At 67.7% G+C, this 54,316-nt stretch carries 56 protein-coding genes and 1 pseudogene (2 of these 57 cut by a window edge); 20 read left to right on the plus strand and 37 right to left on the minus strand.

Translation table 11 applies throughout. From position 1 onward, the window contains the following. Together D0Y85_RS03600 and D0Y85_RS03605 are read left to right on the plus strand one after the other, a co-directional pair. On the plus strand, window positions 1-57 hold the end of the coding sequence (locus D0Y85_RS03600) for a thymidylate synthase (RefSeq protein ID WP_117309572.1). It extends 738 nt beyond the left edge of the window; only the last 57 of its 795 coding nucleotides appear in the window; its start codon lies beyond the left edge, outside the window; its stop codon occupies window positions 55-57. Window positions 58-62: 5 nt separating this feature from the next. Then, complete coding sequence (locus D0Y85_RS03605; RefSeq protein ID WP_117309573.1) at window positions 63-554, plus strand: dihydrofolate reductase; 492 nt, start codon at window positions 63-65, stop codon at window positions 552-554. A 41-nt stretch (window positions 555-595) separates the two neighbouring features. On the opposite strand, the gene D0Y85_RS03610 is transcribed toward D0Y85_RS03605, so the two are convergent. The 10 genes from D0Y85_RS03610 to D0Y85_RS03655 all read right to left on the minus strand — a co-directional run bounded on the left by D0Y85_RS03610 (window position 596) and on the right by D0Y85_RS03655 (window position 10,470). After that, window positions 596-1,240: a DUF1287 domain-containing protein gene (locus D0Y85_RS03610; RefSeq protein WP_117309574.1), complete on the minus strand. Its 645-nt coding sequence runs from the start codon at window positions 1,238-1,240 to the stop codon at window positions 596-598. Beyond that, window positions 1,237-2,250, minus strand: coding sequence for a symmetrical bis(5'-nucleosyl)-tetraphosphatase (locus tag D0Y85_RS03615; protein WP_117309575.1), 1,014 nt, complete (start codon window positions 2,248-2,250; stop codon window positions 1,237-1,239). The genes D0Y85_RS03610 and D0Y85_RS03615 overlap by 4 nt, the downstream gene beginning before the upstream one ends. A 15-nt stretch (window positions 2,251-2,265) precedes the next feature. Then, window positions 2,266-2,649 (minus strand): Co2+/Mg2+ efflux protein ApaG, encoded by a 384-nt coding sequence (gene apaG, locus D0Y85_RS03620; RefSeq protein ID WP_025877914.1) that lies wholly within the window; start codon window positions 2,647-2,649, stop codon window positions 2,266-2,268. Between the two features lie 13 nt (window positions 2,650-2,662). Then, window positions 2,663-3,466, minus strand: a complete 804-nt coding sequence (gene rsmA / locus D0Y85_RS03625) for a 16S rRNA (adenine(1518)-N(6)/adenine(1519)-N(6))-dimethyltransferase RsmA (protein ID WP_117309576.1) — start codon at window positions 3,464-3,466, stop codon at window positions 2,663-2,665. After that, window positions 3,463-4,443, minus strand: a complete 981-nt coding sequence (gene pdxA / locus D0Y85_RS03630) for a 4-hydroxythreonine-4-phosphate dehydrogenase PdxA (RefSeq protein ID WP_117309577.1) — start codon at window positions 4,441-4,443, stop codon at window positions 3,463-3,465. Before pdxA ends, rsmA begins: the two co-directional genes overlap by 4 nt. Window positions 4,444-4,446: 3 nt before the next feature. Next, window positions 4,447-5,790: a peptidylprolyl isomerase gene (locus D0Y85_RS03635; RefSeq protein WP_117309578.1), complete on the minus strand. Its 1,344-nt coding sequence runs from the start codon at window positions 5,788-5,790 to the stop codon at window positions 4,447-4,449. Then, window positions 5,787-8,288: an LPS-assembly protein LptD gene (gene lptD, locus D0Y85_RS03640; protein WP_240329340.1), complete on the minus strand. Its 2,502-nt coding sequence runs from the start codon at window positions 8,286-8,288 to the stop codon at window positions 5,787-5,789. The genes D0Y85_RS03635 and lptD overlap by 4 nt, the downstream gene beginning before the upstream one ends. Window positions 8,289-8,377: 89 nt before the next feature. After that, on the minus strand, window positions 8,378-9,316 hold the full coding sequence (locus D0Y85_RS03645) for a histone deacetylase family protein (protein WP_117309580.1): 939 nt from the start codon (window positions 9,314-9,316) through the stop codon (window positions 8,378-8,380). A 6-nt stretch (window positions 9,317-9,322) separates the two neighbouring features. Then, the gene (locus D0Y85_RS03650; RefSeq protein WP_117309581.1) at window positions 9,323-9,877 is read right to left on the minus strand and encodes a cob(I)yrinic acid a,c-diamide adenosyltransferase; all 555 of its coding nucleotides are present in this window, start codon (window positions 9,875-9,877) and stop codon (window positions 9,323-9,325) included. A gap of 8 nt (window positions 9,878-9,885) precedes the next feature. Beyond that, window positions 9,886-10,470, minus strand: a complete 585-nt coding sequence (locus D0Y85_RS03655; RefSeq protein ID WP_117309582.1) for a hypothetical protein — start codon at window positions 10,468-10,470, stop codon at window positions 9,886-9,888. A 108-nt stretch (window positions 10,471-10,578) separates the two neighbouring features. On the opposite strand from D0Y85_RS03655, the gene ubiH reads away from it, so the two are divergent. Next, window positions 10,579-11,784, plus strand: coding sequence for a 2-octaprenyl-6-methoxyphenyl hydroxylase (gene ubiH, locus D0Y85_RS03660; RefSeq protein WP_117309583.1), 1,206 nt, complete (start codon window positions 10,579-10,581; stop codon window positions 11,782-11,784). Then, window positions 11,781-12,962, plus strand: coding sequence for a UbiH/UbiF family hydroxylase (locus D0Y85_RS03665; RefSeq protein ID WP_117309584.1), 1,182 nt, complete (start codon window positions 11,781-11,783; stop codon window positions 12,960-12,962). Before ubiH ends, D0Y85_RS03665 begins: the two co-directional genes overlap by 4 nt. Before the next feature lie 274 nt (window positions 12,963-13,236). On the opposite strand, the gene D0Y85_RS03670 is transcribed toward D0Y85_RS03665, so the two are convergent. From D0Y85_RS03670 to D0Y85_RS03695, 6 genes are all read right to left on the minus strand, one after another. Then, window positions 13,237-13,635 (minus strand): EF-hand domain-containing protein, encoded by a 399-nt coding sequence (locus tag D0Y85_RS03670; RefSeq protein ID WP_117309585.1) that lies wholly within the window; start codon window positions 13,633-13,635, stop codon window positions 13,237-13,239. Then, the gene (gene rlmM, locus D0Y85_RS03675) at window positions 13,635-14,702 is read right to left on the minus strand and encodes a 23S rRNA (cytidine(2498)-2'-O)-methyltransferase RlmM (protein ID WP_099782909.1); all 1,068 of its coding nucleotides are present in this window, start codon (window positions 14,700-14,702) and stop codon (window positions 13,635-13,637) included. Before rlmM ends, D0Y85_RS03670 begins: the two co-directional genes overlap by 1 nt. Beyond that, complete coding sequence (locus D0Y85_RS03680) at window positions 14,686-15,246, minus strand: nucleoside deaminase (RefSeq protein WP_117309586.1); 561 nt, start codon at window positions 15,244-15,246, stop codon at window positions 14,686-14,688. The genes rlmM and D0Y85_RS03680 overlap by 17 nt, the downstream gene beginning before the upstream one ends. Window positions 15,247-15,342: 96 nt before the next feature. Next, window positions 15,343-16,074 (minus strand): DUF6348 family protein, encoded by a 732-nt coding sequence (locus D0Y85_RS03685; protein WP_117309587.1) that lies wholly within the window; start codon window positions 16,072-16,074, stop codon window positions 15,343-15,345. Between the two features lie 52 nt (window positions 16,075-16,126). After that, complete coding sequence (locus D0Y85_RS03690; protein WP_117309588.1) at window positions 16,127-16,774, minus strand: hypothetical protein; 648 nt, start codon at window positions 16,772-16,774, stop codon at window positions 16,127-16,129. A gap of 43 nt (window positions 16,775-16,817) precedes the next feature. Continuing rightward, the gene (locus D0Y85_RS03695; protein WP_117309589.1) at window positions 16,818-18,566 is read right to left on the minus strand and encodes a glutamine--tRNA ligase/YqeY domain fusion protein; all 1,749 of its coding nucleotides are present in this window, start codon (window positions 18,564-18,566) and stop codon (window positions 16,818-16,820) included. Window positions 18,567-18,761: 195 nt separating this feature from the next. On the opposite strand from D0Y85_RS03695, the gene D0Y85_RS03700 reads away from it, so the two are divergent. Next, on the plus strand, window positions 18,762-19,025 hold the full coding sequence (locus D0Y85_RS03700) for a DUF2007 domain-containing protein (protein ID WP_117309590.1): 264 nt from the start codon (window positions 18,762-18,764) through the stop codon (window positions 19,023-19,025). Between the two features lie 30 nt (window positions 19,026-19,055). Continuing rightward, a complete protein-coding gene (msrA, locus tag D0Y85_RS03705) occupies window positions 19,056-19,721 on the plus strand; it encodes a peptide-methionine (S)-S-oxide reductase MsrA (RefSeq protein ID WP_117311840.1) in 666 nt (221 codons plus the stop codon). 700 nt (window positions 19,722-20,421) lie between these two features. On the opposite strand, the pseudogene D0Y85_RS03710 reads toward msrA, so the two are convergent. The 5 genes and pseudogenes from D0Y85_RS03710 to ahpC all read right to left on the minus strand — a co-directional run bounded on the left by D0Y85_RS03710 (window position 20,422) and on the right by ahpC (window position 25,380). Beyond that, window positions 20,422-21,377, minus strand: a pseudogene (locus D0Y85_RS03710) (transaldolase). Between the two features lie 58 nt (window positions 21,378-21,435). Further along, the gene (rnk, locus tag D0Y85_RS03715) at window positions 21,436-21,840 is read right to left on the minus strand and encodes a nucleoside diphosphate kinase regulator (RefSeq protein WP_025877946.1); all 405 of its coding nucleotides are present in this window, start codon (window positions 21,838-21,840) and stop codon (window positions 21,436-21,438) included. Between the two features lie 123 nt (window positions 21,841-21,963). Beyond that, window positions 21,964-22,929: a LysR substrate-binding domain-containing protein gene (locus D0Y85_RS03720; protein WP_025877947.1), complete on the minus strand. Its 966-nt coding sequence runs from the start codon at window positions 22,927-22,929 to the stop codon at window positions 21,964-21,966. 80 nt (window positions 22,930-23,009) lie between these two features. Continuing rightward, entirely contained in the window at window positions 23,010-24,602 is a 1,593-nt protein-coding gene (ahpF, locus tag D0Y85_RS03725; RefSeq protein WP_080149974.1) for an alkyl hydroperoxide reductase subunit F, read from the minus strand. A gap of 214 nt (window positions 24,603-24,816) precedes the next feature. Next, window positions 24,817-25,380, minus strand: a complete 564-nt coding sequence (gene ahpC, locus D0Y85_RS03730; RefSeq protein WP_025877950.1) for an alkyl hydroperoxide reductase subunit C — start codon at window positions 25,378-25,380, stop codon at window positions 24,817-24,819. A 306-nt stretch (window positions 25,381-25,686) separates the two neighbouring features. Here ahpC and prmC point away from each other — a divergent pair, with 306 nt between their 5' ends. From prmC to D0Y85_RS03745, 3 genes are all read left to right on the plus strand, one after another. Continuing rightward, window positions 25,687-26,544: a peptide chain release factor N(5)-glutamine methyltransferase gene (prmC, locus tag D0Y85_RS03735; RefSeq protein WP_117309591.1), complete on the plus strand. Its 858-nt coding sequence runs from the start codon at window positions 25,687-25,689 to the stop codon at window positions 26,542-26,544. Between the two features lie 49 nt (window positions 26,545-26,593). Then, on the plus strand, window positions 26,594-27,535 hold the full coding sequence (gene pip, locus D0Y85_RS03740; protein WP_032977488.1) for a prolyl aminopeptidase: 942 nt from the start codon (window positions 26,594-26,596) through the stop codon (window positions 27,533-27,535). A gap of 162 nt (window positions 27,536-27,697) precedes the next feature. Next, window positions 27,698-28,294 carry a hypothetical protein gene (locus tag D0Y85_RS03745; RefSeq protein WP_162887611.1) on the plus strand — a complete coding sequence of 199 codons (597 nt, stop codon included), beginning with the start codon at window positions 27,698-27,700 and terminating at the stop codon, window positions 28,292-28,294. Window positions 28,295-28,358: 64 nt separating this feature from the next. Here D0Y85_RS03745 and D0Y85_RS03750 read toward each other — a convergent pair whose 3' ends face one another. Then, window positions 28,359-29,243 carry a LysR family transcriptional regulator gene (locus D0Y85_RS03750; RefSeq protein WP_117309593.1) on the minus strand — a complete coding sequence of 295 codons (885 nt, stop codon included), beginning with the start codon at window positions 29,241-29,243 and terminating at the stop codon, window positions 28,359-28,361. Between the two features lie 106 nt (window positions 29,244-29,349). Here D0Y85_RS03750 and D0Y85_RS03755 point away from each other — a divergent pair, with 106 nt between their 5' ends. Continuing rightward, window positions 29,350-30,768: an MFS transporter gene (locus D0Y85_RS03755; RefSeq protein WP_117309594.1), complete on the plus strand. Its 1,419-nt coding sequence runs from the start codon at window positions 29,350-29,352 to the stop codon at window positions 30,766-30,768. After that, window positions 30,765-30,989: a hypothetical protein gene (locus D0Y85_RS03760; RefSeq protein WP_117309595.1), complete on the plus strand. Its 225-nt coding sequence runs from the start codon at window positions 30,765-30,767 to the stop codon at window positions 30,987-30,989. Before D0Y85_RS03755 ends, D0Y85_RS03760 begins: the two co-directional genes overlap by 4 nt. A 106-nt stretch (window positions 30,990-31,095) precedes the next feature. On the opposite strand, the gene D0Y85_RS03765 is transcribed toward D0Y85_RS03760, so the two are convergent. The 4 genes from D0Y85_RS03765 to D0Y85_RS03780 are packed head-to-tail and all read right to left on the minus strand — an operon-like array spanning window position 31,096 to window position 33,956. Further along, entirely contained in the window at window positions 31,096-31,893 is a 798-nt protein-coding gene (locus D0Y85_RS03765; protein WP_117309596.1) for an N-formylglutamate amidohydrolase, read from the minus strand. Next, window positions 31,886-32,440 (minus strand): NUDIX hydrolase, encoded by a 555-nt coding sequence (locus tag D0Y85_RS03770; protein ID WP_025877960.1) that lies wholly within the window; start codon window positions 32,438-32,440, stop codon window positions 31,886-31,888. The genes D0Y85_RS03765 and D0Y85_RS03770 overlap by 8 nt, the downstream gene beginning before the upstream one ends. Beyond that, a complete protein-coding gene (locus D0Y85_RS03775) occupies window positions 32,437-33,381 on the minus strand; it encodes a 5'-3' exonuclease H3TH domain-containing protein (protein ID WP_229290861.1) in 945 nt (314 codons plus the stop codon). Before D0Y85_RS03775 ends, D0Y85_RS03770 begins: the two co-directional genes overlap by 4 nt. After that, on the minus strand, window positions 33,378-33,956 hold the full coding sequence (locus D0Y85_RS03780; RefSeq protein WP_117311842.1) for a nitroreductase: 579 nt from the start codon (window positions 33,954-33,956) through the stop codon (window positions 33,378-33,380). Before D0Y85_RS03780 ends, D0Y85_RS03775 begins: the two co-directional genes overlap by 4 nt. A gap of 332 nt (window positions 33,957-34,288) precedes the next feature. On the opposite strand from D0Y85_RS03780, the gene D0Y85_RS03785 reads away from it, so the two are divergent. Together D0Y85_RS03785 and D0Y85_RS03790 are read left to right on the plus strand one after the other, a co-directional pair. Beyond that, window positions 34,289-36,616, plus strand: coding sequence for a DUF1631 domain-containing protein (locus D0Y85_RS03785; protein ID WP_117309597.1), 2,328 nt, complete (start codon window positions 34,289-34,291; stop codon window positions 36,614-36,616). 52 nt (window positions 36,617-36,668) lie between these two features. After that, a complete protein-coding gene (locus D0Y85_RS03790) occupies window positions 36,669-37,748 on the plus strand; it encodes an NAD(P) transhydrogenase subunit alpha (protein WP_117309598.1) in 1,080 nt (359 codons plus the stop codon). Window positions 37,749-37,832: 84 nt separating this feature from the next. Here D0Y85_RS03790 and D0Y85_RS03795 read toward each other — a convergent pair whose 3' ends face one another. Genes D0Y85_RS03795 through D0Y85_RS03805 form a run of 3 tightly spaced genes read right to left on the minus strand, consistent with a single transcriptional unit; the run spans window position 37,833 to window position 39,208 of the window. Then, window positions 37,833-38,297 (minus strand): DUF3106 domain-containing protein, encoded by a 465-nt coding sequence (locus tag D0Y85_RS03795; RefSeq protein WP_117309599.1) that lies wholly within the window; start codon window positions 38,295-38,297, stop codon window positions 37,833-37,835. A 3-nt stretch (window positions 38,298-38,300) separates the two neighbouring features. Continuing rightward, window positions 38,301-38,627, minus strand: coding sequence for a hypothetical protein (locus D0Y85_RS03800; RefSeq protein WP_117309600.1), 327 nt, complete (start codon window positions 38,625-38,627; stop codon window positions 38,301-38,303). Next, a complete protein-coding gene (locus D0Y85_RS03805; protein ID WP_117309601.1) occupies window positions 38,624-39,208 on the minus strand; it encodes an RNA polymerase sigma factor in 585 nt (194 codons plus the stop codon). Before D0Y85_RS03805 ends, D0Y85_RS03800 begins: the two co-directional genes overlap by 4 nt. A 97-nt stretch (window positions 39,209-39,305) precedes the next feature. Between D0Y85_RS03805 and D0Y85_RS03810 the strand changes: the two genes are divergently transcribed. Continuing rightward, on the plus strand, window positions 39,306-39,626 hold the full coding sequence (locus tag D0Y85_RS03810; protein WP_117309602.1) for an NAD(P) transhydrogenase subunit alpha: 321 nt from the start codon (window positions 39,306-39,308) through the stop codon (window positions 39,624-39,626). Then, window positions 39,623-41,083 (plus strand): NAD(P)(+) transhydrogenase (Re/Si-specific) subunit beta, encoded by a 1,461-nt coding sequence (locus D0Y85_RS03815; RefSeq protein WP_117309603.1) that lies wholly within the window; start codon window positions 39,623-39,625, stop codon window positions 41,081-41,083. The genes D0Y85_RS03810 and D0Y85_RS03815 overlap by 4 nt, the downstream gene beginning before the upstream one ends. A 118-nt stretch (window positions 41,084-41,201) precedes the next feature. On the opposite strand, the gene D0Y85_RS03820 is transcribed toward D0Y85_RS03815, so the two are convergent. Further along, entirely contained in the window at window positions 41,202-41,621 is a 420-nt protein-coding gene (locus tag D0Y85_RS03820; RefSeq protein ID WP_117309604.1) for a hypothetical protein, read from the minus strand. A gap of 121 nt (window positions 41,622-41,742) precedes the next feature. Between D0Y85_RS03820 and sufT the strand changes: the two genes are divergently transcribed. The 3 genes from sufT to D0Y85_RS03835 all read left to right on the plus strand — a co-directional run bounded on the left by sufT (window position 41,743) and on the right by D0Y85_RS03835 (window position 45,698). Further along, a complete protein-coding gene (gene sufT / locus D0Y85_RS03825) occupies window positions 41,743-42,294 on the plus strand; it encodes a putative Fe-S cluster assembly protein SufT (RefSeq protein WP_025877975.1) in 552 nt (183 codons plus the stop codon). A gap of 59 nt (window positions 42,295-42,353) precedes the next feature. Beyond that, window positions 42,354-43,448, plus strand: a complete 1,095-nt coding sequence (locus D0Y85_RS03830) for a branched-chain amino acid aminotransferase (protein ID WP_117309605.1) — start codon at window positions 42,354-42,356, stop codon at window positions 43,446-43,448. A 510-nt stretch (window positions 43,449-43,958) separates the two neighbouring features. After that, the gene (locus tag D0Y85_RS03835) at window positions 43,959-45,698 is read left to right on the plus strand and encodes a S8 family peptidase (protein WP_117309606.1); all 1,740 of its coding nucleotides are present in this window, start codon (window positions 43,959-43,961) and stop codon (window positions 45,696-45,698) included. Between the two features lie 410 nt (window positions 45,699-46,108). Here D0Y85_RS03835 and D0Y85_RS03840 read toward each other — a convergent pair whose 3' ends face one another. From D0Y85_RS03840 to wrbA, 3 genes are all read right to left on the minus strand, one after another. Beyond that, on the minus strand, window positions 46,109-46,594 hold the full coding sequence (locus D0Y85_RS03840; protein WP_033830416.1) for an asparaginase domain-containing protein: 486 nt from the start codon (window positions 46,592-46,594) through the stop codon (window positions 46,109-46,111). 79 nt (window positions 46,595-46,673) lie between these two features. Continuing rightward, complete coding sequence (locus D0Y85_RS03845; RefSeq protein ID WP_025879136.1) at window positions 46,674-47,009, minus strand: DUF2069 domain-containing protein; 336 nt, start codon at window positions 47,007-47,009, stop codon at window positions 46,674-46,676. Beyond that, window positions 47,006-47,599: an NAD(P)H:quinone oxidoreductase gene (gene wrbA, locus D0Y85_RS03850; protein ID WP_117309607.1), complete on the minus strand. Its 594-nt coding sequence runs from the start codon at window positions 47,597-47,599 to the stop codon at window positions 47,006-47,008. The genes D0Y85_RS03845 and wrbA overlap by 4 nt, the downstream gene beginning before the upstream one ends. A 77-nt stretch (window positions 47,600-47,676) precedes the next feature. Between wrbA and D0Y85_RS03855 the strand changes: the two genes are divergently transcribed. Together D0Y85_RS03855 and D0Y85_RS03860 are read left to right on the plus strand one after the other, a co-directional pair. Then, a complete protein-coding gene (locus D0Y85_RS03855) occupies window positions 47,677-48,951 on the plus strand; it encodes a YihY family inner membrane protein (RefSeq protein WP_100463142.1) in 1,275 nt (424 codons plus the stop codon). After that, window positions 48,948-49,511 (plus strand): TlpA disulfide reductase family protein, encoded by a 564-nt coding sequence (locus D0Y85_RS03860; protein WP_033830417.1) that lies wholly within the window; start codon window positions 48,948-48,950, stop codon window positions 49,509-49,511. The genes D0Y85_RS03855 and D0Y85_RS03860 overlap by 4 nt, the downstream gene beginning before the upstream one ends. A gap of 674 nt (window positions 49,512-50,185) precedes the next feature. Here D0Y85_RS03860 and ppk2 read toward each other — a convergent pair. The 4 genes in view from ppk2 to hemA are tightly spaced (at most 46 nt apart) and all read right to left on the minus strand, a layout consistent with a single transcriptional unit that may run on beyond the window. Next, window positions 50,186-50,968, minus strand: a complete 783-nt coding sequence (ppk2, locus tag D0Y85_RS03865; RefSeq protein ID WP_117309608.1) for a polyphosphate kinase 2 — start codon at window positions 50,966-50,968, stop codon at window positions 50,186-50,188. Between the two features lie 46 nt (window positions 50,969-51,014). Further along, on the minus strand, window positions 51,015-52,721 hold the full coding sequence (locus D0Y85_RS03870; RefSeq protein WP_117309609.1) for a tetratricopeptide repeat protein: 1,707 nt from the start codon (window positions 52,719-52,721) through the stop codon (window positions 51,015-51,017). 5 nt (window positions 52,722-52,726) lie between these two features. Further along, window positions 52,727-53,809 (minus strand): peptide chain release factor 1, encoded by a 1,083-nt coding sequence (gene prfA, locus D0Y85_RS03875; RefSeq protein ID WP_099841953.1) that lies wholly within the window; start codon window positions 53,807-53,809, stop codon window positions 52,727-52,729. Continuing rightward, window positions 53,787-54,316, minus strand: the 3' end of a protein-coding gene (hemA, locus tag D0Y85_RS03880; RefSeq protein WP_093818983.1) for a glutamyl-tRNA reductase. Its footprint extends 754 nt past the window's final position; 530 of the gene's 1,284 nt are visible here — the last part of the coding sequence; its start codon lies beyond the right edge, outside the window — the gene reads right to left on this strand; the stop codon is at window positions 53,787-53,789. Before hemA ends, prfA begins: the two co-directional genes overlap by 23 nt.

Genomic DNA, 54,316 nt, shown 5'->3' on the forward strand with positions numbered 1-54,316 from the left:
ATCCGCATTGATGGCTACGATCCGCATCCGGCGATCAAGGCGCCGGTGGCGGTGTGAGTACGATGAAGCTGTCGATGGTGGTGGCGCTGGACCGCAATCGTGGCATCGGCCAGGGCAATGCCATGCCTTGGCACCTGCCGGACGACTTCAGGCACTTCAAGGCGTTGACCCTGGGCAAGCCGATCCTGATGGGGCGCAGGACCGCCGAATCGATTGGCCGCGTGCTGCCCGGCCGAACGAACCTGGTGCTGACCCGCAGCAGCCAGGTGCCGTTCGAGGGCATGCGCGCGGTGGCCTCGCTGGACGAGGCGAAAGCGATTGCAGAGGGCGAGGGCGCCAGCGAGCTGTGCATCATTGGTGGCGGCGAGATCTTCCGGCAGCTGCTGGACCAGGCCAGTGATCTGTACCTGACCTGGGTGGATGCCGAAGTACCGGCCGATACCCATTTCCCGGAGGTGGATGAGCGCCTCTGGCAGGAGGTGGCCAGTGAGCCGCACCCCGCCGATGAGCGTCACGCCTACGCGTTCCGCTTCGTGCATTACGTCCGCCGCTGAGGCGTGGAAAGGCGGGCCATGCCCGGCTCTACAGGATCGTTTTACGGCATCCGGTAGTGGCCGATGATGGTGTGCTTGAACAGCAGGTTCTCTTCCCGCGTACCGCGCGCGATGTTGTGCAGTACCAGCGGCGTACCGTCGGCCACGCGCCGGTCGGAAACGATGCCCACGTGCAGCAGGCCGTTGCCGTTGAGCTTCCAGGCCACGATGTCGCCGGCAGCGAAGTCGCTGGGAAGGACACTGATCGGTTGCTGCCAGCCGTGGCGGTCGAACCAGCGCATCAGATTGGGCACGCGCCGGTGGTCGATGTTCCGATCCGGCCGGGACAGGCCCCAGAGGGCCGGATAGGCGCTGAAATCAGCGCGCATGTCTTCGTTCACGCGGACCTGCAGGTCCAGCCCCTGCGTACGCAGAGCGCGGACCACCACGTCGGTGCATACGCCGCGATCAGCGGGCACGTCGCCACCGGGGTAGGCCAGTACCTGATAGGCAGGGTCGTAACGGGTGGTGACGCCGATCTGCGCGCGCGCGGCAGCGACCAGTGGCGGCGACGGTGCAGGGGCTGATGCAGGGGCGGCGGCAGCGTCGTGGCCGGCAGTCGCGGGCGACGATGAGGGCTGGCAGCCGCTGGCCAGGGCCAGCGTCAGCAGCAGCACCGTCCATGGTGCGCGGTTGCCGGGCGTCATGCCGAAGGAGGCGTTCCGTTGTTGTTGCCACCACCACCACCACCACGGCGGCGGCGGCGGCGCGGACCACGGTTGCCCGGGGCGCCAGCCGTTGCAGCGTTGGCGTTGCCGTTGCCTTGGTTGTTGTCCTTGCCTGCCGTGCGCTCGTGTGCCGGTCGCGCGGGCGGCCGCGCGTTGGCGACCGGTGCCGGTACGTCGCGTCCCGGTACCTGCACCACGCGCAGCTCATCGGTGTCGAGCTGGATCGCGGTGAGCTTGCCCCCCCACACGGCACCGGTGTCGATCGCGTGGATGCCCTGGGTGATGGTCAGGCCGAGCGCGGACCAGTGGCCGCAGACCACCTTCAGATCGCGTTCGACCCGGCCCGGCACTTCGAACCAGGGATACAGCCCCTGCTCCTGGGTGCCCGGCGTGCCCTTGTCCTCGATGCCGATGCGGCCGCGCGAGGTGCAGTAGCGCATGCGCGTGAGCACGTTGATGATCGCCCGCGAGCGCTCGTAGCCGGTCAGGTTCGGCGCCCAGCTGGGCTTGTCGCCGTACATGTTGCGGAACAGTTTGCGGTAGCCGGCGCCGTGCAACTGCACTTCCACTTCGGCCGCATGCTTCTCGGCCATCTGCGTGGTCCACTTCGGCGCCAGGCCGGCATGCACCATCATCCAGCCAAGCTCACGGTCCACGTGCACCAGCTTCTGCAGGCGCAGCCAGTCCAGCAGCACGTCGCGGTCTTCGGCCTGGACGATGCGCAGCAGGTCCGGGTTGACCTTGCGCTGCTCTTCCTCGGTGCGCGCACCGACGGCCAGCAGGGAAAGGTCGTGGTTGCCGAGCACCACCACGCTGTGTTCGCGCAGCGAATGCACCAGCCGCAGGGTTTCCAGTGACTGTCCGCCGCGGTTGACCAGGTCGCCGCAGAACCACAGGGTGTCCTGCGCCGGATCGAACCGGATCTTCTCCAGCAGGCGCTGGGTTACGTCATAGCAGCCTTGCAGGTCGCCGATCGCCCATACACTCATCGTTCGGCCTCCGTGTCAGTGCAGGGTGCGCGGGATGGCCAGCACGAAGGGTGCGACCGGCGCGGCGAATTCGGTGCCGTCGTCGGCCACCATGTCGTAATGGCCCTGCATCGTGCCGTGCTCGGTGCCGAGCATGACACCCGAGGTGTAATGGAAGTCTTCACCCGGACGCAGACGCGGCTGTTCGCCGATCACGCCATCGCCATCGACATGCTCGACGCGGCCATTGGCATCGGTGATGCGCCAGTGGCGTGCGACCAGGCGCGCGGCAACCCGGCCCTGGTTGTGGATGCGGATCGTATAGGCGAACGCATAACGACCGTCTTCCGGCGCGGATTGGTCGTCGAGGAAGCGCGGGGCGACTTCGACGGAGATGGCATAAACGTCAGCGTCTTCCATACCGGCAGTGTAATCAGGTGGCATTGGCCAAAGCGATGAATTCAGCCACGTCCAGCTGTTCGGCGCGGGCATCGGGGCGCACGCCGGCGGCCACGAACTGCTCGGCGCTGACCACGTTGTTCAGGGCATTGCGCAGGGTCTTGCGGCGTTGGCCGAAGGCGGCCTTGACCACCTCGGCGAAGCGCTTGTGGTCCTTGATGTCGATGCTGGCCGGGTCGCGCGGTACCAGGCGCACCACGGCCGAATCGACCTTCGGCGGCGGCCTGAACGCACCCGGCGGCACCACGAACAGCGAGGTCACCTCGCAGTAGGCCTGCAGCATCACGCTGAGGCGGCCGAACACCTTGCTGCCGGGACCGGCAGCCATGCGGTCGACCACTTCCTTCTGCAGCATGAAGTGCATGTCCGAGACCACCGCAGCATGTTCCAGTGCATGGAACAGGATGGGCGAGGAGATGTTGTAGGGCAGGTTGCCGACCAGGCGGATCGGCTGTCCGTCGGCCAGCTCGGTGAAATCGACCCGCAGCACGTCGCGGTTGACGATGGTCAGTTCACCCAGCGGCTCGGCGGCGGCGGTCAACGGCGCGATCAGGTCGCGGTCGAACTCGATCACCGTCATCTTCGGGTGTACGCGCAGCAGCGGCAGGGTGATCGCACCCTGGCCCGGGCCGATCTCGACCAGGCGGTCGCCGTCCCTGGGATTGACCGCCATCACGATCTTGTCGATGTAGTAGCGGTCGGCAAGGAAGTGCTGGCCGAGCTGCTTCTTGGCCGGGGCGGAAAACACCGGGCCGGAGGGGGAATGCGGGGAAGTCATGTGCTCAGTGTACGTTGCCGCGCCAGCCGCGCACACAGCGTTGTGGCGGCCTGCAGGCTGGAAGGATCGGCAATGCCGCGGCCGGCAAGATCCAGCGCGGTGCCGTGGTCCACCGCCACGCGCGGATAGGGCAGGCCCAGGGTCAGGTTCACCGCCTGCTCGAAGCCGGAGTACTTCAGCACCGGCAGGCCCTGGTCGTGGTACATGGCCAGCACGGTGTCGAAGCCGGCCAGCTTGGCCGGCAGGAACGCGGTATCGGCCGGCAGCGGACCGATCAGGTCCATGCCCTCGCTGCGCAGGCGCTGCAGCAGCGGGATGACCAGATCCAGTTCCTCGCGACCGAGGTGGCCGTCTTCGCCGGCATGCGGGTTCAGGCCAAGCACGGCGATGCGCGGTGCGGCCAGGCCGAACTCGCGGCGCAGCGCGGCATGCACGGTGCGCAGGGTGTGTTCCAGGCCGGGCGCGGTGATCGCATCGGCGACCTCGCGCAGCGGCAGGTGGGTCGTAGCCAGGGCAACGCGGACGATGTCGTTGGCCAGCATCATCACCACCTTCAGCCCGGCCTGGTCGGCCAGCAGTTCGGTGGTGCCGCTGTAGGCGATGCCGCTCTGGTTGATCACCGCCTTGTGTACCGGGCCGGTCACCACGCCGTGCAGTTCACCGGACAGGCAGGCCTGGCCCGCACCGAGCAGGGCGCCGATCACCGCACCTGCGTTGGCAGGGTCGGTGTGGCCGAAATGGCTGGGGGCGCGGTTGGCGACGGCGCGCAGGCGCAGATCGCCGGGGACGCGTGCGTGTGCGTCCTCGGGCAGCAGTTGCAGGGGCAGATCCAGCGCGGCTGCGGCCGCGCGCAGGGTGTCCGGATCGGCGAAAGCCAGAAGCCGGCAATCATCGCGCGGCTGCTGGACCAGTCGGACACACAGTTCCGGACCGATCCCGGCGGGCTCGCCCGGTACCAGAGCGAGCTCGGGGAGCATGGCTCAGGACTGCGGAGGCGTGGCGGTATTTTCCGCCCGGTCACCGCTGCGGAAGCTGACGTAGGCTTCGCCACGCAGCTCCTGCAGGAAGCGGTTGTACTCGTCTTCCAGCTTGCGGCGACCGATGGTCTCGCGGACCTGGGCGCGCTGGTTGTCACTGCCGACGTCGGTCTGGCGGGTGCCCACGCGCTGCACGATGTGCCAGCCCGCATCGGTGCGGAACGGCTGGCTCACGCCGCCGTCCTGGATGCCTGCCACCTGCTGGCCGAAGGCCGGGCCGAACGCGTCGGCCGGGAACCAGCCCAGATCGCCGCCCTGGCCCTTGCTGTTGTTGTCCTCGGACGATTCCTTGGCCACCTGCTGGAAGTCGGCACCGCCGGCAATACGCGCACGCAGGGTGTCGATCTTGGCCTTGGCGGCCGCGTCGGACTGGGCATCGTCCACGCGCACCAGGATATGGCGGCCGTGGTATTCGGTGACCGTATGGGTGCCTGCCGCCGCGCTGGCGTCTCGCACTTCCACCAGCTTCAGCAGCTGGAAGCCGCTCGGGCCGCGGATCGGGCCGACCACTTCGCCGGGCTTCATCTGCTGCATCGTCTGTGCGAACGCGGCCGGGATTTCATCCAGGGTGCGCCAGCCGAGGTCGCCGCCTTCCAGGGCATTGGGGCTGTCGGAATAGCGCACGGCCGCCGCGTTGAAGTCCAGCTCGCCCTTGTCCAGCAGGGCCTTCACGCCGTCAGCCTTCTTCTGGCCGGTGGCGATCTGCTCGGCGCTGGCACCGTCGGGCAGGGCGACCAGGATGTGCGCGAGGTGGAACTGGTTGCCGGCATCGGCCTGCTGCTTCAGGGCAGCATCGACCTCGCCTTCGCTGACGCTGATGCGGCTCTGCGCGAAGCTCTGGCGCAGGCGCTGCACGGTGATCTCGTCACGCACCGAGGCGCGGAAATCGTTGAAATCGATGCCGTCACTGGCCAGGCGCTGGCGCAGGGCATCCAGGGTCGAGCCGTTCTGCTGGGCGATGGCATTCATCGCCTGGGTCAGTTCCTGGTCGCTGACACGGATGCCACTGCCCTGGGCACGGGCCACCTGCAGCTTGACCAGCACCAGGCGCTCGAGCACCTGGCGGCTGAGCACGTCATCGGGCGGCAGCTGGGCCTCGCGGCCGGCGTACTGCGCCTTGATGTTGGCGATCGCACGCTGGAGCTCGCTCTGCAGGATCACGTCCTCATCGACGACAGCAGCGATGCGGTCCAACGGCTGGGCCTCCTGCGCAAGAACCTGCAGGGGGGCGGACACGCTGGACACCGCCAGAAGCGATGCGAGGAGAACGGGGAAGCTCTTGGTCATGGGATCTGATTCGGATCGTAGTCATCGCGGGTCGCTCCGGTGTTGCTGGGCGGCACGAGATAGAGGTCGTCGCGGTTGTAGCCGAGGATAGCACGGCGCAAAGTGCGGTCCGTGTCCTGGCCGAGAGAGCTCAAGCCCTTGAGCACGAACTCGAGCTGGATGGAGTTGTTCATTTCGCCTTCGCGGTTGCGTACGTAGCGGCGGGCCACGGCGCGCACGGCCAGGCAGCAGCTGTCCCACTGTACGCCACCGATGATCTCCAGCGGTTCCTTGTCCTGCAGCGAGTAGTAATAACGGCCGACCAGGCTCCAGCGCTCGTTCAGCGGGTACAGGAACGACAGGTCGGCCTGTTCCAGCAGGGTGCGGTCATGCTTGTTGGCCGTGGCCGGGGCGCCGGAATTGATGCGGTAACGGTAGGTCAGGTTGACCACGCCGTCGTTGGACATCAGGTAGCGGGCACGCACGCTGGCCAGATCCTCGCGCTTGTACTTGGGATCCCACTGATAGGTGGCGCCCAGCGTCCAGCGGTCGTTGATCATGTAGTTGCCGTCGGCGATCCAGGCCGACTTGCCCTTCTCCACCGGCGCACCACCGGGGGTCACGCTTACCCGCGATTCGTCGAAGTACTGGATCTGGCCGATCGAGGCCGAGAAGCGCTCCTTGCCGGTGGTCTGGTCGATGAAGCGGGTGCTCAGCGCCATGGTCAGCTGGTTGGCGTCGTTCTGGCGATCGGCGCCGGTATAGCGCGAATCGCGGAACAGCTGGCCCCAGCTGAAGGTGAAGTCGCGGGTATCGAAGATCGGCAGCTCGTCCTGGTTGCGGTACGGCGTGCGCAGGTAGAACAGGCGCGGCTCCAGGGTCTGCAGGAACGACTTGCCACCGATCTTCGTCTCACGATCGAAGAACAGTCCGGCGTCGAGGCTGGCGATGGGCAGGCTGCGGCTGGGTGAGGTGTTGCCGCGCAGCTGTTCGGGGGTGGCGGTGGCCGGGTCGATGCCCTGCGAGCGCAGGATCTGGCCGCGGATGCCGTTCACGCCATCAACCAGTCCACGGTCCAGCTGGTAACCGGTATAGCGGTAGGCCAGCGTCGGCGTGACATACCAGGCCGCGCCGCTGATCGGGAACGATACGTACGGTTTCAGGTCCAGTCGCGAGCCGCCGCTGACACCGATGCCGTCGGTCTGCCGGCTGCCGTTGCGGGTGTACTGCAGGTCCGGTCCCGCCTCGGCGCCGTACTTGAAGTTGATGTCGTCGTGGGTGAAGCGCACGGCCTCGGCGTAGATGCCGGTCTCCAGCCACGGCAGCAGCGGCTTGTCCCAGTTGAAGTACAGGCGCGGCTGGCGGTTGTAGGCCAACGCACTCTCGTTGAGGGTGTAGTCGGTCAGCTGCCAGCGGTCGGCCATGATGCCGGCCGTCCAGTTCTCGCCGGTGCCGTACAGGCCGACGGTGCTCTGCAGGTTCGACGCGGTGACCCCCACCAGGCGGTTGGCGAAGTCTTCCACGTAGCGCTCGTCGCTGACCCAGGCCAGATTGGCGCGGGCCTGCCAGTGGTCGTCGAGGTTGTGGTAGCCGCCGAACATCACCCGGCCGCGGTCACGGTCGCGCAGCTTGTCGTTGGGCATGTACGCGGTCAGCAGTTCACCACGGCCGCCGTTGTAGAGGTAGCGGAACTCGTTGTCGAGCATCAGGCCGCGTTGGCTCATGTAACGCGGGGTCAACGTGTCGTCGTAGTTCGGCGCCAGGTTGAAGTAGATCGGTTGTGCGTAATCGAAACCGTTGCGGCCGGACATGCCCAGCTGCGGGAACAGCAGGCCGGTCTTGCGCCGGTCATCGATCGGGAACTTGAAGTAGGGCGCCCACAGGATCGGCACCTTGCCGATCCGCAGCACGGCGTTGCGGGCGGTACCGAAGCCCTCATCGTTGTCGACTTCGATCTCCGGCGCCGTCAGCCGCCACACTGGCTGCGACGGGTCGCAGGTGGTGTAGGTGGAGCGGTGCATCTGCCCGACCGCGCCCTGCAGGTCGACCGATTCGGCTTCGCCATTGCCGCGGCGGGACACCAGCTGGTACTGGATGTCGGTGATTTTGTGGGTGTCGCTTTCCTGGTTGCCCTCGGCGCGCTTGGCGACCATCCGGATGGAGGAATCCTGGTAACGGACGTTGCCATCGGCGACATAGTTGCCACTTTCGGTATCGAAGCTGAGCTTGTCGGTACCGACGAACTGGTCGCCCCGGCGCAGCGCCACGTTGCCCTGGTACTGCGGCACGGTGGTGGTGCCCAGCAGCTGGTCGCCCTCGATGTCGGTGGGCTGCTGTTCGCGCGCAGCGCTGGCGGCCGCCTTGTCCTGGCCGGGCACCGGGGTCGGCGCGTCGGTGAACGCAGGGATCACGTCGGTGGCCGGGCAAAGGCCCCAGTTGAGCGGCTTGTCATCAGCCCATGCCGGAAGGCAGACGGCGATGCTCAGGGGCAGGGGAAGCAGGCGGAGGGCTCGGCGCACGCGGTTCGGATTCGGGCGAAAACGGACGGTAGCTTGCCCCATCCCTTGCATAGGGGCAATGAAGGTCACCCCGGACTGCCGGTTCGGGTTCATCCAGGCCCGTTGCCGGAGGGTGTCGCCATCAGTGCCTGCAGGTGGGCCACGCTGCACTCGGCCAGGGCCTGCAGGTCGTATCCTCCCTCCAGCATCGACACCACCCGGCCGGCGGCATGGCGGCGCGCCAGCGCGTGCAGTTCGCGGGTGATCCAGGCGAAATCGTCGGTCTCCAGCATCAGGTCCGCCTGTGGGTCGCGCAGGTGAGCGTCGAAGCCTGCCGAGATCAGCAGCAGTTGGGGGCGGAAGTCGTCGATCGCCGGCAGCATCTCGTCGGCCCAGACGTTGCGGAAGCGGAAGCCGCCACTGCCGGGCGGCAGCAGGATGTTCATCAGGTTGCCGGCACCGCGGTCACGGCGCAGACCGGACTCGGGGAACAGCCCCGCCTGGTGGGTGCTGTAGTAGGACACCCGGGCGTCGTGCTGGAAGATGTCCTGGGTGCCATTGCCATGGTGGACGTCGAAGTCGACCACCGCGACCCGCTCCAGGCCGTGGCGGTCGCGGGCGTAGGCGGCGGCGATGGCGACGTTGTTGAGCAGGCAGAATCCCATCGCTGTGCTGCTGGTGGCATGGTGGCCAGGCGGGCGCACCGCGCAGAAGGCCAGCGGATCCTCACCCAGCATCACCGCATCGACGGCCGCCACACCTGCGCCGGCGGCATGCACCGCGGCACTGGCCGAGCCCGGCGAGGTCCAGGTATCCATGTCCAGCTGGCGCAGCGGTGCGCTCTGCGGTTGCAGCACCAGGTCGAGCAGCGCGCTGTCATGGACCCGGGTCAGTTCACCGAACTTGGCCGGCGGCGCCTCGCGCCAGTCCAGCTGCCCGGGAAAGGCCTGGTGCAGCGCGTCGAGCACCACCTGCAGGCGTTGCGGGCATTCAGGATGGCCGGGGCCCGGGTCGTGCAGCAGGCAGGCGGGATGGGAGAAGACCAGCATGGCGGCTCAGCGCTGGCGATGCTGTGGCTGCCACAGCGCTTCGCCGTGGCCATCGGCCCGTGCCAGCACCCGGGCCAGCACGAACAGCAGGTCTGACAGCCGGTTGAGGTACTGCAGCGCCTCGCTGCGAACCGGTTCCACGCGGGCCAGGGCGACCGTGTCGCGCTCGGCGCGGCGGACGACGGTGCGCGCCAGGTGACAGCGCGCGGCGGCCTCGCCACCGGCCGGCAGGATGAACTCCTTCAGCATCGGCAGGTCGGCGTTGTAGTGGTCCAGCTGCTGTTCCAGCGCCGACACATCAGCGGCGTGGATTGCCGCATGGCCGGGAATGCACAGTTCGGCGCCCAGATCGAACAGCTGGTGCTGCAGGTGCACCACCAGCGCGCGGACGTCCTCCGGCAGCGGCACGGCCAACAACAGGCCGAGCGTGGCGTTGGCTTCATCGACGGTGCCATAGGACGCAACACGCAGGTCATCCTTGCCGACCCGGCTGCCGTCACCCAGGCCGGTGCTGCCGTCGTCGCCGGTGCGGGTGTAGACGCGCGAGAGGCGATGACCCATGGCGTGGCTCAGTGCTGGATGTCGCGGCGGGCCTGCAGGAGCTTGAGCACCTGCTCCACGGCCAGCTGCAGTGCGGCGGCCAGGGCCACGTAGATCGTGGTGGTGCGCAGGTAGGGGCCGAACCACTGGGCGTAGTTCTGTGCCCAGCCGGCCACGGTCGGCTCGGCCACGTTCTGGCTGGTCCAGTAGAAACCGCCCTGCGCCAGCAGATGGCACAGCGCCACCGACGCCACCAGCAGCAGGGCACCCTTGCCCAGCACCGACCAGTTCGCGCTGCGGTAGTTGCGGCCCAGCAGCATGCCACCGGCCCACATGGCGAAGTAGGCCGGCAACAGCAGCCAGTAGCCCGGCGACACGCAGTAGTGTTGCCAGAAATCGAGGCCGCTGCTGCGGATAACGATCCAGTCGACCAGCACCGCGAACACCATCAGCAGCGGGAACGCCCAGCGGGTCCAGCGGGCGAGGTAGAAGCCGCCGATGAAGAACACCGCCCAAGAGGCATCCGGGATTGCCGCGAAGTGATTGACGCGGGTTGCCGCCAGCAACAGCACGAGCACTGACAGGACGAAGGCGCGGGGGGCGGAGTCGGACATGGCGGTGGGGCCGGGGCGGATTCAGGTTTCATTCTAGCCCGGCGCGGCGCTTGGCGCAGGAGCGGCGGCGTGGGGCATGCCGGCACGGCGAGCGCGTATCATGCGCCCATGAGTGAACGACATGACGTGCTGATCGTCGGTGGCGGTCTGGTGGGTGCCAGCCTGGCCATCGCCCTGGACCGCCTGGGCCGCGACGTGGGGCTGCTCGAAGCCAGCCCGGCCGGGGAGCTGCCGGCAGTGTTCGACCAGCGCAACCTCAGTTTTGCCGCCGCCACGATCAACGCGCTGACTGCGTTGGGGGTCATGCAGAAGCTGACGATGGCGCCCGGTCCGATCCGCCGCATCCATGTCAGCCGCGCTGGCGATTTCGGCCGTGTGCAGCTCGATGCCGCACAGTACGACCGGCCCTGGTTCGGCCAGGTGGTGGTGGCGCGTGATTTCGGCCAGGCGCTGGAAAGCCGGCTGCAGGAGTTGTCACGGCTGCGCCGCTACCGGCCGATGCGTTTCCTTGGCCTGGGCGAGGTGATTGATGGCTACCGCCAGGTGCGGGTGGCCGATGACAGCGGCGAGCAGGTGCTGCTGGCGCGGCTGGTGGTCGGTGCCGACGGCACCAGCAGCGGCGTGCGCGATGCGTTGGGCATCGACGTTGATCGGCACGACTTCCAGCAGACGCTGTTCGTGGCCCGCGTGCGCAGCCAGCGCGCCCCCGATGGCACCGCCTGGGAGCGTTTCACCGATACCGGCCCGACGGCGTTGCTGCCGCGTGGCGACCGCCATTTCGGCACCGTCCACGGTGTTGCCCGTGACCAGGCCGAGGCGGTGATGGCGCTGGACGACACCGCCTGGCTGCAGCGCCTGCAGCAGGCCATCGGCTGGCGCGCGGGCCGCCTGCTCGACTCTGGCCCGCGCAGTGCCTATCCGCTGATCCAGGTACTGGCGCGCGCGTTGGTGGGGGAGCGCACGGTGCTGCTGGGCAATGCCGCGCAGACCATCCACCCGCTGGGTGCGCAGGGTTTCAACCTCGGCCTGCGCGATGCACTGACGTTGGCCGAGCTGCTGGAAGTGGAGGGCGATGCCGGCAGCGACGCACTGCTGCGGTCCTACGTGGCCCGCCGCGAAGAAGATCGACGGCAGACGGTGGCGTTCTCCGGCGGCCTTGCCCGGCTGACCAGCAATCCGGCGCCGCTGCTGCGCCCGCTGCGCAGCCTGGGCCTGGTGGCCGCACAGCGCGCCTCGGTGCAGTCGATGCTGGTCGGTGGTGCGATGGGCTTCCGTGGCGATGTGCCGCGCCTGTGCCGTGGAGAAGCCGCATGAACCGGCGCGCACGCCTGGACGTGGCCATCGTTGGCGGCGGTGTGGTCGGCGCCGCCTGTGCGCTGGCGCTGGCCGATGCCGGCCTTGCCGTAACGCTGGTGGAAGGGCGTGAACCGGCACCCTGGCGGGCCGCACAGCCGGATCTGCGGGTGTTCGCCTTCGCCGCCGACAACGTGCAGTTGCTTGAGCGCCTCGGCGTGTGGCCGACGATCGCGCAGGCGCGCGCCTGGCCGTACCGGCGCATGCAGGTGTGGGACGCGGCCGGTGGCGACGACCTGCTGTTCGACGCGGACCGCTTCGGCCGTCGCGAGCTGGGTTTCATCGTCGAGAACGGCTTGCTGCAGGATCGCCTGTGGGCGGCGCTGCCGGCAGCTGGCGTGGAGCTGCATTGCCCGGCGCGGGTGGAAGCGCTTGAACAGGACGAGCACGCTGTGCGCCTGCGCCTGGATGATGGTCGTCGCATCGAAGCCGCACTGGCGGTGGCCGCCGATGGCGCTGAATCGACCCTGCGCGGACTGGCCGGGATCGACGTCGAACGCCACGACTACCAGCAGCGCGGTGTGGTCGCCTATGTGGACAGCGAGCTGCCCAACCAGGCCACGGCCTGGCAGCGTTTCCTGCCGACCGGTCCGCTGGCGCTGTTGCCGGTGGCCGAGCGCCGCAGTTCCATCGTCTGGACGTTGCCCGACGACGAGGCGGCACGCGTACTGGCCCTGGACGAAGACGCATTCAATCGTGAACTGACCCGCGCTTTCGCCGCGCGCCTGGGTGAGCTGCGGCTGGCCTCGCCGCGCGCGGCCTTCCCGCTGCGCCGGCAGCTGGCCCGCCACTACGTGGCCGGTCGCGTGCTGGCGCTGGGCGATGCCGCCCACGTGGTGCATCCGCTGGCCGGGCAAGGCGTCAACCTCGGCCTGCGCGATGTTGCCGCCCTGCAGCACTGGCTGGCGCCATCGGCCGAACGGCGCGGACAACCCCGGTTGTCGCCGCAGCGCGTGCAGCGCTGGGCGCGTGAGCGTCGCAGCGACAACCAGATCGCCGCCTACAGCTTCGACGCGATCAACCGGCTGTTCTCCAACGACGAGATGCACCTGACCCTGGCGCGTGGCCGCGCGCTGGGCTGCGCAGGCAAGTGGCCGCCGCTGGTGCAGGCCTTCTGGAAGCGCGCCGCAGGGGTGTGACGGCGAGGCCCTGGTACATGCCAACCTTGGTTGGCGCGTCGATCGGGCATCCTCGCCCCAGCTGGAGTGAGGGCCTTCCGGCCTTGTGCCAACCAAGGTTGGCACCTACCAAAAGCGGGCCATGCCGGTCTGCAGCGAATCGCTTCTGTAGACGCCAACCTTGGCTGGCGCGCGAGCCCCGGATCATCCGCCGGTAGCGCCGGGCCATGCCCGGCGAGCGCGCAGCGCGGTTCACCGATCCCGCCGGGCATGGCCCGGCGCTACCGGAATCGGTTCAATCGATCAGCCAACCGGCAAGGTCAGCGCGGTCCAGCTTGCCGCGGCGCTTGCTGTCCAATGCGTTGAACTCATCGGAAAGCGCCGGATTGGTCAGTGCTTCGTCACGGCTGATGAAACCATCAGCGTTCACGTCCAGCTCGGCGAAATGGATGCGGTACTGGCCGACCACGCTGGCCGGCGCCAGCGAGCGCACCGTTACCGGGGTTTCGCCCAGCGGCACCACGATGTCGACGCTGCCGGTCACGCGGCCGGCCGACAGTGACTGCTGGCGGACCACGCCACTGTCATCGCGCAGCGGGGCGCTCTGTGCCGGCTGCGGGCGCGCCGGCTGTGCCAGTGCCGGCACTGCCAGCACCGCGGTACACAGCAGCAGGGAAATGCGCGGGATGTCCATCAGCGCAGCGGCGACGCCAGCACCGTGATTTCCTCACGGTCGTGGTACAGCTGCTTGGCACGTACCACCAGCGGCTTGCCGGCCTGCTCCTGGAACAGGTCCAGGCACAGGCGGGTTTCTTCCCAGCGTTTCTTCATCGGCAGCTTCAGGTTGAAGATCGCGTGCCTGCACCAGCCCTCGCGGAACCAGGTGGCCATGCGTTCGGCGACGCGACGCGGCTGCTCGACCATATCGCAGACCATCCAGTCCAGCGGTTGCTCCGGGTGCCAATGGAAGCCATCGGCGCGCAGGTGCTCGACCAGACCGGTGTCCAGCACGTGCTGGCGCAGCGGACCGTTGTCGATGCTCAGCACATGCACGTGCTGGCGGGTCAGTACCCACGTCCAGCCGCCGGGTGCCGCGCCCAGATCGGCCGCACGCATGCCCGGACGGACCAGCGCTTCGCGTTCTTCCGGGGCGAGCAGGGTCAGCAGCGCTTCATCCAGCTTCAATGCCGAACGCGAAGGCGCGTCGGGCAACAGCTTCAGGCGCGGAATGCCCAACGCCCAAGGTGCACTGTCGTCCGGGTTGGCCACGCAGATGAAGGCATGCGTGCCATCGACGAACACCACGTGCAGGCGCGGCAGGCGTGCATTGGGTTTGTCGCTGAGTTTGCCGGCCTTGCGCAGCGCCGGGCGCAGGGCGTTGCCGAAGGCACGCGCGAGCCCGGACAAGGGTTTGCCGGCATCCGAATCGGGGTGTTCCACCCACAGATCACCGAAGCGCGGCGCATCGGCCAGCACGTCCAGCATCGGCGTGATGCGGTCGGCCGGGTCCAGCTGTGGCAGCTCGGCCAGCACCACCAGCTTCTGGCGGGCGAAGATCAGCTCGCGCCACGGCAGTCGCGGTGCAAGCGCTGCGGCTTCATCACACATGAAGAGCACGTAGCCGTCGTTGCGCTGTGTACGGGCGTAGCCGGCAAAACCGGCGGCGCCAGCGCGAAACTGCAGTTCGCCGGCCAGCTCGGGCTCGAAGCCCTGCCGGCACAGGCACAGCAGGCCGATGCCGGCCTCAGTAACGGGCGCCATTGCTCTCCCCATAGGCACGCAGCACGCTGCGCGCCGCATCCCGGTTCAGGCCCTGCACCACGTCGATGCCGCGCTTGTTGAGCTCGCCCACCCAGTCGGCCGGCAGCGGGCCTTCATCGAACGGGGTCAGTTCTTCCACGTCGGCCGAACTGGCGCCGATCAGCAGGCGGTCGATGCCGGCCCACACGGTGGCGCCGTAGCACTGGCAGCATGGCTGCGAACTGGTGGCCAGGGTGACCGGCGACAGCACCGCGTTCAGGCGCGGGGTCTGCAGGCGCTGCTGGGCCAGCATGTAGGCCATGTTCTCGGCGTGCGCCAGCGAGGTCGAATGCGGCATCACCCGGTTCACGCCGGCAGCGATCACCTTGTCATCCGGCCCGAACACCACGGCGCCGAACGGGCCGCCACTGGCGTGGTCGACGTTCAGCCGCGACAGCTCGATCGCCAGCGCGACCTTGGCCTCGTCGCCCGGATATCGACGATCCAGGTCGATCTGGTCGTGGATCCAGGCGGGAAGGGTCAGGTGGACTTGCGCGTACAGCATCGCGGGGGTGCCTCGTTGGGAGTGAAAGGAACAGGTGCAACAGATGTCGGCGCGCAGTGTAGCGGCAGTGGCATGTACCGGGCGTGCGCGCTGGATTCAGGCCGCTGAGGGTGAGCCGGTGCGGATCACCACGTACTGCTTGCGGAATTCCAGCCCCGCCTGCGGCCAGCGCGCGGCATAGGCACGCAGCAGCGGCAGGGCAGGGGCGAAGTCATGGCCGTTGACCCGGCAGTCGGCTTCGCACTGGCCCTGCTCGTCGCGCGAAGCGAACAGGCGGATGGCCAGGAAGTGATGAGCCTTCAGCAGGTCGTCGAAGGCGTCGATGCTCCTGGTGAACAGGCAGCAGGGGCAGGAGCCGTGGTCGTCTTCGCTGCATGCAGCGGCGTCGTCCAGTTCGCGGGCGCGGTAATGGGCCAGCGGTCCCAGCACCACGGTGCGCTCGTGTTCCCGGCCGTCTTCGTTGGTCGGGTAGGTCAGTCCCATCATCGGCAGATCCGGTGCGTCGTCGGCGCCGATGGCAGCCTGCAGGGTTGCCAGATCCACCCGCACCCAAGTCTCGAAGCCGGACAGCAGGGATTCCTGTTCGGATGCGCCATTGGCGTGCTGGTACTCGAACAGGCCATCGGCGAACAAGCCCGCGTGACGGCTCTCGATGACGGAGGAGGTCTGCCAGCCGCCGTTGTCGCGTTCGTTGCTGGCGACGCCGTGCGGGGTCAGGTGCAGGCCACTGTCGAGCAGCAGTCCGTCGCCCTCGACGGTGCAGGCGATGTCACGGCCCAGCAGGACCTGTTGCAGCAGCGGCAGAAGGGGAGACGCGGTCTTGGTCATCGGAGGCACTTGGTTTGCAGGGGAGGAACACACCTGTCAGGCAGGGCTGGCGCTACAGTGCGTCGAGTTCGGCGCGATATCGCTGCGCGTCGGGTTGCTGCTGCGGATCGTTGCCGTGGTCACGCAGCCAGCTTTCCAGCTCGCGGCGATAGTCCGCGCGGAAATCGGCATTGCCCGGGCTGAAATGCAGCTTGCGTGCTGCCACGTCCACGCGCTCGCGCGCGCTGGCACGGCCCTGGGCGATGCCGTGCGGGGATTCGTTGGTGAGGATGACGAAGTTGCGCGGGAAGCCCGGTGTGTACTTCACCACGAACGGCTGGTCCCGTGCCGGAATCCGGATCGCGTTCTCCAGCGGCCACAGCGAGGCGGTGTTGGTGTGGAACACCACTTCCACATCGCGGCCCTCGGCGGTACGCAGCACCGCTTCGTAGCGCCAGATGTACTGTTCGTTGAGCGTGGAGTTGGTTTCCTCGGCCTTGACGATCACCGCTTCGCCACGCTCGCCCACCGCATTGAGGAAGGTGGCGTTGAGGAAGCTGCCGAGGAAGATGTTGAGCATCGCCAGCGGGAACACCACGATGGCATAGCCCGGAAAGCGCCGCCACCACGAGACCAGCCCGGCCAGCACCATCGCTGCAAAGAACGTCAGCAGCGGATGCTGCGAGATGAACCAGAGCAGAGCGGACAGGGCGGTGATCATGGTCGCGGTCGCGCGGGCGCCATCCCGGCGCCCGCGCAGGTCCTCAGGCCGACCAGGTGTCGCGCAGGGTCACGCTGCGGTTGAACACCGGCCTGGCTGCGGTGTGGTCGCGGCGGTCGGCAACGAAGTAGCCGGTGCGCTCGAACTGGAACGACTGTTCCGGCGCCGCGGTGGCAGCTGCCGGCTCGACATAGCCGATGACGGTGCGGCGTGATTCCGGATTGAGGTAATCGCGGTAGGTCTTGCCTTCCGATTCATCGTCCGGGTTCGGCACCGAGAACAGGCGGTCATACAGGCGGATCTCGGCCGGCACGCCGTGCACCGCGCTGACCCAGTGGATGGTGCCCTTGACCTTGCGGTTGGCGCCTTCCATGCCCGGGCGCGACTCCGGATCCAGCCAGCCGCGCAGTTCGGTGATGGTGCCGTCGGCATCCTTGATCACTTCATCGCAGCGGATGATGCCGGCGCCGCGCAGGCGCACTTCGCCACCGGGAACCAGGCGCTTCCAGCCCTTCGGCGGCACTTCGGCAAAGTCCTCGCGGTCGATCCACACTTCACGTGCGAACGGCACTTCGCGGGTACCGAAGCTCTCGTCCTTCGGGTGGTTGCTGAAGGTCAGCTGCTCTTCGTGGCCGTCGGCCAGGTTGGTCAGCACCAGCTTGACCGGGTCGACCACGGCCATGCGGCGCGGCGCGGCGCTGTCCAGGTCTTCGCGCAGCGCGCCTTCCAGTACGCTGAAATCGATCAGCGAATTCTGCTTGCTGATGCCCACGCGCTCGGCGAACAGGCGCATTGCCGCCGGCGTGTAGCCACGGCGACGCAGGCCCTGCAGGGTCGGCATGCGCGGGTCTTCCCAGCCGTCCACCAGCTGTTCGGTGACCAGCGCCATCAGCTTGCGCTTGCTCATCACCGTGTAGTTGATGTTCAGGCGCGAGAACTCGATCTGGCGCGGCTTGGCCGCTTCGCGCGGCAGGCCGGCGTCGACCAGCGGCTGGGTCAGCGCGTCATCGTGGGCGAAGTCGACGTTGTCCACGCACCAGTCGTACAGCGGGCGGTGGTCTTCGAACTCCAGCGTGCACAGCGAGTGGGTGATGCCTTCGATCGAATCGCCCAGTGCATGGGCGAAGTCATACATCGGGTAGATCGGCCAGGCGTTGCCGGTGTTCTGGTGTTCGACGTGCTTGATGCGGTACAGGGCCGGATCGCGCAGGTTGATGTTGCCGCTGGCCATGTCGATCTTGGCGCGCACGGTGCGCGCGCCATCGGGGAATTCACCGGCGCGCATGCGGCGGAACAGGTCCAGGTTTTCCTCGACGCTGCGGTCGCGCCACGGCGAGGGCCGGCCCGGTTCGGTCAGGGTGCCGCGGTAGGCGCGCACTTCCTCGGCCGACAGGTCACAGACGTAGGCCTTGCCGTCGGCGATCAGCTTCTCGGCGGCCAGGTAGTAGGCGTCGAAGTAATCCGACGCATGGCGCAGCTCGTTCCACTCAAAGCCCAGCCAGCGCACGTCGTCCTGGATCGCGGCCACGTACTCCGGGTCTTCCTTGGCCGGGTTGGTGTCGTCGAAACGCAGGTTGCAGACGCCGCCGAACTCGCCGGCGACGCCGAAGTTCAGGCAGATCGACTTGGCGTGACCGATGTGCAGGTAGCCGTTCGGCTCGGGCGGGAAGCGGGTCTTGATCGCCTGGTGCTTACCGCTGGCCAGGTCCTCGCGCACGATCTGGCGGATGAAATCGCGCTTCTCGTGGCTGTCGGCGGGGGTCTCGGGGCTGGCGGGGGTGTGCTCTGACATGAGTCGGCGAAAGAAAGGCAGAAAGATTGCCAGTCTAACGCTTACCGGGAAGGGCTGCCCGGGGGCCGCTACGCTGGCCGGGCATGGCCCGGCGCTACCATCCCGCACCGGTAGCGCCGGGCCATGCCCGGCGAGCGCAGCGGCACCATTCAGCCCCCGGGCGTATGCTGGAATCCTGTCCCACGGAGCTGCCGCATGCACATCGTGTACAAGGCCGACAATCTGTTCGACGCCCACCTGGTCAAGCACGCGCTGGAAGACGCTGGCATCCCGGCGTTCGTGTTCGGCGAGTCGCTGCTGGGAGGCATGGGTGAGCTGCCGCTGTTCGGCGTGCTGCGGGTCGGTATTCCCGACGCCGCGCGGCCACAGGCCGAAGACATCGTGGCGGCGCTGGACTTGGGCCACGCCACAGACGCCCCCATTTCAGATGCCGACGACATTGCCGGGCTTCCGGCGTAGGAGCGCATCATGTTGGGAATCGGACAGGGCATCCTCGGCATCGGGGCCTTCAAGCAGCGCCTGCCGCGCCCGGAAGAGGCTTTGCCGGGCCGCGACCAGCCACTGCCGCTGCACAGCAACCAGCACTTCGTGAACAGCCATCCGCTGAAGGACCGTTTCGCCGGCCTGCAGCAGATCCGCTTCGCGCTGGGCTGCTTCTGGGGGGCCGAGCGCAAATTCTGGAACGAGCCGGGCGTGTACAGCACCTCGGTGGGCTATGCCGGTGGGATCACCCCGAACCCCACCTATGAAGAGGTCTGCTCGGGCCTGACCGGCCACACCGAGGTGGTGCAGGTGGTGTTCGACCCGGCGGTTGTCAGCCTGGAGCGGCTGCTGCAGCTGTTCTGGGAAAGCCACGACCCGACCCAGGGCATGCGCCAGGGCAACGACACCGGCACCCAGTACCGTTCGGCGATCCACGCCACCGACGAGGCCCAGTACGCGGCGGCCCTGGCCAGCCGCGAGGCCTATCAGGCGCAGCTGGACGCGGCAGGCTATGGCCCGATCACCACCGAGATCGTGTATCCGGCACCGACGTACTACTACGCCGAGGACTATCACCAGCAATACCTGGCCAAGAACCCGAACGGTTACTGCGGCATTGGCGGTACCGGCGTGAGCTGCCCGATCGGGTTGGATGTGGAGGTGCCGCGCTGACGCGCGGTGGTCCGCCTGCGGCGGGCAACGTCAAAGGCTGAAATCCAAAGCCAGAGCCAAAGCGGCTCTGGGTTTCTGTGGGTTGGGCGGGGCGGTGCGGGTTGGCAGGACACGCCGTGCCCCCCCCTCCGGGGTCCGGCCCAGCCGCTGGCGGCTGTGCGTTCGGGCGCTTGCGAAGCAGTGCTTCGCAAGCAAAGCGCCCTCACCCCTGGGGCCCGATGGCGCCTTGCTCGTGTGCGCTGTCCTGCGCACACGGCAAGACCGGGGTTGGGCGTCCTGCCCAACCCGCCCGAGGCATGCCTCGGGCCCATGGCGCCAACGGTCCTGCCAACCCACACCGCCCCGCCCCGACCGTTTCCCGGTGACGGTGGGCAGGAGCATGGGTTACTGACGAACTGATGGAAAACAAAAAGGACGCGGCTTTCGCCGCGTCCTTTTTGTTTGTTTGCTTGTGAGCAAGCGCAGCGCGCGACCCGCTTCTGCTCTTCTTTTCTTTCTTCCGTGGCGGGCGGCCGCAGGAAACTGTCGAAGGCAGGGTGGGTAGGCCGTGCAGGGGCGTGAGCCGCATGGATGCGGCGACCGAGCTTACATGGACGTACTTGCAGCGTCCCCTGCACGGCCTACCCACCCTGCCAAACGCATGACCCGCTCTTCGCGACCAAGCCCCCGCCACGAGGGGCTCAGCCGTTGGCAGGAACCCTTACAGCGCCTCGCGGATCCGCTGACGCAGCGCTTCCAGATCCTTGGCAAACGCATCGATACCGGTCGCCAGCTTCTCGGTCGCCATCGGATCGGCGGCCAGGTCGGCTGCGAACTTCGCCGCGTCGATCGGCGTCACCTGCACCGCTTCAGCGGCACCGGCAACCAGCTTGCGCGGCAGCGCGCCGTGGTCGGCGTCGAGCTTCTCCAGCAGGTCCGGCGAAATGGTCAGGCGGTCGCAGCCGGCCAGCGCTTCGATCTGCGCGGTCGAACGGAACGAGGCGCCCATCACCACGGTCGGCGAACCGCGGCGCTTGAATTCGGCATACACCCCACGCACGAACACCACACCCGGGTCCTCGTCGATGTTTGCCGGGTCTGGCCGTTGGCCACGTACCAGTCCAGGATGCGGCCGACGAACGGCGAGATCAGGAACGCACCGGCTTCGCTGCAGGCCAGCGCCTGGGTGGGGTTGAAGATCAGGGTCAGGTTGCAGTCGATGCCTTCGGCCTGCAGCACGCGCGCGGCTTCCACGCCTTCCCAGGTCGCAGCGATCTTGATCAGGATCTTCTCGCGCGGCACGCCGGCATCGGCGTACATCTGGATGAACTGACGGGCCTTGGCCACGGTCGCGGCGGTGTCGTGGGCCTGGTCGGCATCCACTTCGGTGGAGACGCGGCCCGGTACCAGCGTGCTCAGCAGCGCACCGACGCCGATGGTCAGGCGGTCGGCCACGGCGTGCACCACGGCCTCGCGGTCGCCGCCCTGCTGGCGGCCCCAGGCCAGTTCGCGTTCGATCAGTTCCGCATAGACCGGCAGGTCCAGCGCCTTCTTCACCAGGGTCGGATTGGTGGTGCAGTCCACCGGCTGCAGGCGCTTGATCGCCTCGTAGTCACCGGTATCGGCAACGACCACGGACAGTTCGCGCAGCTGGGACAGTTTGGACGGGGTACTCATTACGGCTCCTGGTGCGGGGATTGCAGGGAAACTGATCGCGCGCGGTTCGCAGCGCAGGTCAGGGACGGTCGTTGTGGACCGCGCTCACGCGCAGCCGCAGCTTGCGGCCGCCCGGGGCGGTCCAGTCGATGCTCTGGCCAACGGCCAGGCCCAGCAGGGCACTGCCGACGGGCGCCAGCACGGACACCTTGCCTTCATCGACATTGGCTTCGCGGGGGAAGACCAGGGTCAGGACATGCTTCTCGCCCGACACTTCATCTTCGCACTCCACGCGCGAATGCATCATGACGATGCCTTCGGGAATCTGGTCTGGCGGCAACACGGTTGCGCGGTTGAGCTCGTCGGCAAGCGTACGCGCGGCCGGCGTCTGGCTGTGCGCCGGGGATTCGAGCATGGCGTCCAGGCGATCCATGTCGAGGGTGGAAACAGTGATCGACGGCGGAAGGCCGCTGGCGGTGTTCATGGTGACGCTCCTTGGTTGAAAGCCATGCAAAAGGCGGCACCTGCTGGCGCCGCCTGACTGTATTGTGGGGACAAATGCGGCCGGAATCGACTCCCGCCGGATGCGATGCCCGGCTGCGGTGTCTCAGCCGTTCAGCACCGGCGTGGGCGGGGTGGCAGCATCGCCGCTTGGCGGGGCCAGCGCCTCCAGCGTGAACAGCGCATCGGGCAGGCGCTTGAACTGCTCGGCCAGCTCCATCAGGAACTCGTTCATTGCCGAGCTGCGGCGCCAGATCATGGCGATGCGACGGCTGGGACGGCCCTCGCCGACGAAGTCGAGCAGGCGGATGTTGTTCGAGCGCGGCACCGGCGGCTGTACCGACAGGCTGGGCAGCAGGGTGATGCCCACGTCGGCGGCGACCATCTGTCGCAGCGTTTCCAGGCTGGTAGCGCGGAATTCCGACTTTTCATTGGCGCCGAACAGACGGCAGACTTCCAGCGCCTGGTCACGCAGGCAGTGGCCGTCTTCCAGCAGCAGCAGCTTCTGCGTGGCCAGTTCCTGTACGTCCAGATGCTCGCGCGTGGCCAGCGGGTGGCGGCCGGATACGGCCAGCAGGAACGGTTCCTCGAACAGGAATTCGGCGTGCAGCTGGTCGTCGATCACCGGCAGCGCCAACAGTGCGGCGTCGAGCCTGCCTTCGCGCAGGCGCTCCAGCAGCACATCGCTCTTTTCCTCCACCAGCAGCAGTTCCAGCTCGGGGAAGCGCGTGCGGATGCGCGGAATCACGTGCGGCAACAGGTAGGGGCCCAGGGTGGGGAAGATCCCCAGGCGCACCGTGCCCGCTTCGGGATCGCGGCTGCGTCGCGCCGCTTCCTTCAGCTGCTCCACTTCGGCCACGATCACCCGTGCCCGCGCGGCCGCTTCGTGGCCGGCGGGGGTCAACATCACCTTGCGCGGTGCGCGTTCCACCAGCGGCAGGCCCAGTTCCTCTTCCAGCTTGCGGATCTGGGTCGACAACGTGGGCTGGCTGACGAAGCAGGAGGCGGCGGCCCGGCCGAAGTGTTTGTGATCGGCCAGGGCCACCAGGTATTTCAGGTCACGCAGGTTCATCCTCAGACCTCTCGGGGTACTGCACCGGCAGGGCGTGCCCTGCCGGCTGATGGTGCTCCCGATGGCCTGGGAACATTGGATCAGGCTGCTTCGGCCACCGCGCCGCTGCTCTTGGGAACCGAGGAGCGGATCAAGTGATCGAAAGCGCTCAGTGCGGCGGTCGAACCGGCGCCCATCGCAATGATGATCTGCTTGTAGGGTACCGTCGTGCAATCGCCCGCGGCGAACACGCCCGGCAGATTGGTCTGCCCGCGGTCATCGATGACGACCTCGCCACGCGGTGAAAGGGCCACGGTGTCCTTCAACCATTCGGTGTTCGGCAGCAGGCCGATCTGCACGAAGATGCCTTCCAGTTCGACGCGATGGGAGTCGCCGCCGACACGGTCCTTGTAGACCAGGCCGGTGACGCGGCTGCCGTCGCCCAGCACTTCGGTGGTCTGCGCGCTGGTCAGCACGGTGACATTGGCCAGGCTGCGCAGCTTCTTCTGCAGTACTTCGTCGGCACGCAGGCTGGAATCGAACTCCAGCAGGGTCACATGCGACACGATGCCGGCCAGATCGATGGCCGCTTCAACGCCGGAATTGCCGCCGCCGATCACCGCCACGCGCTTGCCCTTGAACAGCGGGCCGTCGCAGTGCGGGCAGTACGCCACGCCCTTGTTGCGGTACTGGTCTTCGCCGGGCACGTTCATCTGCCGCCAGCGCGCGCCGGTGGACAGGATCACCGAGCGCGACTTCAACACCGCGCCGTTTTCCAGTTGCACCTGCACCAGGCCGTCTTCGCCGGCGGGCACCAGCGCACTGGCGCGCTGCAGGTCCATGATGTCGACTTCGTACTCGCGCACATGCTGTTCCAGCGCCGTGGCCAGCTTCGGGCCCTCGGTCTCCTTCACCGAAATGAAGTTCTCGATCGCCATGGTGTCCAGCACCTGGCCACCAAAACGCTCGGCGGCGATGCCGGTACGGATGCCCTTGCGCGCGGCATAGATCGCCGCAGCGGCGCCGGCCGGGCCGCCACCGACCACCAGCACGTCGAAGGCGTCCTTGGCGGCGATCTTCTCGGCATCGCGCTTGCTGGCGTTGGTGTCCAGCTTGGCCACGATCTGCTCCAGGGTCATGCGGCCCTGGTCGAACACCGCGCCGTTGAGGTAGACGGTCGGCACCGACATGATCTCGCGCTGCTCGACTTCCTCCTGGAACAGCGCGCCGTCGATGGCCACGTGCTGGATGCGCGGGTTGAGCACCGCGGCCAGGTTCAGTGCCTGCACCACGTCCGGGCAGTTCTGGCAGGACAGCGAGAAATAGGTTTCAAACCGGTAGTCGCCTTCCAGGTTCTGCACCTGCTCGATCAGCTCGGCAGTAGCCTTGGACGGATGCCCGCCGACCTGCAGCAGGGCCAGCACCAGCGAAGTGAACTCGTGGCCCATCGGCAGGCCGGCGAAGGTCAGGTGGATGTCCTGGCCCGGCGTGCCAAGGTCGAAGGACGGCACGCGGCCCTGGCCGTCGCGCAGCACCTGCAGCGAGATCTTGTCCGACAGGCTTTCCAGGGTCTGCAGCAGTTCCAGCATCTCCTGCGACTTGGCACCGTCGTCGGCATGCGCGGTGATCTGGATCGGGCGGGTCACGCGCTCCAGATAGGTCTTCAGCTGCGACTGCAGGTTGGCGTCCAACATGGTCTTCTCCTGGCTTCAGGCAAAACGGGGGCGTGGCACCGCTGTAGAAGGTAGCGGACCAGCGAGGGGGTAGGGGTGAACCCAAGAGGGCAGCGCGGACCTGTGGAAGGGGCGATGCGGGCGCGGCCGTCTTGGGTTCACCCCCACGCCGGCGATGTGGCCGGCACGGGGATGGGCGCGCCGCAGCGTGGGGCTGCGGCAGGCCGGTGCTGCTTCAGATCTTGCCGACCAGGTCCAGCGACGGGGTCAGGGTCTTCTCGCCTTCCTTCCACTTGGCCGGGCAGACCTGGTTCGGGTTGGCGGCGGTGAACTGGGCAGCCTTCAGCTTGCGCAGGGTCTCGGAGACGTCACGGGCGATCTCGTTGGAGTGGATCTCCAGGGTCTTGATCACGCCTTCCGGGTTGATGATGAAGGTGCCGCGCAGGGCCAGGCCTTCTTCTTCAATGTGCACGCCGAAAGCGCGGGTCAGCTGGTGGGTCGGGTCGCCGACCAGCGGGAACTGGGCCTTGCCCACGGCCGGCGAGGTTTCGTGCCAGACCTTGTGCGAGAAGTGGGTGTCGGTGGTGACGATGTAGACCTCGGCGCCGGCCTTCTTGAACTCGGCGTAATGGTCAGCGGCGTCTTCGATCTCGGTCGGGCAGTTGAAGGTGAAGGCTGCCGGCATGAAGATCAGGACCGACCACTGGCCCTTCAGGGTGCTGTCGGAGACCTTGATAAACTCGCCATTCAGGTAAGCGTTGGCTTCGAACGGCTGGATCTGGGTGTTGATCAGGGACATCGTTTTTCCTCTGGGTGAAGGGGAGTGGGTGAATCGACAGGACCTAGGTTACTGGTTCCATTTCGATAAGGACAATGCATTGATTGCATCTATTTGATAGATGGAGTCTATTGAAGTGCGCTGAGCCGGCAATGAATCAGGCCACCTGCATCCTGCAACCCGCTGTATGACAAGGGAAGTCATCAGCGGCTGCGGAAACCGGTCGATAGGTCTCTCATATCCCACCGCGGCGAATCCCGCCCCAGCGAACCTGAACGGTATCCAGACTCTACAATTGCGGGCCCACCGCCCGCGCCAGTGCCTGCCATGCCCGCCGATTCCAAACCGTCCCTGCGCCAGGTCGTGGCCGACGCCAGCGGCCGCCTGGGGGGCGTAGAGGCCCGTCATGAAGCGGAGCTGCTGCTGCTGCATGTGCTGCAGCGACCGCGCAGCTGGTTGTTCGCGCACGCCACCGATCCACTGCCCGCCGCCGAGCAGGCCGCGTTCGAGGCCCTGCTGGGTCGTCGCCTCGCGGGCGAGCCGGTGGCCTACCTGACCGGCCGTCGTGGTTTCTGGACCCTCGATCTGGAAGTCGACCCCGCCACCCTGATTCCGCGCCCGGAAACCGAACTGCTGGTGGAACTGGCGCTGGAGCGCCTGCCGCCGGACCGTGCACTGCGGTTGGCCGATCTTGGCACCGGCAGCGGCGCGATTGCATTGGCCCTGGCCAGCGAACGACCGCAGGCGCAGGTGCTGGCCACCGACGCCAGTTCCGCTGCGCTGGCGGTGGCGGCCCGCAACGCCGCGCGCCACGAGCTGGGCAACGTGCGTTTTGCCGAAGGTGGTCACGACTGGTACGCGCCGCTGCACGGTGAACGCTTCGACCTGATCGCCAGCAATCCTCCCTATATCGCCAGCAACGACCCGCACCTGCAACAGGGCGACCTGCGCTTCGAGCCGGCCACGGCACTGGCCTCGGGCGTCGATGGGCTGGACGACATCCGTCGCATCATCGTCGGCGGCGGCGACCACCTGCAGCCCGGCGGCTGGCTGCTGATCGAGCACGGCTGGGACCAGGGCGATGCCATCGGCGCGCTGTTCGAGCAGGCCGGCTACATCGACGTGCAGACCGTGCAGGACCTGGAGCAGCGCGACCGGGTCACCCTGGGCCGGCGACCGGCCTAGAATGGGGGTTCTCCTGCCAAGGGCAGGGCACCACCACGGAGCTGCAAGCATGCGTACGCTGTACCCCGCCATCACCCCTTACGACGTCGGCACCCTGAAGGTCGACGACCGCCACACGCTGTACTTCGAACAGTGCGGCAACCCGGACGGCAAGCCGGTGGTGATGCTGCATGGTGGGCCCGGCGGCGGCTGCAGCGACAAGATGCGCCAGTTCCACGACCCGGCCAAGTACCGCATCATCCTGTTCGACCAGCGCGGTGCCGGTCGTTCCACCCCGCACGCCGATCTGGTGGACAACACCACCTGGGACCTGGTGGCCGACATCGAGAAGCTGCGCGAGCACCTCAAGGTCGATCGCTGGCAGGTGTTCGGTGGCAGCTGGGGCTCGACCCTGGCGTTGGCCTATGCGCAGACCCATCCGCAGCGCGTGACCGAACTGGTGCTGCGCGGCATCTTCATGCTGCGCCGCTGGGAGCTGGAATGGTTCTACCAGGAAGGCGCCAACCGCCTGTTCCCGGATGCGTGGGAGCACTACCTCAAGCCGATTCCGGCGGTGGAACGCCACGACCTGATTTCCGCCTTCCATCGCCGCCTGACCAGCGAAGACGAAGCAACGCGCCTGGACGCGGCCAAGGCCTGGGCGGTGTGGGAGGGCGCGACCAGCTTCCTGCACGTGGACGACGACTTCATCAACAGCCATGAAGACCCGCACTTCGCGCTGGCGTTCGCCCGCATCGAGAACCACTACTTCGTCAACGGTGGTTTCTTCGAAGTGGAAGACCAGCTGCTGCGCGACGCGCACCGCATCGCCGACATCCCGGGCGTGATCGTGCACGGCCGCTACGACGTGGTCTGCCCGCTGGCCAATGCCTGGGACCTGACCAAGGTGTGGCCGAAGGCGAAGCTGGAGATCACCCCGGCCTCGGGGCACTCCGCGTTCGAAGCAGAGAACGTCGACGCGCTGGTGCGTGCGACCGATAGCTTCGCCTGATCGTGGGGTAGTGCCGGCCGCTGGCCGGCAACGCCTTGCCGGTAGCGCCGGGCCATGCCTGGCGGCGATTCTCCCCTTGTTCAAGGCTGTCGCAATTGGCCTTGAACCGGGGCGAGGCGGGCTGGCACCGTGGACGTCTGTGCAATTTTCGGCGACCCCACCATGTACACCCGCCTGCTGTTGACCACGGGAAAGGCCTCTCCAACCGATGCATACGTTGGCGGCGGTGCGTTTCTTCCAGAGAACATACCCTGGCCAACGAGTGTTGAAGGTCGTGCGTTCTTTCACCTGATGGCACTCCCTGCACATTGGTTCTATCCGCAGGGCGTTGCTGAGGATTTCTGGTTCTCAGTCTTCATCCCCACCGATACCCAGGATCATTCCCACTTCCGTCGGCTGCGCGCGGTGCAGGGAACCAGCGAAGCAGTTGTGCTCGCATACAGGCGTGGCGCCGCATCCAGAAGTCGATGCATGAGCGATTCACTGGAACGCGGCCGGATCGAGCGTGTCGAGTGTTTGGAGCCTGACGACGACGAAAACCTGGATTCCAAGCTGGATGGAATCGACGCATGGCTGCAGTTGCCCATGACGTGGAATGGGGGCCGTCGCCGCTTGATGCTCTATGGGGCGGACATCGACGAAATTCTGCCTTCGCATAAGGGCATCCTGTCGGATGGCATGGCGTATCTTTTCATTCCCGATCAGCCCGATTTTGGTCTCGGAGGGCGCGCGGGGGCGTTCTTCCTCCAATTGGGCTGAATCAGATTTCGCCACGTTGCGCGCTAGCTCTGCACCAAAGACCTCATCCACGCATGGCGTGGATCTACCAATCCCCGGCCAACAACGCTTCGGCCATCACCTGCAGTTTCGGTGAGTGCTGGCGCGAGGGCGGGTAGATCAACGACAGCGCGCGGCTGCGGCCTTCAAACGGCTGCAGCACGCGCTGTAGACGGCCATCGGCCAGCGCGTCGGCCACCGCGAAATCCATCACCTGCACGATGCCGATGCCCGCAATCGCTGCCTCCACCAACGGGTCGCCGCAGTCGAACACCATCCGCGTCGGCGGCGTGACCTCGCGCAGCTGCCCGTCCTGCAGGAACTGCCAGTCCACCAGCCGGCCGCTGCGCAGGTTGCGCACCGCCAGGCAGGCATGGTTCTGCAATGCCGCCACATCAGCCGGCTCACCCTGCGCGGCCAGGTAGGCCGGGCTGGCCACGGTCACCCAGCGCAGTGGCTTCAACGGGCGAGCCACCATGCGCTGGTCGGCGATGGTGCCGGTGCGCAGGGCGGCGTCGAAGCCTTCCTCCACCAGATCCACCAGACGGTCGCTGAGCACCGCCTCGACCTGAAGCTGCGGATGCTGCTGCAGCAACGGTCCCAGCAACGGCACCAGCACCTTGCGCCCGAACATCGACGGAGCGCTGATCTTCAACGTACCCGATGGCGTACAGGGGCGGTCGGCCAGCAGCCGCTCGGCGTCTTCCATCCCGCACAGCAACGGTCCCACCTGCTCGACGAACTGCTGGCCATCCGGGGTCAGCGCGACGTTGCGGGTGTTCCGCTGTAGCAACTTCACCCCCAGCGAGGCTTCCAGCCGGCCGATCGCGCGTGACAGCCCGGACTGGCTCAAGCCGAGCTGGCCGGCGGCGACGGTGAAGCTGCGTGCCTCAGCCACCTGCACCAGCATGCGCACCGCATTGAGGTCCATCGAGGATCCATTCATGCGGAAAATCATGACAGAAATCTCGCTGAGGGGGTTTATTGATTCACCTGCATCAATGAGACTGCCGTCCCCCCTCCGCACCGGGCGCCGCATGCCTCCCCTGAAATACCCGCGCTGGGCGCTGACCCTGCTGGCCACCGCGCAGCTGATCATCGCCCTGGACGCCACCATCATCTTCGTCGCCCTGCACGACATGGGCCGCGCGCTGCAGATCAATGCGCAGCAGCTGCAGTGGGTGGTCAGCGCCTATACGGTGGCCTTTGGCGGCAGCCTGCTGCTGGGCGGGCGTGCGGCCGATCTGCTGGGCCGCCGCCGTTTCTACCGGCTGGGCATGCTGCTGTTCGCGCTGGCCTCGCTGCTGGGTGCGCTGGCGCCCAATGCCACGCTGCTGATCGTGGCGCGTGCGGTGCAGGGCATCGGTGCGGCGCTGCTGTTTCCGGCCACCCTGGCCCTGATCAATACGCTGTATGCAGAAGGTCCGGTGCGCAACCGCGCGCTGGCAATCTGGAGCATGGCCAGCGCGGCGGGCCTCGCGCTGGGGACGCTGCTGGGCGGCGTGCTGACCCAGGCGTTCGGCTGGCCGGCGGTGCTGGCGGTGATCGTGCCGTTGGCCGCCGCCTGTGCCGTCGCCGCGGGCGCGTGGCTGCCGGCCGATGGCCCGCGCGTGCGCGGCCGTTCCTTCGATCTGGCCGGTTGCCTCACCGTCACCGCCGGCGGCAGCCTGCTGGTCACCACCCTGGTGCAGGGGCCGGAATGGGGCTGGACCGCGCCGGCCACGCTCATCTGCCTGTTGCTGTCAGCCGTGCTGCTGACGGTGTTCGTGCAGATTGAAAAGCGCAGCCGCGATCCGCTGATGCAGTTCGCGCTGCTGCGCCTGCCCGGCCTGCGTGCAGCACTCGGCCTGACCTTCGCGTTCATGAGCAGCTATGGCGTGCAGTACTACTTCCTGGCGCTGTACTTCCAGGACGGCTATGGCTGGAGCCCACTGCAGGCCGGCATGGCCTTCCTGCTGCCGACGCTGGTGTGCACCTTCGGCATCCGCATTGCCGAGCGCATGCTGCAGCGCCGTTCGCCGCGGCAGGTGCTGGCCTGGGGCTTCGCTGCCGGTGCCATCGGCATCACCGCGGTGGCGCTGGCGATGCCGCACGGCGCCAGCTACTGGCCGCTGCTGCCGGGCATCGTGGTGCTCAGCCTGGGCCAGGGCATGAGCTGGACGGCGATGTGGATCGTGGCCGGGCAGGGCGTGCCGGGGCCGCAGCAGGGTGTGGCGTCCGGCATGGCCGCTACCGCACAGCAGATCGGCGGCGCGTTGGGACTGGCAGTACTGGTGATGGTGGCCAACGCCGCACGCGGCACGCAGGCGGCAACCAGTCCTGATGCCCTGCAGGGCATGGTCAATGCACAGCACGGTGCCGCGCTGTTCGCCGCGCTCGGCGTGGTCATCGCGCTGGGCCTGCGTCCGGCACGGGTAGACTGCAGCTCTCCCGACGCGCTGCCCAACGACGCATGATTGGGCTGCTTGATCTTCGCCAGACGCTGGACGCGTTTGCCGCCTGCAATGACGACCACGACGCATGGGCGTCGTTCGGCTGGGTGCATGCCAGCGAGGGCGATCTGCTGGCAGCGCGTTTCTGGTTGCCGGCAGATGAAGACGCCGCGTTCGATGATGACGGTGAGGTGCCCGAGGCCGTGCAACCGTTCCGGTGGATGGATGCGCTGATGCTGCGGTAGTGCCGGCCGCTGGCCGGCAACTGCAATGATCCAGCTATCCTGAGGTTGCCGGCCAGCGGCCGGCACTACCGATCCGGGGCAGATCTACATCATGCGTGGATGGCGGTCATCCGAACGCCAACAACTGCGGCTGCAATGCGCTGAAGATGCGCGCCAGCCGCTCCGCCCACGCCTGCTGCCCGGCGGCATCGGCGATCAGGTCCTGGCGGATTTCCAGTTCCACATGCACCAGGCCGCGACCTTCGCCATGTACCGGCACCGCATAGTCGCTGCTGCTGTTGACCGAATATGGTTCGTTGTCGCCCACCACCAGGTCGCCTTCATCGCGCAGTGCCTGCAGCAAGGCCTGGGCAAAACGGGTGTCCTGGTGGTACAGCACGCCGGCGTGCCACGGGCGCTGCACGCCGTTCATCACCGGGGTGAAGCTGTGCATCATCACCAGCAGCGTCGGCCGTCCCGCATCGCGGCGCGCATCCAGTTCGGCATCGATGCGTGCATGGTAGGGCGCGTGGATCGCATCGATGCGCTGCTGCCGCTGTGCGGGCGACAGCGCGGCATTGCCCGGCACCACGGTATGGTCGCTGACCTCGGGAATCAGCGTGGACGAAACCAACGGCCGGTTGCAGTCGATCAGCAGCCGCGAATAGGTCTGCTCGATCGCCCACGCATCCAGCCGCTCGGCCAATGCACGGGTGGTGCCGCCGATGCCGATGTCCCAGCCGATATGCCGGTCCAGTTCGGCCTGCGGCAGTCCAAGGTCGGCCAGTGCACGCGGCACCTGTTGGCCGGCATGGTCGGCCAGCAGCAGGAACGGCGAGGCGCCCTGCGCACGGTGCACGCTGAAGATCGCTGGATCGTCGGCGCCCAGCAGTGCCGGCAGCGCGTGCAGGCCGGCGTCAGCCACGGGGGCGGCCGTCCAGGTGGTGCTCGATCATCCACAGGCCGGCCCACAGCTTGGCATCGGCTTCATAGCCTTCGGCCATTTTCTGCACCAGCCAGGCGGCCGCCTGCGTGCGCGGCACTTCATGCACGGTGATGTCCTCGCTCTCGTCGCCGCCGCCTTCGCCGATGCGGCGCAGGCCGGTGGCACGCACGAAGGCGATCTTCTCGCTGCTGGCACCGGAGGAGGTGGGGCCGATCATCAGCACTTCGGCGTGCTCGGCGGTCCAGCCGGTCTCCTCTTCCAACTCGCGTACAGCGGAGACTTCGATGGACTCGCCCGCATCGATGTCGCCGACCAGCCCGGCCGGCATCTCGATGGTCGACGCCTGCAGCGGCACGCGGAACTGCTCGACGAACAGCACCTTGTCCTCGGGGGTGACGGCAATGATGATGGCGGCCAGGCCGCCTGCGTGGGTGCGTTCGCTGTATTCCCAGCTGCCGCGCACGACCATGCGCTGGTACTTGCCTTCGTAGACGACACGCGGTGCTTCGGTGTTGCGCTGGCTCATGCGGGCTCGCTGGAAGTAGGGACGGGGTCGGAAATGCCGGCGGCACTGAACAGCCGGCGGCGGGTCATGGGGCCGAAGCGCAGGGTCTGGCACAGGCCGCCGAGCAGCTCTGGATCGGCCGCCTGGCGCGGCATGCCGGGCTGGCAGCCTTCCAACGGCGCGTCCAGGGCAATGGTGGTCAGCTGGCGCCAGAGCTGGGCATGCTCGCGCTGCTCGCGCAGGCGCACGGCCATCTGGGCCGCGCCGCGCAGGCGCAGGAACGGCACTTCGTCCAGGCGTTCGTACAGCACGTCCATGCTGCCGAAATGGGCCAGCAGCACGGCCGCCGACTTGGCGCCGACACCGCTGATGCCCGGAATGTTGTCGACCGCATCGCCGCACAGGGCCAGGTAATCGGCAATCTGGTGCGCATGCACGCCGTGCCGGGCCTTGACTCCGGCCACGTCCCAGCGCTGGTTGCGTGCGTAATCCCATTGCTCGTCATGGTCGAGCAGCAGCTGCGACAGGTCCTTGTCAGCGGAAATGATCACGCCGCGATGGCTGCTGCGGTGGCCATGCAGGGCGCTGCCGATCAGGTCGTCGGCTTCGTAATCGTGGTGGGCCAGCACCGCCAGGCCGAGCGCCGCGCACAGCGCCTTGCAGTGCACGAACTGGCGCTTGAGCGCTTCCGGCGCCGGGTCCCGGTTGGCCTTGTAGGCCGGGTACAGCCGATGACGGAAGCCACTGTCCAGCGCCTCGTCGAAGGCGATGGCGATGTGCCCGGGGCGTTCGCGCTCCAGCAGGTCCAGCAGGAAACGGGCGAATCCATGCACGGCATTGGTCGGCCAGCCCTGGCTGTCCTGGAATTCGTCCGGCAGCGAGTGCCAGGCGCGGAACACGTAGATGCTGGCGTCCACCAAGTACAGCGGCGGCGGTATCGCCACGGGAATCACGGCGCTCACTGGCCGGTCCAGTCCTGCAGCAGGGCCGCGGCATCGGGGCGCTCGCGCTCGGGCACTTCGGCCTTGGGCGTGCCGATGTGGATGAAGCCGGCAATGCCTTCGCCCTCGGCCAGCCCCAGGTGGGCGTGCACGGCAGGATCGAAGGCCATCCATGCGGTCAGCCACTGCGCGCCGAAGCCCAGCGCCTGTGCCGCCTGCAACAGGGCAAAGCACACGCAGCCGGCGGTCATCAGCTGTTCCTGTGCGGGCACTTTCGGGTCCGGGCGGGGGCTGGCCACCACCACGATCACCAGCGGTGCATGGCTGAAGCGCTGGCGGTCCTTCTCGAACACGGCGTCGCCGGCATTCGGGTCGCGCTCACGGCTGCGCGCGGCCAGGAAGTCGCCCAGAGTGTGACGCGCATCGCCGGCGATCTTCAGGAAGCGGAACGGTACGCGCTTGCCGTGGTCGGGCACGCGGACCGCCGAGGTCAGCATCCGCTGCAGGGTGGCCGGATCCGGTCCGGGCTCGCCCAGTTGCCGCGACGGCACCGAGCGGCGGGCATCCAGGGCAAGCAGGGCAGCAGGGTCGGGCATGGAGTCTGAACCGGTCATCACGGGTCGCTCATTATAGTCGGGCAGGTAGATGACGCCGTTTGTGTCGCGTCAGACCCCTGAATAGCAAACTGTGATGAACATCATGCCACTGGCGGATCACGGAGCCCTGCTTCCCCTCGCCTCGCAGGCCCTGCACGGCTTACGATACGCAATACTGCCGGGCCGCCGTTCATGAGGTTTGAAGTGAGGACTGTTTCACTGTCCGCGATGGGCTGGCCGGCCTACCATCGAGGGACCGGTGCATGGGGTGTACCGGCCGTCGCGATGTCCATGATGTCTGTCGCACCAGAGAAGGTGGGGAGCCTTCCCGAATGATGAGCGCGCCCACTCCGATGGGATCGCCGGGCCGTGACCCGGCCCAGCTCCAGCTTGCCCGGGACATCGTCCTGCCGGCGTTGTGCCAGGCCTTTGGCGCGGCACTGGCCCGCTTCGACGATGCCCTGTTCGACCGTGCCGGCAATGCCGGCTCGTCGCAGTTGCTGTTCCTGGACGCGATGCGCGAGCTGCGCCGCCGCCGTGAGGAGATCGCCGGCGCTTTTGCCGCCCATCTCGGCCATGCCTGGGCCGGCCTGGCGGCGGGCGAGCCCGTCTCTGCCGAGCTGACCCTGGCCGGGCAGGCACAGGATGGCCTGAGCCTGGTGCCGGAACATGTACTGGAATCGCGGTTGGCGGTGCGCAACTTCGCCACCGTGCTGCTGCGCGACTTCAAGCCGGTGCTGGCGCGGCTCGACCGCCGCCTGGGCTGGCTGGGCGGCGGTATCGAACTCGACGCTGACCGCAACCCGATCAGCCCCGAACACTTGGGCGTGGCCATCCACGAGGCCTTTGCCGGCTGCGAGCTGGCCCCGGAAGTCCACTTGGTGCTGATCAAGCTGTGCGAGCGCGACCTGCGCGCGCCGGTGGGCCGCATCTACGAGAAGCTGGACGAGCACCTGGCCGCGGCCGGGGTGATGTCGCAGATGGGCGCCCCGCGACGACCGCTGGCGCCGGCCCCGAGCCCGGCCCAGCATGTTCCGCATGGCCTGGATGATCTGGTCGAGCAGCGCACGGCACCGGGCGTTGACAACGAATTCAATGACGACGAACAGGCCGCACCGGCCTGGGCGCAGCGTTTTGCCGCGCGCTGGTCCGAGCGTCGTGGCCACCTGCAGCAGCATGCCGGTGGCGAACAGAGCCCGTCCGGTGAAGCCTATTCCGGCCAGCAGGGAATGCTGCTGGAAGCGCTGCACGAGCTGCTGCAGCAGACCCGCCATGTGCGTGAGGACGCAACCTCTGCGGCGCAGGTCGCGGTTGGCCAGCATCGCCCGTTGAGCCAGCGCGAGATGATGTCGGTGCTGTCGCTGCTGCAGGCCACGCCGAGCGCGACCCTGCGTGCGGCGATCGGCGAGGATGGCGAATCACTGGCGCAGCGCCTGAAGAGCGAAGTGCTGTCCAGCGCTACCCGGCTCGGCGTCGATCCGAGCCAGGCCCGGCTGGACGCGCAGGACGAGGATGCGATCGACCTGGTCGGCATGCTGTTCGATGTCATGCTTGACGAGCGTGAACTGGAAGGCCGCTCGCGTGAGCTGATCGGTCGCCTGGTGGTCCCGTTCGTGAAAGTGGCGATGCTGGACCGCCGCATGTTCGTGCAGAAGACCCATCCGGCCCGCAAACTGCTCAATTCGCTGGCCGAAGCCTGCGAGGGCAATACCGGCGAAAGCCAGGCCGAGCGCATGCTGATGGCCAAGGTCGAAGAAATCATCGAGCGGCTGGTTGCCGAGTTCAACGAGAACCTGGCGATCTTCCTGACCCTGGAAGAGGAGTTCCGCGAGTTCCTCGCGCAGCATCGCCGTCGTGTGGAAATCGCCGAGCGCCGTGCCGCCGAGACGCAGCGCGGGCAGGAGAAGCTGGAGATGGCCCGCAGCCGTGCTGGTGCCGAACTGGACCGCCGCATCGGCGACGCGACCCTGCCGCAGGCCATCGCCGGGTTCCTGCGCCAGCCCTGGCAGCATCACCTGACCCTGGCGCTGCTGCGCGAGGGTGAGGAAGGCGCGTCGGTGGCCGAGGCGCTGACCCTCGCTGACGGCCTGCTCGAGGAAGTGGCCGAGGCCCGCCGGCAGATCGTCGGCAAGCCCTGGTTGCAGGCCTGGCAGCCGATGCTGGTCAGGGTCTTTGCCAGCGTCGGCGTGCATGGAGACGCGGCCACCGCCGCCATCGATGCGCTGCATGACACCCTGCAGGGCATCGCCGAATCGCGGCCGGAGCTCGAGCGCGCCCTGCCGGAGCTTCCGCAGGTGGTGCTGCCCGCACCCCCGGCCCCGGAAACGCCGGCGGTGGAGCTGGGCGGCACGTTCAATACCGACGATTTCGACAATGCCGATGCCGACCGCTTCCGTCGGATGGAGATCGGCAACTGGCTGGACTTCGTCGACAAGGATGGCAAGGTGCAGGCGGGCAAACTGTCCTGGATCAGCCCGATTTCCTCGCGCCTGCTGTTCGTCAACCGCCGTGGCGTGCGCTTCTGCGTGGCGTCGCCCGAGGAACTGGCAGTGATGGTGCGATTGGGTCGGCTGCGTCCCCACGTCGACGATGGCGCCTTCGACAGTGCCATGCAGGGCGTGCTTGACCGCCTCGACCCGGGTGGGGCAACGCTGCACTGAGCCGCGTACGCCTGCTAGGATCGGACCCACTCACCGATCAGCGGGAATCTGCATGGCCGTGGCGTTGCTGGGGATCAAGGAGACCGCGCCGGGCGAACGCCGCGTTGCGCTCACGCCGGAAACGGCGCGCAAGCTCGGGGCGCTGGGCATCACCGTGTGGTACCAACCCGGTGCGGGCCAGGCCGCCGGCTTCACCGATGCCGCTTACGACGACGCCGGTGCCCGTGCCTTCGACGCCGGCCGTTGGGCCGAGATCGACATCCTGCTGTGCGTGCAGGCGCCACCGGCCGGGGTGCTGGCCCAGCTCAAGCCGGGTGCCAGCGTGGTCGGCCTGCTGACCCCGGCGGCCGACCCGGCGCTGGCTGCATTGGCCTCCGATGACCGCCTGTACCTGTTCCCGCTGCAGCAGCTGCCGCGCACCACGCGCGCGCAGGCGATGGACGTGCTCAGTTCGCAGGCCGGCATGGCCGGCTACAAGGCGGCATTGATCGCTGCCGAACGCGCGCCGCGCTTCTTCCCGATGCTGACCACGGCGGCCGGTACCGTGCGTCCAGCCAAGGTGCTGGTGATCGGCGCCGGTGTCGCCGGCCTGCAGGCCATCGCCACCTCCCGCCGGCTGGGCGCGCAGGTGGAGGGCTTCGACGTGCGCCCGGAAACCCGCGAACAGATCCAGTCGCTCGGCGCGCGCTTCCTCGACCTGGGGGTGAGTGCGGCGGGCGAGGGCGGTTATGCGCGGGCGCTGACCGATGAAGAGCGTGGCGAACAGCAGCGCCGTCTTGGCGACCACCTGCGCAGCGTGGACGTGGTGATCTGCACTGCCGCGGTGCCGGGACGTCAGGCGCCGACGATCGTCACTGCCGCGATGGTCGAAGGCATGGCCGCCGGCAGCGTGATCGTCGATCTGGCCGCCGAGAGCGGTGGCAACTGCGCGTTGACCGCGCCCGGCCAATGCATCGAACACCAGGGCGTGACCATCGATGGCCCGCTGGGCCTGGCCAGCCGGGGTGCCACCCAGGCCAGCGAGATGTATGCGCGCAATCTGATGAACTTCGTCGCCCTGTTCGTGCGCGAAGGCCAGCTGGGCTTCGACTGGGAAGATGAGCTGCTGGCGAAAACGCGCTGGCAGGCCTGAGTCGGTTGCGCCGGGCCATGCCCGGCGAGCGCGGCATCCGGTGAATCCGCCGGGCATGGCCCGGCGCTATCCCTTCGATAGGGGTTACCGCGGCTTCGCCGGCGGCGGGTTGTCCCGCACCCATTCCCTGCGTTCGTCTGCGGTCATCTGCGACCAGCGCTCGCGCATGGCATCGCGCTGGGCCGGGCTGAGATCACGCATCTGGCCGAACAGCGCCCGGGCCTGCTCGCGCTGTTCGGGGTTCATGTGTTCGAAGCGGCGCAGGCCGCGGCGGGCCTTGTCGCGCTCTTCCGGGCTCATCGACTGCCAGCGCTGGCCGTGCGACAGCATGCGCTGGCGCTGCGCGGGATCGGCGCCGTTCCAGCGGTCACGCAGCGGCGCCAACAGCGCTTCGCGCTGGGCCGGGCTCAGCTGTTCCCAGTTCGGCAGCGGCGCGGCAGCAGGCGCCGGACGCGCGGCAGGCACCGGCGCGGTGGCCTGCGCCAGTGCCGATGCAGCGGGCAGCAGGGTCAGGGCGATCAGCAGGGGCAGGCAGGGATATCGCAGCATGGTTCACTCCATCGCCAGGTCGTTGTCGCCCAGCCACAGGTACAGATCGGGATTCTCGTCGTACAACACGCCATTGTCTTCTTCCGCAGCGACGATCGGCGTGGTGATCGGGCCCTGATGATCGCCCGGACCGACGAACTGGATGCCGATGCCCAGCGCGATCACCAGCGAACAGGCACTGGCCAGCCACCAGCGCCAGCGACCGGCGTGCGCGGTTCTGGCGCTGTGACGGGCACTGCGCAGGCGTACCAGGGTGGCCGGCGACAGCGCCTGCAGCGACTGCGCGTGCAGGCTGCGCAGGGCGTCATCGGAAGGCAGGGGGCGGTTCACGGGTGCATCTCCAGTTGATTCTGCAGCGCCTGTCGGGCGCGCGCCAGATGGGTCTTTACCGCGCCTTCGCTGCAGCCCATGGCGCGGGCGGTGGTGGCCCCGTCCAGGTCCTGCAGCACGCGCAGGGTGAATGCCTCGCGCTGGCGGGCGGGCAGGTCGCGCAGCGCCTGCACCAGCTGCTGGTACTGCTGGCGTTGCTCGTGCGCCTGCGAAGGGTCCGGCCCGGGGTCGGCCCAGTCGATCTCGCCGCCGTCGGCATCCCGGTTGTCGCGCCAGAACGGCAGGCGGAAACGGCGGCGGCGCTGCAGGTCGATCACCCGCCGGCGCAGGATGCTCCAGAACAACGGCGCCCACTCGGCGGCCGGCTTGTCGGCGTAGTCCAGCATGCGCAGCAGCGCGTCCTGCACCGCATCCAGCGCATCCTCGCGCTGGCGCAGGCCGGCCTCGGCGAAGCGGAAGGCGCGCGGCCCCACGCTGGCCAGGAACGCTTCCAGCGAGGCCGGAACGGCGTCGGCATCGGTGGTCGAGGGGACAGGGCTGCTCACCAGCACAGGGTACGGTTCCTTGGCAGGGGTCACCATCGACAACGCGTGAGCGCGGCCGTGGTTGACCGGGACGCGCGCAGGGTTCAGCCCATGGTTATGATGGGGCGACGAAGACAGAGCAGGAGCGTTGCCGGTGAGTGACGGGTTCGTGGCGCTGTACATCTTCATGCTGGCCGCCATTGCCGGCCACGTGATCATTTCCCGGGTCCCGGTGATCCTGCATACCCCGTTGATGTCGGGCTCCAATTTCATCCACGGCATCGTGCTGATCGGCGCGATGGTGGTGCTGGGGCACGCACAGACGCCGTTGGAGAAGGTGCTGGGGTTCCTTGCCGTGGTGCTCGGTGCCGGCAACGCCGCCGGCGGCTATGTGGTCACCGCGCGCATGCTGGAAATGTTCAAGCCGAGCGTGCGCAAGGCCGACAACGATGAACCGAAGGAGCCGCAGGCTTGAACATCAGCACCGTCGAACTGCTCGATTGGCTGGTCAAGGCCAGCTACCTGGTTGCCGCCACCCTGTTCCTGCTCGGCCTGCAGCGCATGGCCTCGCCGATGACCGCAAGCAGCGGTATCCGCTGGGCGGGGCTGGGCATGCTGCTGGCCACGGTGGCGACCTTCTTCCTGCCCGAACTGCACAACGTGCCGTTGATCCTGGTAGCACTGCTGCTGGGGGCCGGCCTGGCCTGGTGGTCGGCGGGCAAGGTCGCCGTCACCGACATGCCGCAGATGGTCGCGCTGTACAACGGCATGGGCGGTGGTTCGGCCGCAGCCATTGGTGCGGTGGAACTGCTGCGCTATGCCTTCCTGGCCAACCGCGACACCACCCACTGGAGCGCGCAGGCGTTGGCCGACCTGGCCGCGCGGCAGCCGTCCGGCACGGTGCTGGTGCTGGCGGTGGTGGGCGCGGCGATCGGTGCGGTGTCGCTGTCCGGCTCGGTGATCGCCTGGGCCAAGCTGGATGGCCGCCTCGACAAGCGCGTGACCTGGCCGGGCCAGCAGGTGATGAACCTGCTGGTGGCGCTGGCCGTGGTGGTGCTGGGCATCATCGCCGCCAGCACGCTCAGCACCTGGGCCATCGTTGCCTTCTTCGTGCTGGCACTGGCGCTGGGTGTGTTGATGACGTTGCCGATCGGTGGCGCCGACATGCCGGTGGTGATCTCGCTGTACAACGCGTTCACCGGCCTGGCGGTGTCGTTCGAAGGTTACGTGCTGGGCAACGAGGCGCTGATCATCGCCGGCATGATGGTCGGTGCGGCCGGCATCCTGCTGACCCGGTTGATGGCCAAGGCGATGAACCGGCCGATCCGCAACGTGCTGTTCTCCAACTTCGGTGCTGGCGCCAGCGGCGAGGCGCAGACGATCAGCGGTTCGCAGAAGCCCATCGATGCGGCCGACGTGGCCGCGATGATGGCGTTTGCCGAACGCGTGGTGATCGTGCCCGGTTACGGCATGGCCGTCGCCCAGGCCCAGCACAAGATCTGGGAACTGGCGCAGCGGCTGGGCCAGCGCGGGGTGAAGGTGAAGTTCGCCATCCACCCGGTGGCCGGGCGCATGCCCGGGCACATGAACGTGCTGCTGGCCGAAGCCGGCGTGCCGTACGACCTGATCGCCGACATGGACGACATCAATCCCGAATTCGCCAGCACCGACGTGGTGCTGGTGATCGGCGCCAACGACGTGGTCAACCCGGTGGCGCGCACCGATCCGGCCAGTCCGATCTACGGCATGCCGGTACTGGACGTGGTCAATGCCCGCAACGTGGTGGTGATCAAGCGGGGCAAGGGCACCGGCTTTGCCGGTATCGAGAATGCGCTGTTCTATGCCGACAACACCCGCATGCTGTACGGCGACGGTGCCGAGGCGGCGGCGTCGCTGGTCAGCGAGCTGAAGGCGCTCGACGGCGGGCATTGATGCCATACCGGTAGCGCCGGGCCATGCCCGGCGGCTTTGCGTGCAGACCGCTGCGCTCGCCGGGCATGGCCCGGCGCTACCCGCGATCCACGCATGGCGTGGATCCAGCTTGGGGCGTTTACCGCGCCAGCCAGGCTCCGACCACCACGGCCACCGCCAGCCACAGCCACTCGACCACGCCATTGGCCAGGGTGATCAGCGTCCAGGCCAGGTGCGGGCCCATCCGCAGCGAGGCGTCCCAGGGGTTCAGGCCCATCGAGCCGCCCATCCAGGCACTGGCGATGGCCCAGTTCGAGATCGCGGCCACCAGCAGCGTGCCCAGCATGACCAGGGCGATGCGCAGCTTGCCGGGACCGAGCGTGCCCAAGCGCAGCATGAACACCAGTTCCAGAGCGGTCAGTACCGCCATCCAGCCGACCGGACGGCCGGTGAACAGGGCGATCAGCATCCAGGCGAGGGGGGCGGTGGCCAGCGCCAGCAACAGCATGAAGGGCCAGAGCCAGGTAACGGTCCTGGCGCGTGCGGCATTGGAGGACATCGAAGCTCCTGAAGGTCGCCGACAGGATACTGTGGTTTGCCGCAGTGCACCGGCGAGGGCGGGGCGCCTACGCTAGAATGGCCGCTTGCGTGGCTTATGCCGCAGCCCCATATCGGTCCCCATGTATTCCCGTAGCAGCGAACCTGTCCACTTCGAACGCGATTGCGAGGCCGTGATGGTCCCGCAGGGCGACACCGTGACCCTGCCCGCCGGCAGCTATGGGTACATCACCCAGGCGCTGGGCGGCAGCTATTCGGTGTTCGTCGAGGGCAATCTGTTCCGTATCGCCGGCAAGGATGGCGATGCCATCGGCAAGGAAGCGCCGGCACCGCTGGAACTGCCCGACGATGCCAGCGACGAGCAGGTCGAACAACTGGTCTGGCAGCAGCTGCGCACCTGTTTCGACCCGGAAATTCCGGTCAACATCGTCGAACTGGGCCTGGTCTACGAGGTGGAGATCAAGCACCTGGACGAAGGGCAGCGCGAGATCGACGTGAAGATGACCCTGACCGCGCCTGCGTGCGGCATGGGCGACATCCTGGTCGACGACGTGCGCAGCAAGCTTGAAATGATCCCGACGGTGGCCGAGGCCGACGTCGAGCTGGTCTTCGACCCGCCGTGGAACCAGCACATGATGTCCGAGGCCGCACGGCTCGAAACCGGCATGCTTTGACCCACGGCCCGCAGTGACGCGGGCCCGGCATTACCCGCAACCAGAACAGGAAATCTCCGGTGTCCCAGTCCATTCCCAGCTTCGCCGTCACCCGTTCGGACCACCCGCGCAGCGCTGAAGAGCGCGCCCAGATCCTGGAAAAGCCGGGCTTCGGCCTGCACTTCACCGACCACATGGTGGAAGTGCGCTGGGACAAGGATGCCGGCTGGCACAACGCCAGCGTGCGCGCCTACGGTCCGTTGCAGCTGGACCCGGCCGCGGCCGTGCTGCACTACGGCCAGGAGATCTTCGAAGGCATCAAGGCCTACCGCCATGCCGATGGTTCGATCTGGACCTTCCGCCCCGATGCCAACGGCCGTCGCCTGCAGCGTTCGGCGCAGCGCCTGGCGCTGCCGGAACTGCCGGTGGAGATCTTCGTCGAATCGCTGAAGCAGATGATCGCCGTCGACAGCGCCTGGGTGCCGTCGGCCGATGAGTCGAGCCTGTATTTCCGTCCGTTCATGATCGGCGATGAAGCGTTCCTTGGCGTGCGCGGCGCACACAAGGCCGGTTACTACGTCATCGCCAGCCCGGCTGGCCCGTACTTCGCCAAGGGCGTCGCCCCGGTGTCGATCTGGCTGTCCACCGAGTACGCGCGTGCGGCCAAGGGCGGTACCGGTGCGGCCAAGTGCGGAGGCAACTACGCCGCGTCGCTGTTGCCGCAGCAGAAGGCGCAGGCGCAGGGCTGCTCGCAGGTGCTGTTCCTGGACCCGGTCGAAGGCAAGTACCTGGAAGAACTGGGCGGCATGAACGTGTTCCTGGTCTACAAGGACGGCACGCTGGTCACGCCGGAGCTGTCCGGCAGCATCCTCGAGGGCATTACCCGCGAGAGCATCCTGCAGCTGGCCCGCGACCGCGGCATGAAGGTCGAAGAGCGCAAGGTCACCATCGATGAGTGGAAGCAGGGCGTGACCTCCGGCGAGATCGCCGAAGTGTTCGCCTGCGGTACCGCTGCGGTGGTCACCCCGATCGGCCAGCTGAAGGGCGAAGGCTTCTCGGTGGGCGACATCAATGCGCCGGCCGGCGAAGTGACCATGTCGCTCCGCAAGGAACTGACCGACATCCAGTACGGTCGCCTGCCGGACCGCCACGGCTGGCTGGTCAAGCTGGGCTGATCGCCTGCGCGAACGCGTAGCGCCGGGCCATGCCCGGTGACTTTTCGGAAAGCCCGTCCCCGCGACGGGCTTTCTGCGTTTCAGGCGTACGTCCGCCGGGCATGGCCCGGCGCTACCAGGATCAACGGCTCCCGCCAACGCGCGGCGATGCCCGGCGAATGTACGCGTGCCACGGTAGCGCCGGGCCATGCCCGGCGGCTGTTCGCCGATGTCGGCAAAGACATGGTGGGACAGGACATTCCGCAGTCAGGTACGTGCAGATGACGCGAAAGTTCCTTCACCTTCACAAACCCTCGACCCGGAAAGTCTCAGATCCAACATTTCATCTTGCTGAAAAGACGCTGAAAATCTTGTGGTGTCCGGTTTGAGCCACTAGCGTCATCAACACAGCGGATGGTCAGGGGAATCCGCTGGCTCGCCGGACCCGAACCTCGCCATCGCAAGCCAGCCCACGGTTCAGGCCGGTGCTTCTGCCGATTCCGGCATTCCTACCATTAGAAGGGAAATCCGATGTCCCAGGTAACGCAACCGCGTGTGCGTCGTGTGTGGGTGGTCCTTGGTGCGTCCGTCCTGTCTTCGCTGCTGCTGGCCACGCCTGCGCTGGCCGGTGATGTCCAGCTCAGCGGCCTGCAGTCCGCGCCGACCCACCAGCGCTTCATCGTCAAGTACCGCGACGGCAGTGCGCCGGTGGCCAACACCACCGCGCTGGCCTCTTCGCTGAAGACGGCCGCTGCCGGCATCGCCAGCAGCCAGGGCCGCGCGCTGGGCCTGCAGCAGGTCCGCCGGCTTGCGGTCGGCTCCACCGTGGTCAGGACCGACCGTGCGCTGGACCAGGCCGAATCCGAGCTGCTGATGCGCAAGCTGGCCGCCGACCCGAACGTGGAATACGTCGAAGTCGACCAGATCATGCGCCCGACGCTGACCCCCAACGACACCCGTTTCAGCGAGCAATGGGGCTTCGGTACGTCCAACGCCTCGATCAACGTGCGCCCGGCCTGGGACAAGGCCACCGGCACCGGCGTGGTCGTGGCCGTGATCGATACCGGCATCACCAACCATGCCGACCTCAACGCCAACATCCTGCCCGGCTATGACTTCATCAGCGACGCGGCGATGGCGCGCGACGGCGGTGGCCGTGACAGCAATCCCAACGACGAGGGCGACTGGTACGGCGCCAACGAGTGCGGCTCGGGCATTCCGGCCTCCAACTCCAGCTGGCACGGCACCCACGTGGCCGGCACGGTCGCCGCAGTGACCAACAACAGCACCGGCGTGGCCGGTACCGCCTTCAATGCCAAGGTCGTGCCGGTGCGCGTGCTCGGCAAGTGTGGCGGCTACACCTCCGACATCGCCGACGCGATCGTCTGGGCCTCCGGTGGCACGGTCAGCGGTGTGCCGGCCAACGCCAACCCGGCCGAGGTCATCAACATGTCGCTGGGCGGTGGCGGCAGCTGCTCGACCACTTACCAGAACGCGATCAACGGCGCAGTTGGCCGTGGCACCACCGTGGTGGTCGCTGCCGGCAACAGCAACACCAACGTCTCCAGCGCGGTACCGGCGAACTGCCCGAACGTGATCGCCGTGGCGGCCACCACCTCGGCGGGTGCGCGTGCCAGCTTCTCCAACTACGGCACCGGCATCGATATCTCCGCACCGGGCCAGAGCATCCTGTCCACCCTCAACAGCGGCACCACCACCCCGGGCAGCGCCAGCTATGCGTCCTACAACGGCACCTCGATGGCGGCACCGCACGTGGCGGGCGTGGTAGCACTGATGCAGTCGGTGGCACCGAGCCCGCTCAGCCCGGCGCAGGTGGAGAGCATCATCAAGAGCACCGCGCGCCCACTGCCGGGTACGTGCTCGGGTGGTTGCGGCGCCGGCATCATCGACGCCGATGCCGCGGTGACTGCCGCGATCAACGGCACCACGCCCAACCCGGGCGGCACGGTGCTGCAGAACAACGTGCCGGTTACCGGCCTCGGCGCAGCCAGCGGCGCATCGCTCAACTATACCGTCAACGTCCCGGCTGGCAGCGCGCAGCTGCGCGTGGCGATCAGTGGCGGCAGCGGTGATGCCGACCTGTACCTGCGCCAGGGCAGTGCCCCGACCGACACCGTCTACACCTGCCGCCCGTACCTGAGCGGCAACAACGAGACCTGCACCGTCAACAGCCCCGCCGCCGGCACCTGGTACGTGCGGGTGAAGGCGTACAGCACCTTCTCGGGCGTGACCGTCAACGCCCAGTACTGAGCCCAAGCCCCTCTCCATGGGCACGCCCCGGCCTCGGCCGGGGTGTTTTTTTGGGGGGACGGCGAAGCGGAGAAAGCAATGTGCAGCAGTGCATTTGCATTTGCCCTTGCTCTTGCTCTTGCTCTTGCTCTGGCTCTGCCCTTGACCTTGCTGGCCGCGCACCGGCATCTGTCTGGAGAGGCTCAGGTTCCCATCGCAGGACCGTTGGCGCCATGGGCCCGAGGCATGCCTCGGGCGGGTTGGGCAGGACGCCCAACCCCGGTCTTGCCGTGTGCGCAGGACAGCGCACACGAGCAAGGCGCCATCGAGCCCCCAAGGATGGGTTTACGGCGTGTCCTGGGATGGGAGCCTGAGCCTCTCACGACTACAGCAACCGAAACGCCGACGCGCGACAGCGCGCCTTCAATCCCTCAAACCGACTCGAACCGGTTCGCCGCCACGTTCTTGCGCACATGCTGCGGGTCGAAGATCCGGCCGTTCATCGCGATGAACACCCCCGCCGGCAGCGACTGCACCGCGCCGATCGCACAGCCGATGTTGAACTCCGCATCCGAACCACGGAAACGCGCCGGGCTCAGCGCGCCGGTCATCACGATGGTCTTGTCCGGGATCGTCGCCAGCACCTTGCCGGTCTGCACCATCGAATCGGTGCCGTGGGTCACCAGCACGTGGCGGGTGGGCTGGGCGGCGATCGTCGCGCGGATCAGCTCACGATCGTCGTCGTTGATGTGCAGCGAATCCTTGCGCAGGATCGGAATCACGTTGAAACGGAACGTGACCCCCAGTTCGCGCAGGATCATGCCGATCTGCGGGTCGCCGATCTGGTAGTCCGACTTGTCGTCGAAGTAGATCTTGTCGATCGTGCCACCGGTGGTGACGACCAGGAGCTCTTCCATCATGTGCATGCGCGAAACCAAGGCAGGTACAGCGGCGCGGGGCCGGGAACGCAGATGATACGGCGCACCGGGCGCAGCGTCAGCGCCGCCGCCCGAAACGGGCGCGCAGGCCGGGCAGGCTGGCCGAAAAGATCACCAGCAGCGCCAGCACGATTTCGATCAGGGCCAGCCAGCGGGTCTCGGGATGGCTCCAGGCGCTCATCACGCCGTGGCTGAACCAGCCCAAGGCCAGCACCGCCGCCCAGAACCCGGCCTTGCGCCAGCCCAGCCGCAGGGCGATGGCCAGCGCCAGCGGCGGCGCAGTGAACACCAGCTGGGTGGCCAGCCAGTGCCTGTCGTTGATGAACCAGCCGGCAAACAGCGCCGCCAGCCCCATCAGGGCCAGCAGCAGCACGGTGCGCGGCGCGGTGCTCATCGTGCCAGCCGCTGCGCGATGTCGGCCACGCGCCGGCCCAGCGCCCGCGCCAGCACCGCCTCATCGTCGGTCGGTTGCGGGTCGTCGGCGGCGCCGGCCACGTGGCTGGCGCCATACGGCGTGCCGCCACTGGTGGTGTGGCTCAGCGCCGGCTCGGTGAACGGAATGCCGACGATCAGGCAGCCGTGGTGCAGCAGAGGTACCTGCATCGACAGCAGGGTCGACTCCTGGCCGCCATGCATCGACGCGGTGGAGGTGAACACCCCGGCCGGCTTGCCGGCCAGCGTGCCGTTCACCCACTCGGCGCCGAGGCCGTCAAGGAAATGCTTGACCGGCGCGGCCATGTTGCCGAAACGGGTGGGGCTGCCCAGCAGCAGTCCCTGGCACTCCGCCAGGTCCTGCACGCTTACATAGGGCGCGCCATCGTCGGGTATCGGCGGCTGCGCGGTCTGGGTAACGGCAGCCACCGGCGGCACCGTGCGCAGTCGCGCTGTCATGCCCGGAACCTCGCCAATGCCCCGCGCGATCTGGCGCGCCAGCCGTGCCACCGAACCGCCGCGGCTGTAGTACAGCACCAGGATTTCGCCCATCGCGCCCAGCTCTCCTCATCGTGTGGACGCCAGTATGGCTATCCTGCACCGATTCCGCATCGGGTACCCTTGCGCCGATGGAACCTTTGGATACGCTCAATTTGTGGATGGAGCGCGCGCGGGATCGCGCACGCGCCGCCAGCTTCGGCCGCTTCCTGTGGCGCCGCTTCCTCGACGACCGCCTGTTCCAGGCCGCCGCCGCGCTTGCCTACACCACGGTGTTCGCGCTGGTGCCGTTGGCGATCGTGGTATTTGGCGTGCTCTCGGCCTTCCCGGTGTTCGATCGCTGGAGCGACCAGCTCAGCGACTATGTCTTCTCCAACTTCGTACCCAATGCCGCGCGCGCCGCAGAAGGCTATCTGCGGCAGTTCTCGGCCAGCGCCGGCCAGCTCACTGCCGCCGGCTTCATCGCCCTGGTCATCTCGCTGCTGATCACCCTCAACAGTGTTGAAGAGACCTTCAACCAGATCTGGCGCGTCGGCAGCAGTCGGCCGCGGTTGACCCGCTTCCTGGTCTACTGGACGGTGCTGACCCTGGGCGCGATGCTCGCCGCTGCCTCGCTGGCGGTGTCTGCGCGGGTGTTCGCGATGCCGTTGTTCGGCACGCAGGAAGGGCGCTGGCTGGCGGATCTCGCGCTGCGGCTGGCGCCGATCCTGATCGAATTCGTCTGCATCACCCTGATGTTCCGGGTGGTGCCACACCACACCGTGAAGTGGCGCCATGCGGTTCCGGGCGCGATTCTCGCCGCAGTGATCCTGGAGCTGGTGAAGTGGGGCATCGGCGCCTACCTGGGCAGCTTCCAGTCGTACCAGAAGCTGTATGGCACGGTGGCCTTCGTACCGATCCTGCTGCTGTGGATCTACCTGTGCTGGGTGGCCGTGCTGCTGGGCGCGTCGTTGGCGTCGTCGATGGCGGCTTTCCGCTACCAGCCGGTGGAACTGCGCCTGCCGCAGGGCTACGAGTTCTATGGCCTGCTGCGCCTGCTCGGGCGCTTCCAGCACGCACGCGCCAAGGGCAGGGGCTTGGCCGACGACGAGATCCTGCGGCTGGAACCGATGCTGACCGACTCGCTGCTGCAGGACCTGGCCTGCAACCTGGAGGGCATCGGCCTGCTGCGCCGCGATGAGCGCGGCGAGTGGCTGCTGGCCCGCGACCTGGACCAGGTCAGCCTGGGCGACCTGTACGAATGCACGCAGCTGCGCATTCCGGTGGCCGAACAACACCTGCCTTACCGCGATGACAGCCTCGGCCGGGCCGCTTTGGCTGCACTGGATGAACTGCGCCTGCCGCTGCGCGAACGCCTCAAGCGTCGCGTCAGCGACATCTACCCTGATTCTGGAGACGCCCCATGACCTGCAAGACCCCGTTGCTGCTGGCTGCGCTGCTGGCCTTGGCCGCCTGCAAACCCGCGCAGGAGCCGACCCCGGCCAGCAGCCAGCCGCCGGCACAGGCACCGACCCCGGCCGCGCCGGCGCCGGTGGAGGACACGCCCGCCGAGCGCGTTACTGCCGAGTTCCCGACGCTGAAGATGAAGGCGGTCGATGGCAGCGATTACGACCTGGCCGCGCATCGTGGCAAGTGGGTGGTGGTGAATTTCTGGGCGACCTGGTGCGCGCCCTGCCGCAAGGAAATGCCCGAGCTGTCGGCGTTGCATGCCATGCGCAGCAACATCGAAGTGGTGGGCCTGGCCTACGAGGACATCGAGGTTCCGGAGATGCAGGCGTTCCTGACCAAGCATCCGGTGACCTATCCGATCGTGGTCGTCGATCCGTTCGACCCACCGGCCGACTTCGCCACCCCGCGTGGCCTGCCGCTGACCCATCTGATCGACCCGCAGGGCAAGCTGGCCCACAGCTTCCTGGGCCCGGTTACCGCGGCGGACATCGAAAAGCAGATTGCTGCTGCCAAATAAGGGGAGGGGCAGGGCTGCGCCCTGCACCCACCGAAGCGGTAGTGCCGGCCGCTGGCCGGCAACCTCGACAGCAACAACAACAGCCGAAGCAACAGCAGAAGCAGGTTTCCTGTGGGGAGGCGGGGTGGGTCCGGTTGCGGGGGACGCCGTAAATACGTCCCTGTAGGCTCGGTCGCCGCTTGCTCGTGTGCGCTGTCCTGCGCACACGGCAAGACCCGGGTTGGGCGTCCTGCCCAACCCGCCCGAGGCATGCCTCGGGCCCATGGCGCTCACGCCCCCGCAACCGGACCCACCCCGCCTTCGACAGTTTCTGGCGACCTGCCGGAATGACATGGCCTGCTCTTGGTGGGTGTCGAACTTGGTCGACACGTAGATCCACGCCATGCGTGGATGTTTTTCGTTCACTTGTCGAGATATTCGATTCCGATGGAGATTCATCCACGCATGGCGTGGATCCATCAGATCGCAGAAATCTGTCAGAGGTGGGGCGGTGTCGGAGTGCGGGGTGTCCGCGGCATGGATGCCGCGGCCAAGCCCCCATGGACGGGTTCACGGCGTCCCCGCACTCCGACACCGCCCCGCCATCCCACGGTATGCCCGCTCTTGACGTTGCTTCGGCTCTAGCTGTTGCCTGAAAGCAGCAGGTGCAGGGCCGCAGGCCCTGCCGACCAACCCTACTCCTTGACCGGAAAATCCTCGATCGGCTTCAGCACGTCGTAGTGCTCGCGATGCAGCTTGCCCTTCAGTTCCGGCAGCTCCGGCAAGGGCGCATCCACCCGTGTGTCCGGCAGCCGGTCCAGCAGATTGCGGACCAAAGTCAGGCGACCCAGCCGCTGGTCGTTGAAATCCACCAGCGTCCACGGCGCACCGTCGCGATGGGTCGCGCGCAGCATCGCCTCGCGCGCTTCGGTGTACGCGCTGTACTTGCTGCGCGACTTCAGATCCACCGGCGACAGCTTCCACCCCTTCAACGGATCAAGATGGCGTTCGGCGAAACGCTTCTCCTGCTGCTCCTGGTCCACGCACAGCCAGTACTTGAACAGCAGGATGCCGTCATCCACCAGCAGCTGTTCGAACACCGGTGCCTGATGCAGGAACTGCTGGTACTCGCTCTCGCTGCAGTAGCCCATCACCCGTTCCACGCCCGCGCGGTTGTACCAGCTGCGGTCCATCAGCACGATCTCGCCGGCGGCCGGCAGATGCGTGGCGTAGCGCTGGAAATACCATTGCGTGGCTTCGCGGTCGGTGGGCTTGGGCAACGCCACCACCCTGCATTGGCGTGGGTTGAGGTGCTGGCTGATGGCCTGGATCGCACCGCCCTTGCCGGCGGTATCGCGTCCTTCGAACAGCACCAGCAGGCGTTGCCCGCTGTGCTGCACCCAGCGTGCCATCGCCGTCAGTTCCAGCTGCAGCGGCTGCAGCAGTTCGTCGTATTCCTTGCGCTTGAGCTTGGCCATCGTCATGCCACGCGGGAGGGAAGCCCGAGCGTAGCGCAGGGCGATGTCAGGGCGTGTCGAGGCCCTGCCAGCCCTGTTCGCGGGCCAGCTGCTGAAGCAGTGAGGACAGATCGCGCGCGAAGGCCGTCATGTCGAACAAGCCGCTGCGCTCGCGTGCCTGCGCCAGTTCGGCACGCAGGGCAGCCAGCGCGGCCGGGTCGTTGCCGAGTGCACTGGCGGTGGCGACGAAGGCCGCATCGTCGGCGACGTTCAAGTGTTCCAGCCCCAGATGATGGTTGAGGCTGCCGGCCACGCGCGCGGCGAAGGTAGCGCCGGGGCAGGTCAGCACCGGGCAGCTGGCCCACAGTGCATCCGATGCAGTGGTGTGTGCGTTGTACGGGTTCGTATCCAGGAACAGGTCGGCCAGCTGATAGCGGGCCAGATACTGCGGATGCGGCAGCTTGGCCATGAACACCAGGCGCGCCGGATCCAGTCCTGCAGCCTTGGCGGCGGAACGCAGCCGCGCATCGGCCTGGCCGGGGCCGGACAGCAGCCACAGCACGCTGCCAGGTACTGCCTGCAGCACCGCGAACGCGCGGCCCATGCTGCGCGGGTTGAGCTTGTAACTGTTGTTGAAGCAGCAGAACACCGTGCCCTGCGCGGGCAGCCCACACGCCGCACGGTCCGGCGCCGGTTCCAGCACGCGGGTGTTGTCGGAGGGCTGGAACGCGCGCGGCAGGCGCAGCACGCGTTCGCTGTAGTGCGGTTCCAGCGAGGACGGCAGCGCGAAGTCGTCAGCGATCACTGCATCCAGCCACGATGCACCGGAGGTGCCGGGGTAGGCCAGCCAGTTCAACTGCAGCGGGGCAGGGCGCATCGCCAGTACTTCCGGCGTGCCGCCACCGCCCCAGCCGCGCAGGTCCAGCAGCAGGTCGATGCCCTGTGCACGGATGCGCGCGGCCGTATCGGCGTGGCGCAATCCCACCACGTCATGCAGCCGGGTAGCGGCCTGCAGGCGTTGGCGGATGCGGCTGCCATCGTCCGCGTTGAGCGCGAACAGATGCAGTTGCAGGGCCGGGTCGCGGCTCATCTGCTCCAGCAGCGCCACCGTCAGCAATCCGGTGGGATGAGCGCCGAAGCCGTTGGAAAGGAAGCCCACGCGAAGTGGGCCTCGTTCGCGAAGCTTCGCCGGCGGCAGTGGCCGCACCGATGCCGCCACCGCGGCGGCGCGTGCACGCGCGCAGGCCAGCTGTTCGGCCGCGCTGGCGTCTTCGCTGAGAAACGCGAAGGGTTCCACTACGCCCTGGCCGGACACCAGTGCACCGCGCACCTGATCGGCCAGCGCATCCACGTCCTGCCAATCGCACAGGCGACGCTGCCAGGCGAGGCGCTGCGCGGCGATATACGGCTCATCGGGCATCAGTGCATGTGCGCGACGATAGGCCGCTGATGCACCTTCGGCATCGTTGGCATCTTCCAGCGCGTGCCCCAGCCACAACGCGATGCCCGGGTGCTCCGGTGCCAGCGCCGAGGCCTGGCCCAGCAGCGTGGCGGCATCGGCATGCGCTCCTGCCATCCACGCCACCCGGCCGAGCCGGGCAAGCGCTTCAGGATGATTGGGCCGCAGCTGCAGTGCGCGCCGCGCGGCCTGCTCGCCGGCTGCGATGTCGCCGGCTTCCAGTTCCAGGTCGGCCAGCATCACCCAGGCGACGAAGTCGCCGGGCTGGCGCGTGATCGCCTTCTGCAGTTGCTGCCGCTGCTGCCAGGCCGACATGCTGGTCAGCCCGCCGACAGCTGGGCCAGGGCGTCGACCTGGTGCTCGTGGCTCAATCGCTGCAGCAGCGGATCGAGATCGCCGGCCAGTACGTTGGGCAGGTCGTACAGGGTCAGCCCTTCCACGCGGTGGTCGGTGATCCGGCCCTGCGGGAAGTTGTAGGTGCGGATGCGCTGGCTGCGGTCGCCGCTGCCAACCTGCAGGCGCCGTGATTCGGCCTGCGCCGCGTCGTGGCGCTGGCGCTCGGCATCCAGCAGCTGCGCCTTCAGGCGTTTCATCGCCTTGTCCCGGTTGGCGTGCTGGCTGCGTTCGGTCTGGCATTCCACCACCACGCCGCTGGGCACGTGGGTGATGCGGATCGCCGATTCGGTCTTGTTGACGTGCTGGCCACCGGCGCCGGAGGAGCGGTAGGTATCAATCCTCAGGTCCGCCGGGTTGATGACGATCTCATCGACTTCGTCGGCTTCCGGGATGATCGCCACGGTGGCCGCCGAGGTGTGGATGCGGCCCTGCGATTCGGTGGCCGGCACGCGCTGCACGCGGTGGGTGCCCGATTCGAATTTCAGGCGCGAGAACGCGCCCCGGCCGACCACGCGCGCCACCACTTCCTTGTAGCCGCCATGTTCGCCGGGGTTGTCCGATTCGATCTCGACCTTCCAGCCCTGTCGCTCGGCGTAGCGGGCATACATGCGGAACAGGTCGCCAGCGAAGATCGCCGCCTCGTCGCCGCCGGTGCCGGCGCGCACTTCCAGGAACAGGTTGCCTTCATCGCGCGGGTCGCGCGGCACCAGCAGCAGTGCCAGCTCCTGCTCCAGGTCCTGCAGGCGGGCCTGGGCGGCGGCGATCTCCTCGTCGGCCAGTTCGCGCAGGTCCGGATCGGTGCGCATGCTTTCGGCCGCGGCCAGGTCGGCCTTGGCACGCACTTCATCGGCCAGCGCGGTGGCGATCGGTTCGAGCTGGGAAAACTCACGCGAAAGATCGCGGAAGCGCGCGTTGTTGGCGACCACCTCCGGTTCGGCGAGCAGACGTTCCAGTTCTTCGCGGCGCTCGGCCAGCGCTTCCAACTTACGGCGCAGGGTCGGCGTCATCGGTTCTCACAGGTGGGTGGTGGTAACCCGGCGCAGCCGGGAACAGGCGCTCGGCGGCGCGGGTCAGGTCGGCGTCGCCGCTGAGCGCGGCCGCGCGCAGGGCGGCGGTCGGCGGGTGCAGCAGGCGGTTGGTCAATCCATGGGCAAGCAGTTCCAGCACTTCGTCGGCCGGCTTGCCGTTGGCCAGCTGCTGGCGCGCGCGCTCCAGCAGTTCGGCACGGGTGGCCTCGCCGAAGGCGCGCAGTTGCCGCAGCGGTGCCTGGTGGGCACTGGCCTGCAGGGTCTCGACGAAGCGCGAGACCTGCAGGTCGATGATCGTCTCCGCTTCGGCGGCCGCCTCGCGGCGGCTGCGGCGGTTGTCTTCCACCGCGCGCTCGAGGTCGTCCACGGTGTACAGGAACGCATCGTCGAGACTGGCAACGTCGGCCTCGATGTCGCGCGGCACGGCCAGGTCGAACAGCAGCATCGGCTTGTGCCGGCGTGCGCGCAGGGCGTTGGCCACTGCGG

This window comes from Stenotrophomonas sp. G4, assembly GCF_003428825.1.
Lineage (GTDB): Bacteria > Pseudomonadota > Gammaproteobacteria > Xanthomonadales > Xanthomonadaceae > Stenotrophomonas > Stenotrophomonas indicatrix.

Bases quoted from the DNA above. Each gene is read 5' to 3' on its own strand.
- D0Y85_RS03670 (WP_117309585.1), bottom strand. From the start codon at position 13,635: ATGGACATCCCGCGCATTTCCCTGCTGCTGTGTACCGCGGTGCTGGCA.
- rnk (WP_025877946.1), bottom strand. From the start codon at position 21,840: ATGAACACCGCCAGCGGCCTTCCGCCGTCGATCACTGTTTCCACCCTC.
- D0Y85_RS03835 (WP_117309606.1), top strand. From the start codon at position 43,959: ATGTCCCAGGTAACGCAACCGCGTGTGCGTCGTGTGTGGGTGGTCCTT.
- D0Y85_RS03745 (WP_162887611.1), top strand. From the start codon at position 27,698: ATGTACACCCGCCTGCTGTTGACCACGGGAAAGGCCTCTCCAACCGAT.
- D0Y85_RS03785 (WP_117309597.1), top strand. From the start codon at position 34,289: ATGATGAGCGCGCCCACTCCGATGGGATCGCCGGGCCGTGACCCGGCC.
- prfA (WP_099841953.1), bottom strand. From the start codon at position 53,809: ATGACGCCGACCCTGCGCCGTAAGTTGGAAGCGCTGGCCGAGCGCCGC.
- D0Y85_RS03645 (WP_117309580.1), bottom strand. From the start codon at position 9,316: ATGCTGGTCTTCTCCCATCCCGCCTGCCTGCTGCACGACCCGGGCCCC.
- D0Y85_RS03820 (WP_117309604.1), bottom strand. From the start codon at position 41,621: ATGTCCTCCAATGCCGCACGCGCCAGGACCGTTACCTGGCTCTGGCCC.
- pdxA (WP_117309577.1), bottom strand. From the start codon at position 4,443: ATGCTCCCCGAGCTCGCTCTGGTACCGGGCGAGCCCGCCGGGATCGGT.
- D0Y85_RS03855 (WP_100463142.1), top strand. From the start codon at position 47,677: ATGGAACCTTTGGATACGCTCAATTTGTGGATGGAGCGCGCGCGGGAT.
- ppk2 (WP_117309608.1), bottom strand. From the start codon at position 50,968: ATGGCCAAGCTCAAGCGCAAGGAATACGACGAACTGCTGCAGCCGCTG.
- rlmM (WP_099782909.1), bottom strand. From the start codon at position 14,702: ATGGCGCCCGTTACTGAGGCCGGCATCGGCCTGCTGTGCCTGTGCCGG.
- D0Y85_RS03635 (WP_117309578.1), bottom strand. From the start codon at position 5,790: ATGACCAAGAGCTTCCCCGTTCTCCTCGCATCGCTTCTGGCGGTGTCC.
- rsmA (WP_117309576.1), bottom strand. From the start codon at position 3,466: ATGACTTCCCCGCATTCCCCCTCCGGCCCGGTGTTTTCCGCCCCGGCC.
- D0Y85_RS03680 (WP_117309586.1), bottom strand. From the start codon at position 15,246: ATGCTGTACGCGCAAGTCCACCTGACCCTTCCCGCCTGGATCCACGAC.
- D0Y85_RS03695 (WP_117309589.1), bottom strand. From the start codon at position 18,566: ATGTCAGAGCACACCCCCGCCAGCCCCGAGACCCCCGCCGACAGCCAC.
- D0Y85_RS03610 (WP_117309574.1), bottom strand. From the start codon at position 1,240: ATGACGCCCGGCAACCGCGCACCATGGACGGTGCTGCTGCTGACGCTG.
- D0Y85_RS03605 (WP_117309573.1), top strand. From the start codon at position 63: ATGAAGCTGTCGATGGTGGTGGCGCTGGACCGCAATCGTGGCATCGGC.
- ahpF (WP_080149974.1), bottom strand. From the start codon at position 24,602: ATGTTGGACGCCAACCTGCAGTCGCAGCTGAAGACCTATCTGGAGCGC.
- pip (WP_032977488.1), top strand. From the start codon at position 26,594: ATGCGTACGCTGTACCCCGCCATCACCCCTTACGACGTCGGCACCCTG.
- D0Y85_RS03840 (WP_033830416.1), bottom strand. From the start codon at position 46,594: ATGGAAGAGCTCCTGGTCGTCACCACCGGTGGCACGATCGACAAGATC.
- D0Y85_RS03720 (WP_025877947.1), bottom strand. From the start codon at position 22,929: ATGAACCTGCGTGACCTGAAATACCTGGTGGCCCTGGCCGATCACAAA.
- wrbA (WP_117309607.1), bottom strand. From the start codon at position 47,599: ATGGGCGAAATCCTGGTGCTGTACTACAGCCGCGGCGGTTCGGTGGCA.
- D0Y85_RS03770 (WP_025877960.1), bottom strand. From the start codon at position 32,440: ATGAGCCAGCGCAACACCGAAGCACCGCGTGTCGTCTACGAAGGCAAG.
- D0Y85_RS03685 (WP_117309587.1), bottom strand. From the start codon at position 16,074: ATGACCAAGACCGCGTCTCCCCTTCTGCCGCTGCTGCAACAGGTCCTG.
- apaG (WP_025877914.1), bottom strand. From the start codon at position 2,649: ATGGAAGACGCTGACGTTTATGCCATCTCCGTCGAAGTCGCCCCGCGC.
- D0Y85_RS03655 (WP_117309582.1), bottom strand. From the start codon at position 10,470: ATGTCCGACTCCGCCCCCCGCGCCTTCGTCCTGTCAGTGCTCGTGCTG.
- ahpC (WP_025877950.1), bottom strand. From the start codon at position 25,380: ATGTCCCTGATCAACACCCAGATCCAGCCGTTCGAAGCCAACGCTTAC.
- D0Y85_RS03700 (WP_117309590.1), top strand. From the start codon at position 18,762: ATGCACATCGTGTACAAGGCCGACAATCTGTTCGACGCCCACCTGGTC.
- ubiH (WP_117309583.1), top strand. From the start codon at position 10,579: ATGAGTGAACGACATGACGTGCTGATCGTCGGTGGCGGTCTGGTGGGT.
- D0Y85_RS03750 (WP_117309593.1), bottom strand. From the start codon at position 29,243: ATGGACCTCAATGCGGTGCGCATGCTGGTGCAGGTGGCTGAGGCACGC.
- D0Y85_RS03795 (WP_117309599.1), bottom strand. From the start codon at position 38,297: ATGCTGCGATATCCCTGCCTGCCCCTGCTGATCGCCCTGACCCTGCTG.
- D0Y85_RS03690 (WP_117309588.1), bottom strand. From the start codon at position 16,774: ATGATCACCGCCCTGTCCGCTCTGCTCTGGTTCATCTCGCAGCATCCG.
- D0Y85_RS03615 (WP_117309575.1), bottom strand. From the start codon at position 2,250: ATGAGTGTATGGGCGATCGGCGACCTGCAAGGCTGCTATGACGTAACC.
- D0Y85_RS03755 (WP_117309594.1), top strand. From the start codon at position 29,350: ATGCCTCCCCTGAAATACCCGCGCTGGGCGCTGACCCTGCTGGCCACC.
- D0Y85_RS03760 (WP_117309595.1), top strand. From the start codon at position 30,765: ATGATTGGGCTGCTTGATCTTCGCCAGACGCTGGACGCGTTTGCCGCC.
- D0Y85_RS03845 (WP_025879136.1), bottom strand. From the start codon at position 47,009: ATGAGCACCGCGCCGCGCACCGTGCTGCTGCTGGCCCTGATGGGGCTG.
- D0Y85_RS03650 (WP_117309581.1), bottom strand. From the start codon at position 9,877: ATGGGTCATCGCCTCTCGCGCGTCTACACCCGCACCGGCGACGACGGC.
- D0Y85_RS03805 (WP_117309601.1), bottom strand. From the start codon at position 39,208: ATGGTGACCCCTGCCAAGGAACCGTACCCTGTGCTGGTGAGCAGCCCT.
- D0Y85_RS03790 (WP_117309598.1), top strand. From the start codon at position 36,669: ATGGCCGTGGCGTTGCTGGGGATCAAGGAGACCGCGCCGGGCGAACGC.
- D0Y85_RS03860 (WP_033830417.1), top strand. From the start codon at position 48,948: ATGACCTGCAAGACCCCGTTGCTGCTGGCTGCGCTGCTGGCCTTGGCC.
- D0Y85_RS03870 (WP_117309609.1), bottom strand. From the start codon at position 52,721: ATGTCGGCCTGGCAGCAGCGGCAGCAACTGCAGAAGGCGATCACGCGC.
- D0Y85_RS03780 (WP_117311842.1), bottom strand. From the start codon at position 33,956: ATGCCCGACCCTGCTGCCCTGCTTGCCCTGGATGCCCGCCGCTCGGTG.
- sufT (WP_025877975.1), top strand. From the start codon at position 41,743: ATGTATTCCCGTAGCAGCGAACCTGTCCACTTCGAACGCGATTGCGAG.
- D0Y85_RS03665 (WP_117309584.1), top strand. From the start codon at position 11,781: ATGAACCGGCGCGCACGCCTGGACGTGGCCATCGTTGGCGGCGGTGTG.
- prmC (WP_117309591.1), top strand. From the start codon at position 25,687: ATGCCCGCCGATTCCAAACCGTCCCTGCGCCAGGTCGTGGCCGACGCC.